Below are 42263 nucleotides of genomic sequence, written 5' to 3'. Positions count from 1 at the left end.
CGTCGTGGGCGCGGTGGCCCCGGCTTGAGGCGAGCCCCCAATCTGGAGCCACCGCGCCCACGACGAAACCAGTGCCGTTCATGATCGAGTGGCCATATAAACCGGTAACGGCAGATGCATGAAAGGGCAAGCGAGTTCGTCATTCAGGGGTCATACAATGAAACCACCGTCATTCGCAGCGGCAATGCCGTTCGCGCCGGTAGCGCCAGCAGTTTATTAGAACCGCCGCGCCCACCACGAATCCGCAAAGCCACCAAGCCCGACACGCCAGCCTCCTGCAAGGATCGCTTTCTTTTGGTTACTTTTCTTTACGAGTAAAGAAAAGTGACACCTCCATGTGCCCAAGAGCCTGACGCCACTCCGCCTTTAGGCCCTGCAGACCTGCCCCCCAAGCCAAATAGCCCGACACCACATCGCCTTTAGGCCCTGCAGACCTAAATCAGCCCCCTAAAATAAAACAACAATATTTTAAAAAAAAGGGCTTTCGCTAAGAGTACAGGACCATCGATCTGAAGCGCCACGAGCTACTGGCCCATAGACGCCGGCCCGCTGCGTCAAGACCTAACCGATCAGAACGACGGCACCATCGCGCCCTTGAACTCGTTCTTCATGAACTGGCGCACGTCTTCCGACTGGTAGGCAGCGACCAGCTTCTTCACCCATGGCTTGTCCTTGTCCTGGGTGCGCACCACGATGATGTTGGCGTACGGGCTATGGATGTCTTCCAGCGCGATGGCGTTCCGGGCCGGCTGCAGGCCGGCGGCCAGCGCGTAGTTGGTGTTGATCACCGCAGCGGCCACGTCGGGCAGCGCGCGCGCCAGTTGCGCGGCGTCCAGTTCGACGATCTTCAGCTTCTTCGGGTTCTCGCTGATATCCAGCGACGTCGCGTTGACGCCGTTGGTGCCCGCCCCGCTCTTGAGCTTGATCGCGCCTTGCGCGGCCAGCAGCAGCAGCGCGCGGTTTTCGTTGGAGGGATCGTTGGGGACGGCGACCTTGGCGCCTTGCGGCAGGTCCTTGGGCGACTTCAGCTTCTGCGAATAGATGCCGAGCGGCGAGATGTAGGTGTAGCCCACGCTGACCATCTTGTAGCCGCGCTGCTTCACCTGGCTGTCCAGGTAAGGCTGGTGCTGGAAGCTGTTGGCGTCCAGGTCGCCGGCGTCGAGCGCGGCATTGGGCTGCACATAGTCGTTGAACTCGACCACCTTGATATTCAGCCCTTCGCGCTTGGCGACCTTCTGGACCACCTGCCAGACCTGCGCATCCGGCCCGCTGACCGTGCCAACGCGCACGGTCGGCTCCTGCGCCAGCGCGGTGCCGGAGGCGGCCACGCCAAACGTGACGGCGGCGACGCACAGGGCTTTATGGATCGAGGGATAGGTGTGGCCGAAGCGGCCGGTGAATTTCGACATGACGCTTGTGTTCCTTTCTGCCATGCCAGGGGCTGGCATGGCTGTGACTAGGGTAGAGGCCGGCCGCCCCGGGGCGCGCTCAATGCGCGCCCATCGCGTGCGTTTCGACCTGGGGCGCATTTTGCCATCCACCGCCCAGCGCAAGGAAGAGATTGATCTGGTCCAGCGCCACCTGGCTTTCCGACGCCGCCAGCGAGGCTTCGGTGCTGGCCAGCGTGCGGTCGGCATCGAGGCTGGACAGGTACGGCGAGCGGCCGGCCTGGTAGAGCTGGCGATTCTGCCGCGCTACCTCGCTGGCCTTGTCGCGCGCATCGCGCAGCGCCTGGGTGCGCTCCAGCTCACGCGTATAGCTGCTCAGCGCGGATTGCGTTTCGCGCAGTGCCTTGAGCACCACCCCGTCGAAATGGGCCAGCGCCGCCTCGGCGCCGGCTTCGGTGCCGTGGATGCGGGCGCGCGTGCCGCTGGTCGGGATGTTCCAGGTGATCAGCGGACCAAAGCCCCAGTGGGCGGTCGGTGCCTGTCCGAGGTGGTCGAGGATGCCGGTAAAGCCGGCCGACGCACCGATGCTGATGGACGGATAGAGATCCGCCGTGGCCACGCCGATCTTTGCCGTGGCCGAGGCCAGCTCGCGCTCGGCCTGGCGCACGTCGGGCCGGCGCTTGAGCAGCGCGGCGCCGTCGCCCACCGGCAGCGGCTGGCTCAGCCTGGGTTCTTCGTGGCAGGCGTACTCGGTCATCGAGGCCGCGGTGGGCGGCTTGCCCAGCATCACGGCCAGCCGGTAGGCCGCGCCTTCCTGCTCGGCCTTGAAGCGCGGCAAGGCGGCGCGCAGCACGTCGGCCTGGGCCTGGGAGCGCAGCAGGTCCACCGGCTGCCCGCGCCCCGCATCCACCATCTTGCGGGCCAGATCGACGCCGCGGCGCTGCAGTTCGAGCTGATGCTCGGCCACCGTCAGCTCGTGCGTGGCAGCGCAGCCCTGCACATAGGCGCGCACGGTCTCGGCCACCACGCCGACGCGTGCCTGGTCGAGCGCCGCCTGGCTGGCTTGCGCGCCGGCCAGCGCGGCTTCGTCGGCGCGCGCGAGCTTGCCGAAAAAGTCGATCAGGTAGGACACCTTGAAGCCGACGTCGCCAAAGTTCATGACCGGGATCTTCTCTTCCACCAGCAGCGGTTCGCCGGCAATCTGCCCGCGCTGCGCACCGGCGAAGAGGCCGGCCCCGGGCAGGTTCTCCGCTTCCACCTCGTGGTAGACCGCAATGGCGCGCTTGAGGTTGGCCGCCGCCACGCGCAGGTCGGTATTGGCGGTCAGGGCCTGCTGTACCAGCTGGTCGAGCTTCGGATCGTCGTACAGGCGCCACCAGCCGTCGGGCACCGCCGCGATCGACACCGCGGGGTTGTCCGTGCCGAGCAGCGCGCCGTTGGCCGCGGGTGCTTTCACGACGGCGTTGTCCGGCACATGGTAGTCGGGCCCGACGGTGGTGCAGGCGAACAGCAGCGGCACCAGTGCCGGCAGCAGGGCTAGGCGCAAGGCGTTCACTGCGCGCCTCCCTGGCTGGCGGCTCCCTTGGCGGCCAGCGCGAGCTTGTCCTTCTGGTCCTTCTGCCCGTCTTGCGCCTTGGCCGGCTGCGTCTGCTCGCGCACCGATACGGTGGCGGTACGCCCGGCCACCAGCCGCAGGTCGGATGGCGCTTCGTCCAGCGCGATGCGCACCGGGATGCGCTGTGCCAGCCGGACCCAGTTGAAGGTCGGGTTCACGTTGGGCAGCAGGTTGGACCCGTTGGAGCGGTCCCGGTCCTCGATGCCGGCGGCGATGCTTTGCACGTGGCCATGCAGCACCCGGGACTCGCCCATGATGCGGATATCCACCGGGTTGCCGACGTGGATGCCGTGCAGCTTGGTTTCCTCGAAATAGCCTTCCACGTGGAAGGAATTCGCGTCGACCATGGACAGCACCGGACGGCCGGTGTTGACGTAGTCGCCCAGGCGCGGCAGCCGGTCGTTCAGGTAGCCGTCGACCGGGCTGAGCACGCTGGTGCGCTCCAGGTTGAGCTTGGCCAGGTTGACCGCGGCCTGCGCCTGCGCCAGCGCGGCTTCGCCTTGCTGGACCTTGGCCAGGCCTTCCTCGACCACTTCCTTGGAAACCACCTCGGACAGCGTCTGGCTGCGCTTGGCTTCGCGGCGGGCCTGGGCCAGCGTTGCGTTCTGCGCGGCCACCGTGGCCTGCGCCTGTTGCAGCGCCAGCGCATAGCGGTCGCGGTCGATCTCGAACAGCGGCTGGCCGCGCTGCACGCGCTGGTTGTCCTTGACCAGGACCTTGGTCACCAGGCCGGACACGTCGGGCGCGACCTGCACGACATCCGCGCGGATATGGCCGTCGCGCGTCCATGGCGCGATGGTGTAGTAATCCCACAAGTGCTTGACCACGACCACCGCGGCCGCGGTGACGACAAGGGTAAGGACGATAGGTCCGATCGAACGAAGATTCAGTTTCATGACTGCAGCCGATACGCCAGGTAGACGACGCCACCCAGGACGATCCCATAGAAGGCCAGATTGAACAGCGACCGGTGCCAGACCAGCCGGTAAAAACCCACGCGCGCCAGCACGGCGCGCGCGCAGGCGGTAATCACGAAAGCCGCCAGCATCCATACCAGCAGGCTGGGCACGAACACGCCATAGATGTCGATTTCACCGCGCATGGTTGCTGCCCGCTTCCGTGACCGCTTCTGTGACTGCTTCTGTGACAGCTTCCGTGCCCGATCTCATGCTTGATTTCATGCTCATGATTGACTCCCGCCCTGCTGCGCCGCCAGGGGCGCTGCCGAAAACAGGGCGACATGCATTTCCACCAGCGCGGCGAACGCCTCGCGCGAGGCCGCGTCGGCCCGCGAGGCAACCTCGCATATGGCCTTGCCGAGCCGCTCGCGCAACACCTGCGGCGGCGCCTCGGCCCGCGCTTCCAGACGCGCCTGGTAGTAGCTGGCGACGCCGCTCAGCACACGCTTCACGGCGCGCTGGTGGTCCGGCGCCAGCGCGGGCAACTCGCGCTGCAGCGCCAGCGTGCTGAGTTCGACGCGCACCTCGGTGAAGCCGTCGCCGGCGTTTTCGTTCTCGCTGGCTGCCAGCCGCGGCACCAGTTGCGCCAGGCGGTCCAGCATGCGGGCCAGCAGGCGCGCATGGTCGCGCGGCTCGCGCCCGGTGGCGTTGCGGGCGATATCGCCCCAGCTCGCGCGGACCAGCCGGCGGGCCGCGGCCTTGGTGCCGAACGGGCGCGTCACCAGCGTCCACAGCAGCGCGAACAGGATGCCCGCGATACCCGCCACATTGCCGTTGAAGAAGGCCTGGAAGTCGGCGTTGTACGCGCCCTGCAGGCCGATATCGTTGGCCGTGACCACCGCCAGCGGCATGGCGATCAGGGCCAGCCGCGGCTGCGTCATCATCAGGCCGATGACCAGGTACGGCGCCGCGAACATCAGCACCAGCATTTCGAAGTCGTGCGCGTTGGGCAGCACCACGAACAGATAGACCGTGGCGATCACCAGGCAGACCACGTTCCAGCGGAAAAAGGAACGGATCATCGGCGCCGGCTCGTCCATGGCCGCAAAGAAGCAGCTTGACACCGCACCCAGCGCGACGGCGCCGGCGCCGTCCGCCCAGCCGGTCCAGATCCAGATCATGCCCATCAGGAAAATGGCCGCGGCGACGGTGGCGGTGGAGAACAGCAGCATGCCGTGATCGTAATGGCGCGCCGCGCCCACGTCCCAGCGCTGGAACGCGGGCGTCCATTCGCCCGCCGGATTCTTCTCGCCGATACGGCGCTGGAGCAGCACGCAGTCGTGCCATAGCGCCACCAGCTCGCGCAGGCGGCCCTCGGCGGTGGCGGCCAGCGCGCTGTGCCAGTCCGGCCCGGCAGCGCCGGCGACGAGTCCGGCGCCAGCGCTCGGTGCGGCCTCGGCTGCCGGCAGTGCCGGCAGCGGCGCTTGCGCGCCGGCGCCGATCCACGCCGACACCAGCGCCATATGCTTCGACAGGCGTTCGGGCACGCCCGCGGCGTTCTGGTGCAGCGCCTCCACCACGGCGGCCAGCGACGACAGCACCGGCAGCAGCATGGTCATGCGGCCGCGCAGTTCCTGCGCGTTCTTCACGCGGGCGGCGCTTTCGGTGTCGTAGGAGAGCTGGCTGATCAGCTGGTCGAGCGCGAGGATATCGGCGGCAAGGCGATGGCGGCTCTGATGGCGCGACACCCTGGCGGCCGGCTGGGCGGAGAGCATATCGGTAGCCCACAGCGCGGCGTCGGCCAGCCACTGGGCGGACTTGCCGCCGAGCACGGTGGCCACGTTGGCCGGGAAAATGGTCGAGCCGACGATGCTGGCGCACAGGATGCCAAGACAGATCTCCTCGGCCCGGGCCACCGCGATATCGAAGATGCCGCCGGGATCGTTCACCGACGGCAGCGCCACCAGCGGCAACGTATAGGCCGCCAGCATGAACACATAGCTGCGCGGCGTGCGGTGCAGCAACGCAACGTAGAGCAGGACCCCGGTCCACAGCGCGACCGCGGCCATCAGCAATGCCGGCGCGTTCACCAGCGCCGGCACCATGGCCACCGACGCGGCCGCGCCGAGCAGCGTGCCCAGCACGCGATACAGCGCCTTCGAGCGGGTCGCGCCGGTCAGCGGATGCGCCACGATATAGACCGAGGCCATCGCCCAATAGGGCCGCGGCAGGCCGAGATAGAGCGCGATGAACAGCGCCAGCATGGCGGCTGCAAATGCTTTGAAGGAAAAGATCCAGTCTCTTCCGGTTGGCCAGCTCACCATGGCGGTTACGACCCCGAAGCGGCGGAGGATGTGGACGCCGCGCAGGCGGCTGCCCGGGAAAGCGCGTCGAGCACGCGCAGCGCGCCTTCGAAATCCTGCTCGCTGACATCCGCGAACACGCTGGCGCGGACCTGTTTGAGTTCCACTTCGATTTTCGCGGCGAGGTCCTCGCCGGCGTCGGTCAGCCAGAGCGCATTGGCGCGGCGGTCGTTGGCGTCCACTTCGCGGCGCACCAGGCCGGCGGCGGAAAGCTGGTCTACCAGGCGGACCAGCGAGGCGCCTTCCAGCCCGACGTAATCGGCCAGCGTGACCTGGCGGACACCTCCGCCAAGCCGGCGGATAAACAACAAGGGCCCTGCGGCCGCGGCGGAGATGCCATAGGCGGTGACAGCGCCCTGGGAAATGTGGCGCCATTGGCGACCGGCCAGCATGAGCTGGCCGGTGAAGGCGAAGCGGAGGGCGTCGATTGGAGGCATGGGCCAATAATAGCAAGCTTATAGTTAGGATGCAAATTATCACGCTACGAATGAATGCCGGATGAAGGGGTGCCGGACGGGATATCGGCCATCGGTCACTCCGTCAGCAGGTGGCGTGCCGCCGGCCGGCCTTGAATCCGCGGGCGCCAGTCGCCGGCGCGCACCGCGCGCCGATGTCCGGGCGATATCCGAGCGATATCGGCGATGGATAAATGAATATTGGACACGCCGCGCAGCGCTCCCTTAGCCTCTTCGTACAACGCCGGACCTGCATCCAGGCACAAGACAAACCGACAAGGAGACCCGCATGAGCCGCTTCCTGCGCTACGAGCAGCAGGGCCACATCGTGACCCTGACCATGAACGAACCGGAGCGCCGCAACCCACTCACCGGCAACACCGCGGTGGCGGATTTCCTCGAAGCCATCGACCGCATCCACCGCGACAAAAGCGTGCGCGCGGTGATCCTCACCGGCGCCGGCACCGCCTTCTCCTCGGGTGGCAATATCCGCGACATGGAGCGCCAGGCCTCCGGCGAGGTGCCGGGCATGGAGATTCGCCAGGACTACCGGCTGGGCATCCAGCGGCTGCCGCTGGCGCTGTTCAACCTGGAGGTACCGGTGATCGCCGCCGTCAATGGCGCGGCGATGGGCGCCGGGCTGGACCTGGCCTGCATGTGCGATATGCGCATTGCCTCGGAGCACGCGCAGTTCGCGGAGAGCTTCGTGAAGCTCGGCATCATCCCCGGCGATGGCGGCGCATGGCTGCTGCCGCGCGTGATCGGCCTGTCGCGCGCGGCCGAGCTGACCTTCACCGGCCAGGTCATCGATGCGCGCCAGGCGCTGGAATGGAACCTGGTCTCGCGCGTGGTGCCTGCCGAACAATTGCTGCCCACCGCCAACGAACTGGCGGAACGCATCGCCGCCAACCCGCCGCATGCGGTGCGGCTGGCCAAGCGGCTGCTGCGCGAAGCGCTGCACACGCGGCTGGATACGCTGCTGGAATTGTCGGCGGGGTACCAGGCGCTGTCGCACCAGACCGCGGACCACCGGGAAGCGGTGTCCGCCTTCCTCGAGAAGCGCAAGCCTGAGTTCACCGGCAACTGATCCCGCAACGTCCCAACCTCGATCGATAACACACCGGAGACCCGCCATGCCGCAAGCCGTCATCGTAGATGCCATCCGCTCCCCCATGGGCCGATCCAAGCCGGGCTCGGCTTTCACCGGCCTGCATCCCACGGAGCTGCTGGCGCAAGTGCTGGCGGGCCTGGTGGAGCGCAACAGGCTGGACCCCGGCCTGGTGGAAGACGTCATCACCGGCTGCGTGAGCCAGGTCGGCGAACAGTCGGGCACGCCGGGCCGCGTGGCGTGGCTGGCGGCCGGGTTTCCCGAGCATGTGCCGTCCACCACCATCGACCGCAAGTGCGGCTCCAGCCAGCAGGCCGTGCATTTCGCCGCGCAAGGGATCATGGCGGGCGCCTACGATATCGTGATTGCCTGCGGCATCGAATCCATGAGCCGCGTGCCGATGGGCTCGGGCCGCATCGGCCAGAATCCGTACGGCCCGTCCTTCGAAGCGCGCTACGCGCCCGGGCTGGTGTCGCAGGGCGTGGCGGCCGAGCTGGTGGCGGCGCAGTGGGAACTGTCGCGCGACGATCTCGACAGCTATGCGGCGCAATCCCACCAGCGCGCGCACCAGGCGCGCGAGGCCGGCGCCTTCGCCCGCGAGATCCTGCCGATCCGGACCGCCGCCGGACTGGTCGCGTCCGATGAAACCATCCGCCCCGGCACCACGGCGGAGCGCCTCGCCACGCTGGCGCCGTCGTTTCGCGACGAAGCGCTGGGCGCGCGCTTTCCGCAGATCGGCTGGCACGTGACGGCGGGCAATGCCTCGCAGATCAGCGACGGCGCGGCGGCCATCCTGCTGATGAGCGAGCGCGCCGCATCGCGGCTGGGGCTGAAGCCGCGCGCGCGCTTCGCCGCCTTCGACGCCTGCGGCGACAGCCCGCTGACCATGCTGACGGCGCCGATTCCGTCGAGCCGGCGCGCGCTGGAAAAGAGCGGTCTCAAGCTCGATGCGATTTCGCACTACGAGATCAACGAAGCCTTCGCCTGCGTGCCGCTGGCATGGCAGCGCGCGCTTGGCGCCGACCCGGCCCGCCTGAACCCGCGCGGCGGCGCGATCGCGCTTGGCCATCCGCTGGGCGCCTCCGGCGCGCGGCTGATGACCACCATGCTGCACGCGCTCGAGGACAGCGGCGGCCGCTATGGCCTGCAGTCGATGTGCGAGGCCGGCGGCATGGCCAACGCCACCATCATCGAGCGGCTCTGAGCGACGCAAGGCGACCGGCCTCCCGGACCATGCCCTGCATCCGATACCCATCACGAGGAGATAGAAATTGAAACTTGCCAACCTGTCCGCCGTCGTCACGGGCGGGGCATCCGGCCTCGGCCTTGCCTGCGCCCGCCGCCTTGCCGAACGCGGCGTCGCCGTGGTGATCGCCGACCTGTCCGAGGAAAACGGCACCGCTGCCGTGCGGGAACTCGGCCCGCAGGCGCGCTTCGTGCAGGCCAATGTCTGCGACACTGCGCAGATGACGCGCGTGTTCGACGCGGCCGACGCGCTCGGCACCATGCGCGCCCTGATCCATTGCGCCGGCGTGGGCGGCCCGGTGCGCCTGGTCGAGAAGGACGGCCAGCCCGGCTCGCTGGAGAAGTATGAATCGATCGTGCGCATCAACCTGGTCGGCACCTTCAACACGCTGCGCCTGGCCGCCGCGCGCATGGCCCGCAACGAGATGCTCGACGGCGAGCGCGGCGCCTGCGTGCTGACGGCCTCGGTCGCCGCCTATGAAGGACAGATCGGACAGATTCCCTACGCCTCGGCCAAGGCCGGCGTGGTCGGCATGACGCTGGTGGCGGCGCGCGACCTGGCCCAGCGCATGATCCGCGTCTGCACCATCGCCCCCGGGCTGTTCGATACGCCGCTGCTGGCGCGCCTGCCGGAAAACGTGCGCGCCTCGCTCGGCGCCTCGGTGCCGCACCCGGCGCGGCTGGGCACGCCGGACGAGTTCGCCTCCACCGCGCTGCACATCCTGGAGAACCCCATGCTCAACGGCGAGACCATCCGCCTGGACGGCGCCATCCGCATGACGCCGCGCTGAAGCGCCGGCCCCGCCGGGCCAGCAACGGTGGCAGAGCCGGAACACCGGCCGCCAGGGCCCGACCGGGCCATGCATACAGGAGGAGACACCCCATGCATACCAGGCTGTTCGCCAGGTTTCCCGCGCTGCTGTTGTCCGCGCTGCTCTCGACCGCCGCACAGGCGCAGACGGCGTGGCCGGAGCGCCCCATCACCATCATCGTGCCGGGCGCGCCCGGCGGCACCACCGACATCCCCACCCGCCTGGTGGCGCAGAAGCTCGGCGCGCTGCTGGGCCAGCCGGTCATCGTCGACAACCGGCCCGGCAGCGGCGGCATCATCGGCACGCAGGCACTGCTGCGTGCGCCGGGCGACGGCTATACCCTGCTGGTCGGCAACACCGGCTCGCACGCCATCAACTACAGCGCCTACCGGCACCTGCCTTACCGCCCGCAGGATTTCGTGCCGATCACCGACATGATCTCCTTCCCCAACGTGCTGGTGGTCAACGCGCAGTCTCCGATCAGGACCGTGGCCGACCTGACCGGACAACTCCGGAACCAGCCCGGCCAGCTCTCCTACAGCTCGGCCGGCATCGGCCAGACCACGCACCTGACCGCCGAGCTGTTCCGCATGCGCACCGGCACCGAGGTCATCCATGTGCCCTACAAGGGCTCGACGCCCGCGACCACCGCGCTGCTGGCGGGCGAGACCACCTTCATGTTCGACAACCTGACGCAGGCGCTGCCGCATATCCGCGCGGGCAAGCTGCGCGCGCTGGCAGTCACCAGCGCCGAGCGGCTGCCTGCCCTGCCCGAGGTGCCGACCATGGCGCAGGCCGGCGTCGGCGACTTCGTGGTGATGGGCTGGCTCGGGGTGTTCGCGGCGGCACGCACGCCGCCGGCAGTGGTCGCCAAGCTGCAGGACGGCCTGGCCAGGGTCATGCGCGACCCCGAGATCGTGGCCAGGTTCAAGGAGATGGGCGGGCTCGCCGGCGGGCAGCCGCAATCCGCGTTCGCCACGCTGGTCAGCAGCGAGCAGAAGCGCTGGGGAGACGCGATCAAGGCGTCGAACCTGAGCCTGGACTGAGCGCGCCCCGCGCACCGCGCGGGGCGGTATCATGCTGCGATCCCTGCCCCGTCCTGCGCGACGCCGCGCCCCGCCATGCGAAACCGCATCAACGAAGAAATCACCTTCCGCAAGCTGGAAGTCCTGCTCGCCTATATGGAGACGGGCAACCTGGCCAAGGCCGCCGAGGCGCTGGACGTCAGCACCGTCAGCGTGCATCGTGCGCTGCACTCGCTCGAGGAGGGCATGCACTGCGCGCTGTTCCGCCATGAAGGGCGCAACCTGCTCCCGACGGAGGCGGCGCACGTGCTGGCCGACGTGGCTACCGATGTGATCAAGACCATGGCCGACGGCATCCGCGCAACGCGCGAAGCCGCCGGCTATTCGGCCGATCACCTGAAGATCGGCTCGCTCTATTCGCTGACCATCCGCACGGTGCCGGAAGTGGTGATCGGCATCAAGGTCAGGCGGCCCGAGCTGCAGGCGGAACTGGTGCTGGGCTCGAATGCGGACCTGCTGTTCAAGCTCAAGCAAGGCGGCATCGACGCCGCGCTGATGGCCGTGCCCGAGCCCGATCCGGACATCGAATCGATTCCCTTGTTCGAAGACGAGATCTGCTTCGCCGCGCCGGCGGATTCCCCCTATGCGCGACAGGCTTCCATCGACCTGCGGCAATGCCGCGACGAGCCCTTCGTCACGCTCAGCGAGGGCTTCGTCACCTACCAGGGCTTCGTGGAGGCCTTCCGCATCGCCGACTTCACGCCCAATGTGGTGATGAAGGTCGGCGATATCTTCTCGCTGATGAACCTGGTCAGCGGCGGCGTGGGCTACGCCCTGCTGCCGGGCCGCGTGCGCGATGTGTTCGCGCACAAGGTGACGCTGATCCCGCTGTCCTCGCAATACCGGCTGCGCCAGACCATCGGCCTGAGCTTCCTGCGGCGGCGCGAGCGGGACCCGAACCTGCTGGCGCTGGCGGCGGTGTGCCGGCTGGCGATGCGGGCGGGGACGAAGGCTATCGACCCGCAGACCTGAGTGTTCTCCATGTGATCGGCCCGGCTGATGGCGCCCCCGCGGCCCCAACCACGGCGGCCGGATGCACAAGCCTGAACACACACCGCCAACCGGCGCCTCCTGTTCGTTCGCCTTCACACGCCGTCCACGGGCGGCCTTGGCGGGAAAGGCCCCGGCCCCGCCGCTTCCCAGTGTCCGGTCGTCCAGCCCTGCCATGCGCCCTCCCCCGCCGCCCTCCTCGGCATTGTTCCCAAGGGCCAACGATCCGCGCTCAGTCGTCCTCCAGACACGCTGTCCCGTCTTAGCCTTTCTGATGATCTGCTCGGCTTCATGAAAGGGGTTATCGCGCTATGACTTTCAGTAACGGGGAGTGGATCTATCCTTATCCGCCGGCACTTCGTCACACGCGCGATAATTTTATTTTTCGACGACGAGAAAGATGGCAATTCCCGCCATGGCGATCGAACTCGATCTGTTGATGTACTTGAGCGACGAGCCGCCCAATCTTGATCCCAGCACCATGCCGCTTCCAGCGTAAATCGTCATTGTGACGATATCGATCAACGCCGATAGCACCGCAAGCACAGCGTACTGGAAAAACAGGTTCCCGGAAGGGTCAATGAACTGAGGCAGGAACGCGACGAAGAACACGATCACCTTCGGATTCGAGAACGCAATGAGGAAACCTCGGACAAAATGCGCGCCAGCAGCTCGCTTTCCGCCGTTCGACGCATCGCGCTCCTGTAATTGGCCATTCGAATGCCAGATCTTCCAGGCAATCCAGAGGAGATACAGAAATCCCCCCCAGCGAATGACCTGGAATACATTGGCGTACAGCTTGATGACCACACCTAGTCCGAGCCCCACCAACGCAATGATCACGATATCCGACAGCGCGGCGCCGAGGGCACAAAAGAAGATGCCCTTCTTCGACTTCGCGATGCCGTTGGACCACGCCAACAACGAAGTCGGCCCCGGCAGGATCGCGCCAGCAAAGCAGAAAATGGCATACAAGGCGATGGTGTTGGCGCTCATGATGTCAGTTGGATCGGGTTCCCCGAATATTCAACAGGTAATCGTAAGTGGTCGGGAGCGTCGCGGCAAATGCTTCTTCTTCCCGTTTGAGATGCTGAAACTCCACGAGCGCTTGCTTCATCCACTCATCGTGATATCCGAGCTTCGGATGTGATCGCTCAGGAACCCAATTGAGGCCGGTAAACATGCAATAGTAATTGCTATTGGTCCAGAAATTCGAAAATTCCAGATCAAAGTTGGCGTAATAGTCACTTTCGTTTGTCGTCACCGGAGGGCACACGACAAGACCGGCGTTGTACGCGCTGAGTTTTTCGCGCAGCGAGTCCGAAATCTTGAGTTCGTGCTTGTTCGCCCTCCAGAAATCGGAGTCGTTTCTCTTGGTGGTGAAGTAGTGGGTCTGGATGAAGTCCCTGCAATCGTCGAACATCACTTCAATCTTCTTGTTGAACGAGTCTGCCAGCCGTGGGTCCAGGGCAGCATCGGGGAAGTGCTGAGCGAACTGATAGATCGCCGCATAAATGAAGTAAAGCCCGGTCGACTCCAGCGGCTCGAGAAAGCATGACGATAGCCCGATCGACACGCAGTTCTTGACCCATGCTCTCCGGTTGCGTCCCGTGCGGAATTTGATGTGGTTCAGTTTGACTTGATCTTCCCTGACGCCCCAGAGTTTCAGGAAATCCTCCGTTGCGGTGTCCTTCGAGCAAAATCTGCTCGAGTAGACATAACCCGATCCAAATCGGCCGAGCAATGGAATCTTCCATGTCCACCCGCTGCTCATTGCAATCGCCGACGTATATGGCTCAACACCGTTGGCTTCGTCATCGTGGGTGATCGACCCGGCAACCGCCGAATCGCACAGCAGGTATTGCGACATGTCGATGAAGGGCTCGCCCAATGCCTGATTGATCAGAAGCCCTTTGAACCCCGAACAGTCGACAAAAAAATCTGCCGCGATCTCGGCTCCAGATTGGATTCGTACCGACTTGATTCCGCCATCTTCATTCAGTCGCGTCTCGACGACTTCGCCCTCGATGTGCTCGACGCCCCAACTCACCGCGAGATCCCGGAGGTAATTGGCGACGAGATGAGCGTCGAAATGCCAAGCGTGACTCATGCACGACTTGCCGTCACGAGCCTTCGGCGAAAGCTTGGCATCGAGCAGTTTCGCCTTGTTGTAGCAGGCGTATGCGAACGGTTCCGAGATCTGCCCGGCATTTCGCAAGTGCGCCCAATAGTGGGAAAGAGGAATTCCGTTGACTTCCTTTAATTGCCCGAACATATGGTAAAAGTAGTCATCTGGATCGCTTTTTGTGTTCCAGCCAACGAACTTGATTGCCGACTTGAACGACGCATTGCAATGAGGCATCCAGTCCTGCTCTTTCAGCCCCAGAAAGTCAAAGAAGACCTTTTGCAGATTCGGTATTGTTGCCTCGCCTACACCGATTTTCGGAATGGAAGGTGCCTCAATTAGTGATATTTTCACCTTGCAACCATACGCTTTGGAAAGATAGGCGGCAGTCATCCACCCCGAGCTTCCTCCGCCAACAATCAGAATTCTCTTCATCAAACTCTGCATCATGTCTCCCATACTATTGAAATGGAACTGGCTATCCCTGCGGCGTCACCGCGTGGTCACTGATGGCGCGAATTACTGGCGATTCGAGCAAACTTTGAAACCAACGATTCCACTATCCTTATTGCGCCACGGAGGTCGGATTGGCTATCGATGGTTGATACTGGGTCATCATGGGACACGCCCTATGGGAAGTATGTCCTCTCATTCCTGCTGGCTATTATTCCAGTGAAAGTAATCGCCAATGCGATTTTTTATTCGAGCCTTGCCGACCAAGCCAGTTCGGTGCACAGCAAGCCGGCTTGCCCGGTGCGCATCTGAGCTGGCACACCGTGCTTTGTGCAACCTGGCCAGTGCAGGCTCCCGCGCAATCGAAGCCACCACCGGACGGTGGTAGATGTCAGCGGACTCCCTAGCAGGTAGTCATATTTACGGAGCATAAACGATGCGTGACCACAGTGGATATGGGATTAATCTGAATTTGAGTAAATATTTCGTGAAATCTGTACGAGATGAAGTTCGAGATACTCGGTGCACTGAAGACCAATCTCCGCTCAAAATCAGAATTTTCCCATTGCTTAGTGGGTCGGTAATGGGTAAATATTGAGGCGCCCAAAATGTAGCTCATAGGAGGTGCATTCAAATGCCGCTGTCCGACCCACCTTTTCGTCCATGCGGGTATGTCCTGCACACCCGGCCAGCCCTGTTCGTACTGGTCAACTATGCGCCAATGGAAGGCCAGCCAAGCTGGCGCAATGCCTCTTGCGAATTCATGGAAGAGGGCAACGCCGATGCCGGGGCGGCACTGTCCGTCCACATCTCGCCCTTCGATGCGCTGCTGAATGCCGCGTTCATATCCGAGCCCGGCAAGCCCTATCACATAGCGAATGCGGCAAGCTTCGATCCCCGGACATTGATCCGCGACAGCGGCGGAAAGCTGCATATCAACCTGCACTGCGGCTGGGCGACAAGCCACGGCCGCATCATCGTCAGGCGCAAAGGCTCGCTCGCCAGCGTTTGCATGGTGCAAACAGAAGAGATCCCCGAAGCGCGGCTCAATGCCATCGACGTGGCGATCGACCAGGACGGCATTGCCAGGTACGAGCGGCTGCGCGAACACGCCGGGCTGTTCGCGCATGCGGATTCGCATTGCCTGCAGCAAACCTGGACGGAGCAGCAACGGCATCGGGCGGTGGCGCTGGCCATACGGCGGATGCCGGGAACGGTCTCCGTGGGCGCCGAAATCAACCAGGTTGCCCTATACGATCCCGAAGCCGCGCAATGGCACTTCGTGCCCATCGAGGTCTTCTCCGGCAATCCGGATCGTACGGCGAATGCCTGAACGACCGGCTTCAAGCCGGTGACCTGAGTCACCGCAGGAACACGCAATTTGAGAGGTTCTGCGGATTAGAGGATGAGGCGAATAATCTGGAAGGAGTGCATAAAGATCAAGATTCAAAATTATTGGTTCTTGTTCATGAGGTGGCACATTTTCCAGATGCAATGGACGCGAGAGATGATTGGTATTCTGTGTTTTACTCACAGAAAAAAGCAAAAGAGGGGCATGTGGCATGCATTGAAATGGCAGACAACCTCGCGAGCTACGTGCTCGATATTCCAAATTGGAGGGGATCAGATCCGGTATGGCGACCTTAAATAGAATACTCTGTGCGATTGTTCTGTCGGCTTTGTCTTTACCCGCCGTTGCCTGTAGCCTAGGAATCCTCGGGTATGAACCAGTCTTTGACGACGAAAAGCCCGCTCTATCGGCAAAAGAGGTGTTACGGCTGGCACATTGGCGAGCACAACTAAGAATCTGGCTGCCAAATGGCGGCACGTATCACATCGCCGTCAATCGCAATGAGAAGGCTGGAGTCTCCGCGACGCTGGCCGAGAAACGACGGCAGAGCCTCACTTCGCTGCTTCTGGCATTCGGCATCGAGCCAAGGGATATTGAGGAGTCGATTGTCAAAGACTACAGGCTGAGCATTACGGAGCCATGGATACGCCCAGATCTTAACCGGGCCTCCATTGACATCACTGAGCCGCGCTGCCCACATGGCTGCTGCCCTGGGCCACAGCCGATGGAGAAGTAAATTGAAAGGGCTACCATGAGAAGAGCGCTGGCTGTCACCATGCTCTTGATTTCACTTCCCGTAATGGGGTGCACCTTGGGATTTGTTGATTACGAGCCAGTGTTTGCAAATGGTCGACCCGATCTATCGGCCAATGAAGTCCTGCGCCTGGCAAATTGGCGGGCGCAACTGAGACTGTGGCTCCCGAACGGAGGAAAGTATCTGGTCTATGTTCGCCAGAACGCGCGCGTAGGCGTGTCAGCCAAGCTAGCGGAGCAGAGACGCAAGAGCCTGTTATCGACGCTCTCGAATATGGGTATCGACAAAGCGGACATTGAGGAATCGGCAGTCCGTAGATTCAGCGAAGAGCTGAGGCCGGGTCCGGAACTGCGCCATCTCACCAATGTTGCGGAGATTTCAATCGTCCCGCGCTGCCCGCATCCTTGCTGTCCGGGGCCACAACCCATCGATGCGAAATCAAACGATTGGAGGAATGATGGCCAAAATGAATAGATCGGGACCGGCGAGCCTGTATCGGCAGTGGGCCGGTAGCGCCACGGCGGCAATGTTCCTGGCGAGCAGTGCGGCCCTCGCTTGCGCTCCACGGGTCCCGGGGATAGACCTTCAGTTCCCCAGGAACTCACACGCGCTGACGGCTGGCGGAGCGCTCAAGCTGGGGACATGGCTTGCGGATCTGCGGGTTCGCTACCCGAACTACGACCATTTCTTCGTTGCGGCATATCGGGTCGGTGGCGAGGCCGATGGGATGGAACTGGTCGCAGCGCGTGCCGAGACCGTTCGTCGTTTCTTTGTCAGCCGGGGGTTCAATCCGGAAAGAATCGATGCGCAGGCACAGGGAACGTTCCTGGATGACCCCGCAAAGGAGGAAGGGGCCCGCGCGGTCGATATCGACTTTCTCCCGGCCTGCCCGCATGCCTGTTGCAGCCTGGAAACCCATCGGGTCAAGTTCACCGGGCTGCCGATGCCCAGGGATGGCGGCATGGCCGCAGTGAATGGCGAAGTACGTTAGCGTCCGGTCTCGTGCGCTCCCGGTACGCCGTGCCAGCGGCGGCCCCTCCTCGACCCCATTCTGTAATTTGGAGGATTCAGAAGATATTGCGAGCTATGCTCCAGGCATTCCAGTTTGGAGAGTAGGCAGCCGGTATGGAATCCAGACGGCGTTCACTAACCCACCACCGCCTTGGTCGCCAGGAACAACAACGACGGCCCCAGCAGACAGCCCAGCCCGGTGTGGAAGGTCGCCACCAGCGCGCCATAGGGCACCAGCCTGCGGTCCGTCGCCGCCAGTCCCGCCGACACGCCGCTGACGGTGCCGGCCAGCCCGCCGAACACCATCGCCGCGCGCGGGTTGTTCAGGCCGAGGAAGCCCGCCGCCATGGGCGTGCCCACCATCACGATGATGGCCTTGATCAGGCCGGTGGCGATGCTCAGCGCGATCACGTCGGAACTGGCGCCCAGCGCGGCGCCGGTGACCGGCCCCACGATATAGGTCACGGCGCCGGCGCCGATGGTGGTCATGCTGACCGCATCGCTATAGCCAAAGGCGCGCGCCACGGCGGCGCCCACGATGAACGGCAGGACGGTGCCGAGCAGCAGCGATATGGCGCCCACCAGCCCCGCCTTGCGCGCCTCGGTCACCTGCACCTCGAAAGCGGTGGCAACGATGGCGAAATCGCGCAGCATGGCGCCGCCCATCAGGCCGATGCCCGAGAACAGCGAGAGATCCGCCAGGCCCTTTTCCTTGCCGGTGGCGATGCCGCCGTAATAGGCCAGCAGCAGGCCGATCACGATGGCGATGGCGGAGGCATGGACGCGGCCGAAGGTGAGCCAGCGCGACAGGCGCGATGACAGCCACATGACGATGCCGACCGCGGCGAAGGCCGTGACCAGGCCGTTCTGCAGCAGTACGCCCTGGAACACGTGCGAGATGGAATGCGGCATGGCGGTCTCCTCAGTGCGATGCGTGGCTGGCGGCGGCTTCGGGCGACGGCAGCGGCGGCAATGGCGCATGGTTCCCGGTGCGGCTGAGCAGCGCGATGCAGCAGGCCGACACCAGCACCGCGCCGAGCGCCGCGATCAGGGCCACCGGGCCGCCGCGCAGCGCCGCGACCACGTTCTGCTGGGCCGCCATCGCCACCACCACCGGGATGTACATCGCGCCCCAGAAGCCCACGCCGGCCTCGGTCTCCCTGGGCAGCAGGCCGCGCCCATGCAGGTAGAGCCGGATCGTGATCAGCAGCAGCATGGCGATGCCGACGCCGCCCACATTGGCCTTGACGCCGATCGCCATCCCCAGCAGTTCGCCGAGGAACAGGCCGACGAGATGGCAGAGCGCCAGCAAGGCGGTTCCGTAGATGATCATGGTGCTGTCTCCTGGTGGCCTGTCGGCGTGCTTGCGCGCAGGCTGGTTCTTGGTATGTGGTCGGACCCGCGCCCGGTGCGGCAGGGTCCGCCGGTGGCCCGGCATGGGATGCAATCTAGGCGAGCCACCGCAGCGCATCAATCAACCCGGGAAGTGGATCGTTAGCCTGGGATTAACGGCGCGCCGCCGCCGGCGGATGGCGTTGTGACCTGCCCGGCCCTTGCGCGCCGCGCGACGCCACGCCTGTCCGCAAACACCGGCTCCGATACTGGCGCCAGCAAGTCCGACACTTACACCTGGAGTAACGATGCCACGCCCGGCGTCATTGCTTGCGCCGCGCGCGCTGCGTATCTTGGTGCCATCTACAGCATCAAGCACACCGGAGACGCGATGCCGAATCCAGCCACGGACCGCCAGTGGGACACCCGCCGCGCAGAAAAGCGCCGGCGCCTTGCGCGCGGCGCCGCCATTGCCAGCGGCCGGGTCGTGCCCACCGCCGATATCGTCCCCTTTCTCGAAGCCATCACCGCGCCGGGCGACCGCGTGGTGCTGGAGGGCAACAACCAGAAGCAGGCCGATTTCCTTTCGCGCTCGCTGGCCGGGGTGGACCCGGCCAGGGTGCACGGACTGCACATGATCATCCCGAGCGTCAGCCGCGTCGAGCACCTCGACCTGTTCGAGCGCGGCATCGCCAGGAAACTGGACTTCGCCTACGCCGGCGCGCAGAGCCTGCGCATCTCGCAGTTCCTCGAAGACGGCCTGCTGGAAGTCGGCGCCATCCACACCTATATCGAGCTGTACGCGCGGCTATATGTGGATCTCACGCCGAACATCGTGCTGATCGCCGGCTACAAGGCCGACCGCGACGGCAACCTCTACACCGGCGCCAGCACCGAGGACACCCCCGCGCTGGTGGAGGCCGCGGCCTTCCGCGACGGCATCGTGGTGGCCCAGGTCAACGAGATCGTCGACGATCCCGCCGGCCTGCCGCGCGTGGATATTCCCGGCTCGTGGATCGACTATGTGGTGCAGGCGGACCAGCCTTTCTTCTGCGAGCCGCTGTTCACCCGCGATCCGCGCCTGATCAAGCCGGTGCACGTGCTGATGGCGATGATGGCGATCCGCGGCATCTACGAGCGCCACCAGGTGCAATCGCTCAACCACGGCATCGGCTTCAACACCGCGGCCATCGAACTGATCCTGCCCACCTATGGCGAAGCGCTCGGCCTGAAGGGCAAGATCTGCAAGTACTGGACGCTGAACCCGCACCCCACGCTGATTCCCGCCATCGAGTCGGGCTGGGTGGAGAGCGTGCACAGCTTCGGCAGCGAACTCGGCATGGAGAACTACGTGGCGGCGCGGCCGGACGTGTTCTTCACCGGCGCCGACGGCTCGATGCGCTCCAACCGCGCGTTCTGCCAGCTTGCCGGGCAGTATGCGGTGGACCTGTTCATCGGCTCGACGCTGCAGATCGATGGCGACGGCCATTCCTCCACGGTTACGCGCGGCCGCCTCTCGGGCTTCGGCGGCGCGCCCAATATGGGCCACAATCCGGGCGGCAGGCGCCACCCCACGCCGGCATGGCTCGACCTGATCGAGACCGACGACCCGCTCGCGCGCGGCCGCAAGCTGGTGGTGCAGATGGTGGAAACCTTCCAGGCCGGCGGCAAGCCGACCTTCGTCGAATCGCTCGATGCGGTGCAGGTGGCCAGGGACAGCGGCATGCCGCTGGCGCCGGTGATGATCTACGGCGACGACGTGACCCACGTGCTGACCGAGGAAGGCATCGCCTACCTCTATAAAGCGCGTTCGCTGGAAGAGCGCCGCGCCATGCTGGCAGCCGTGGCCGGCGTGACGCCGATCGGCCTGCGCCACGATACGTCCACCACGCGCCGCATGCGCAGCGACGGCCTGATCGCGCTGCCGGAGGACCTGGGGGTGCAGCGCAGCCAGGCCACCCGTTCGCTGCTGGCGGCCAAGAGCATGGCCGACCTGGTCGACTGGTCGGGCGGGCTGTACGAGCCGCCCGCGCGCTTCAGGAGCTGGTGATGGCGAGCCCCGCATGGCTTGCCGAAGGGCCCGCAGAGGCGGGCCTGGATCCGGATGCCGTGGCGCTGGCCGATCTCGCCGTCAGTGCGCTGATCGACGAGGCCACGCTGTCTCCCAAGCCAGGGCTGGTGGATGGCCGTGGCAACGGCGCGCATGCCGACCTCACGCTGGACCTGATGCGCATCTCGGCGCGCGCGCTGCATCCCGCCTTCGCCGGCATGGCGGCGGCGGGCATGCGCGCCGCGCGGCCCGGCGTGGCGTTGCGCGAGCGGCTGGGCGCGCTGGGCCGCGAGGCCGAGGCCGCGATGATGCGCGCCACCGGCGGCGTCAACACGCATCGCGGCGCCATCTGGAGCCTGGGGCTGCTGGTGGGCGCGGCCGGCTTGCACCGGCATGGGCGCAGCGCGCACGCCATCGCACGCACGGCCGGCGCGATCGCGCGCCTGCCCGACCGCCATCGTCCCGTGCGCACCGGCAACAAGGGGGAACGCGCCTGCATCGACTACGGCGTCGGCGGCGCGCGCGGCCAGGCGCAGGCCGGCTTCCCGCACGTGCTGCGCGCAGGCCTGCCCGAGTTGCACCGCAGCCGCGCGCGCGGCGACGCGGAACCCAGCGCGCGCGTCAACGCGCTGCTGGCCATCATGAGCCGGCTCGACGATACCTGCGTGCTGGCCCGCGCGGGCCGCGAAGGGATCGCGCTGATGCAGGACGGCGCCAGCCAGGTGCTGGCCGCCGGCGGCATCGCCACGCTGGCCGGACGCCGCCTGCTGCGCCGGCTCGAGGCCGGCATGCTGGCGTGCAATGCCTCCCCCGGTGGCGCGGCCGACCTGCTCGCCGCCACCTTCTTCCTGGACCGGCTGCCCTGTGCGATGCCGCCGGCCGTTTGCCCTGTGCACGGAGACAAGTAATGGAACAGCTCCAGTTCGAATATCCCGCCGGTGCGCCGGCAGGCCAGCGCGTGCTGGTCGGCGTGGTCGGCTCCGGCGACCTTGAAGTGATGGTCGAGCCCGGCACGGCCGGCACCACCACCATCCAGGTCACCACCTCGGTGGACGGCTATGGCAAGGTCTGGGACGCGCAGCTCTCTCGCGTGTTCAGCGCCGCGCCGCGCGCCGCCATGCGCATCCGCATTCACGATTTCGGCGCCACGCCGGGGGTGGTCGGCATGCGCCTGGCGGAAGCCTTCGAAGCGCTCGGCGCCGATGGCAAGGAGCAGCCATGAACCACGCATCGCTGCTGAACCGCGAGAGCTTTGCCGAGCTGGGAGCGCGTGCCCGCGCGCAGGCGCTGCTCGACCCCGGCAGCTTCCGCGAGCTGGCCGGTCCGTTCGACCGGCTGGCCTCGCCCTGGCTGGAACGCCAGGGCGTGGTGCCGCAGGCCGATGACGGCGTGGTGGTGGCCAAGGGCCGCATCGACGGCCAGCCGGCCGTGATCCTCGCCATCGAAGGCGCGTTCCAGGGCGGCAGCCTGGGCGAAGTGGGCGGCGCCAAGATCGCCGGCGCGCTGGAGCTGGCCGCGCAGGACAACCGCCGCGGCGTGCCCACGCGCGCGGCAATCCTGTTCGAGACCGGCGGCGTGCGGCTGCAGGAAGCCAACCTGGGTCTGGCGGCCATCGCCGACATTCACGCGGCCATCGTCGACCTGCGCCGCTACCAGCCGGTGGTGGGCGTGATCGCCGGACAGGTAGGCTGCTTCGGCGGCATGTCGATCGCGGCGGGACTGTGCAGCTATCTTGTGGTCACGCGCGAGGCGCGCCTCGGCCTCAACGGGCCGGCGGTGATCGAGCAGGAAGCCGGCATCGCGGAATATGACTCGCGCGACCGCCCCTTTATCTGGAGTTTCACCGGCGGCGAGCAGCGCATCGCCACCGGCCTGGCCGACCGCTACGTCGAGGACGACAGCGACGCCATCCGCGCCACCGTGCAGGCGCTGCTGGCCGAGGGCGTGCCGGCCACGCACCGCAGCGGGCGCTACGCGCACTACCTGCAACGGCTGTCCGGATACGATCCGGCGCGCCAGCCGGAGCCGGAAACCGTCCGCGCCATCTACGCACCCGGAGCAAAGCCATGAGCACAGCACGTACAGCAAGTACAGCAAGCACCCAGGGCCGCGGCGAAACCTGGCTGGCGGCGCTGACCGGCAACGCCCCGCGCCGCACCGGCTATCCCGCCACCGTGCAGGTCGCCGACGCCGCGCTGGCGGGCCGGCCGGCCCGCTTTATCGCGGTGGTGCCGGATGCGGACAATGCCTATCCGCGCGTACGCCACGGCGAGGTCGGCCTGCTCGAAGGCTGGTCGCTGGCGCAGGCGGTGCATGAAGCCGTGCTGGCCGACCGCGATGCCGCCATCAAGCGGCCCATCGTGGCCGTCGTCGACACGCCCAGCCAGGCCTATGGCCGGCGCGAGGAAGCCTTCGGCATCCATCAGTCGCTGGCCGGCGCGGCCGATGCCTACGCCACGGCGCGGCTGCAAGGGCATCCGGTGATCGCGCTGCTGGTCGGGCGCGCCATGTCGGGCGCCTTCCTGGCGCACGGCTACCAGGCCAGCCGCCTGATCGCGCTGGACGATGCCGGCGTGCAAGTGCACGCCATGGGCAAAGAGGCCGCGGCGCGCATCACCCTGCGCAGCGTGGAAGACCTGGAGACCTTTGCCGCCAGCGTGCCGCCGATGGCCTACGACATCGGCAACTACGCCACGCTGGGGCTGCTGTGGAAACGGGTCCGCGTGCATCATGCCGGGCAGCCGGACGCGGCCGATCTCGACACCGTGCATGGCGCGCTGCAGGCCGCGCTGGCCGATATCGCGGCCGAGCCGGAGCACGATCTGCGCAGCCGGCTCGGCGGAGAAAACCGGCAGGCTTCCAGCCGCGTGCGCGAGGTGCTCGCGCAGCAGTGGCAGGACTGATCATGCACGGCGCCACGGCACGCGCGCTGCTGCCCCACGACCTGCTCTGGCTGGTGGACCCGCCTGCCTTTGCCGGCGCGAACGCGCTCCCCGCATGGGCCGGCGCCGAATGGCTGGCGCGCGCGCCGCTGGTGGTGCGGCGCGATCGCATTGACGCAGGCCGCATCCCGGTCGGCCTGCGCGGCACCACGCGCGCGCAGCGCCATGCGGCGTGGCTGCCGCGCGCGCAGGTGGCACGCGTGGTCACGCCGGGCATGATCGCGCGGCAGGCGCGCTGGCGCGATCATCCGCGCCGCCTCGCCTTGCCGGCGCTGACGGTGCTCGCGCGCGTGGCGCCGCTGCTGGACGAAGCGCGATTGAACTGGGGCGTGACGGGCGGCGCCGGCTTCACGCTCGCCTCGGGCATCGACGTGCTGCACCCAGGGAGCGACCTCGACCTGCTGGTCACCGCGGGCATGCCGCTCGCACCGCAGACCGAACGCCTGCTCGTCGCCTTGCTCGACGGGCAGCCCGGCGACGCCCGCATCGACATCCAGGTGTCCACGCCCGCCGGCGCCTTCGCGCTGCGCGAGCGCGCGCGCACCGGTGGCCGCGTGCTGCTCAGGACAGCGAACGGTCCGGTCCTGTGCGAAGACCCGTGGCACCCGCCGGCAGTGGCGCCCCATGACCACGCCATGACCGCGCCATGAGCACGCTGTTCACTTTCCCCGGCCAGGGCGCCCAGCGTGCCGGCATGCTGCATGCGCTGCCGGATCACCCGGCCGTGCACGCCACCGTGGCCGAAACCGGCGCGGTGCTCGGGCGCGATGCGCTGGCGCTCGACAGCGCCGCCGAACTCGGCTCCACCGTGGCCGTGCAACTGTGCCTGCTGGCCGCCGGCGTGGCGATGGCGCGCTGCCTGCTGGCCGAAGGCGCCAAACCCGATGCCGTGGCCGGACTGTCGATCGGCGCGTTCCCGGCAGCGGTCTGCGCGGGCGTGCTGGACCATGCCGACGCGGTAAGGCTGGTGGCGCTGCGCGCTCGCCTGATGGAACAGGCGTATCCGGCCGGCTACGGCATGACGGCGATCCTGGGGCTGGAGCGCGGCCCGCTGGAACGCCTCATCGCGCAAGTGCACGGGCCGGCGTCGCCGGTCTACCTGGCCAATCTCAATGCGCCTGCCCAGCTGGTCATCTCCGGCGCCGTGCCGGCCATGGCGCGCGTGGCGGCGCTGGCGCTGGACAGCGGCGCGCATGCGGCCCGGCCCATCGCCATCGGCGTGCCCTCCCACTGCCCCCTGCTCGACGGCGCGGCGGACGAACTATCCCGCGCCGTCGCCGGCGTGCGCATCGGCCGGCCGCGCCTGCGCTACTTCAGCGCCAGCGCGGCACGCGAGCTGCGCGACCCCGCGCGCATCGCCGCCGACCTGGCGCGCAACCTTGCCGTGCCGGTACGCTGGCACGAGACCATGCTGCTGGCGCGCGCATGCGGCATGCGCCTGGCGGTGGAGATGCCGCCCGGCAACGTGCTCACGCGGCTGGCCGCGCCGCTGCTGCGGGACGGCATCGCGGTGGCCTGCGCGGATACGCGCGTCGACAGCGTGGTGGCGCTCGCCGCGCGCGAGGCGCTGCGGCAGCCTTCCTGAGCCAGCCCCTCACCCCAGCGGCAAGGCCGTGCTGTACAGGACCTGCTTGAGCGCAAAGCTCGAGCGGATATTCGACACGCCGGGAATACGCGTGATCTGGTCGATGATCAGGCGCTCCAGCGCCTCCACGTCGGGCACCACCACCCGCAGCAGGTAATCGGCATCGCCCGACATCAGGTAGCACTCCATCACCTGCGGCAGGCTGGTGATGCGCCGCTCGAAGCCGTCGAGGCTCTCGCGGCGCTGCTTGTCCAGCGAGACCTGGATGAACACCACCACTTTCAGCCCGAGCCGGCGCGCGTCCAACAGTGTGACCCGGCGCGAAATCACGCCGCGTTTCTCCAGCTGCTTGACCCGCGCCAGGCAGGGCGAAGGCGACAGGCTGACGCGGCTGGCCAGTTCCACATTGGTCAGGCTGGCATCGCGCTGCAGCTCGTTGAGAATCCGGATATCCGTGGCGTCCAGGTCGATGTCCAGCACGTTGCGCTCCCGCATCTATGAATCTCAGCATTCTATGCTGCATTGATCTGAATTTGCAGTTGGCTTCGGTTTTTGCTGCGGCGCAATAAACCGTAGACTTCACGGCCTGCCCGCGCCATGCCTGGCGCGCCGGCAAGTCCGCGGTCCTGGTTTCCGGTTTCTGGTTATTGAGTTAAGTCGAGTCGAAGCATGCAAGCAGCACAACAAGGATGGCGCCGGTTTATCCCCCTCGCCTGCGCCGTGGCGATCTGGGGCGGCAACTGGCCGGTCATGAAGCTCGGCCTGACCCACGTCAGCCCGCTCTGGTTTGCCGCCGCGCGCTTCGTCTCGGCGGCGGCCATCAGCTTCCTGGTGCTGGGCGTGCTGGGCCGGCTGCGGCTGCCGACGCGGCAGGAATGGCCGCTGGTGCTCGGCGTGGGCCTGCTGCAGATGGCGGCTTTCACGGCGCTGGCGCTGTGGGCCTTGCAGTATGTGCCGCCGGGGCGGGCCTCGGTGATCGCCTATGCCACCTCGGTGTGGGTGATTCCGCTGTCGTCGCTGGTGCTCAAGGAACGGCTGTCGCGCCCGCAATGGATTGCCACCGGCCTGAGCTATGCCGGCATTGCGCTGATGGTGGCGCCGGCGCTGCGCGACTGGCAACTGCATACCGCGGTGGGCCTGGTGATGCTGCTCGGCGCCTCGCTGGCCTGGTCGCTCAGCATTATCCAGTTGCGCGCCAACCGGACGGTGCGGCTGGGCGCCGACATGATTCCCTGGGAAACGGCGGTGGCATCGGTGCCGCTGGTGGTGCTGGCGCTGCTGCGCGACGGCGCGCCCCACTTCCTCTCGATGCCGGAGATCTGGCCGCTGCTGTTCTACACCGGTCCGCTGGCTACCGCGCTGACTTTCATCGTGGTGCTGAACATGACGCAGGCCCTGCCGCCGGCGGCGACCTCGATCGCCATGCTGTGCGTGCCGCTGATCGGGCTGATCGTGTCAGCCGTGGCCTTTCAGGAGCGGATCTCCGCGGATCTGTCGGCCGGGCTGGCCTTGATCGCGCTGGGCGTGGCCACCTCCGCGCTAGCCCCCTGGCTGGGGCGGCGCCTGCCATGGCGCAGCGCATGAAGCCGCCGCCGCGTTACAAGTAGACACAGTTGTATTGCGCCGCTAATACCTGGCAAAGGCGCGCCGCATTACAGTGGAGGCCACCACTAACCGGAGTCGCCCGTGCGGAAAATTGCCACCCTTTGCACCCTTGCCGCAGTAGCCGGCCTCGCTTCAAGCGCCGCCTTTGCTCGCGTGGATGTGGATATCGGCATCGGCGTGCCCGGTCCGGTCTATGTTGCCCCGGCCCCGGTCTACCAGCCGGCGCCCGTCTACCGCGCCGCGCCGGTCTACGAGCCCGCGCCCGTCTATGTCGCGCCGCAGCCGGTGGTAGTGGGGCCCGGCTATTACGGGCCTGGCTACTACGGCCCCGGCTGGCGCCAGCGCGAATGGCGCGAGCGGGAGTGGCGCGAACACGAGCGGCGCGACCGGGATTGGCATGATCATGATCACGGCCGTGGCCGCGGCCGCGATCGCGACTAGCTCCGCTGATACTGCCGCGCGCGGCGCGGCCTACGCCTGGCTGGCCCGCACCGCCTGCCGCAGGCGCGCCACCCCTTCCACGATCTGCTCGTCCGACGCGGTAGCGAACGACAGCCGCAATGCGCCCGAAGGCGCGCCGTCCACGCCAAAGCTGGCGCCCGGCACATACATCACGCGCGCCGCGATGGCATGCGGCAGCAGGCTGGCCGCATCGTCCACCCCTTCGATCCCGCACCACAGGAACATGCCGCCTTGCGGCATTTCGCTGCGCAGGGCTGCGCCGAACGTGTCGGCCAGCGCCTGCGCCATCAGGTCCCGCTTGCGGCGGTAGAGCGCAATGATGCGCGCGGTCTGCCGGGCCAGCAGGCCATCGGCCAGGCAACTGGCCATGGCCAGCTGCAGCCACGGCGAGGTGCACAGGTCCGACACCTGCTTGGCGATCACCGCGCGCCGCAGGATCTCGGCGGGACCGGCCATCCAGCCCAGCCGCAGCCCGGGCGCCATGGTCTTGGAGAAGCTGCCCAGGTAGATCACCCAGGGCGCCAGCGCGGCATCCTGCGCGGCCAGCGACAACAGCGAAGGCAGCGGCTCGCCGTCGAAGCGCAGGCTGCCGTAGGGATCGTCCTCCACCACCACGATGCGATGCCGCGCGGCCAGCACGAGCAGAGCGCGACGGCGATCCAGCGCCAGCGTGCGCCCGCTCGGATTGGCGAAGGTGGGCACCAGGTAAAGCAGCCGCGGGCATTCTGCCTCGCTGCAGCCGGCCAGCATGGCGGCCAGGGATTCCACGCACAGCCCGTCGCGGTCGGAAGGGATGCCGCGCACCGCCGCGCCGGCCAGCCGCAGCGCCTGTACCGCGGCGGGATAGGTCGGCGTTTCCACCCACACCGGCGTACCGGGCGCGACCAAGGCCTTGACCAGCAGCTCGAAGCCCTGCTGCGAGCCCGAGGTCACCACGATCTGCTCGGAGGGCAGGGGCGCACCGCGTTCGGCCATCAGCGCCGACAGTTCGCGCCGCAGCGCGGCCATGCCTTCGGTCGGACCGTATTGCAGGCACTGCGCCGGGTCGGCGGCCATGACCGCGCTGGCCGCGGCCTGCAGCGCGCCGGCATCGAAACTGCCGGGAGACGGATAGCCGCCCGCGAAGGAGATCATCCCCGGCAGACTCATATAGGGGAACAGCTCGCGGATGGGCGAGCCCTGCGGCTCCCGCATGGCCGGTGCAAAGGCGTACGGATGGACTGGCGTGCTCATGGGATGCTCGCGGTGAGTGTTGAAGGCGTGGCGGCGGCGGCGAAGGTCAGGCAAGGCCGGCTACGTGCCCCGCGCGCCCTGCGCGCACGGGACCCGCCGTCCGTCGTATCAGTCGACCGTGGCGCCGGACAGCTTGACGATCTCGCCCCACTTGCGGCGGTCGTGCTTGACCAGCTCGGCGAACGCCTCCGGCGTATTCGGCGCCAGCTCGGCGCCCTGCTCGCGCAGCTTGGCCTGGATGGCGGGATCGCTGGTGGCGCGGGCCAGGTCGCGGCTGATCTTCTGCGCCAGCGCGGTGGGCAGGCCCTTGGGAGCGAACAGGCCGAACCAGGGGCTGGCGTCGAAGCCTTCGACCGGCCCTGCGGCAGCCACGGTCGGCACATTGGGCAAGGCGGCGGAGCGCCCGGCCGAGGTCACCGCCAGCGCCTTGAGCTTGCCCGAGCGGACGAACTGGATCGAGGCCGGCAGGTTGTCGAACATCACGTCCACGCTGCCGCCCATCAGGTCCGCCAGCGCCGGGCTGCTGCCCTTGTAGGCGACGTGGCTCATCTGCGTGCCGGTCATGCGCTGGAACAGTTCGCCGGCCAGGTGGGTGGAGGTGCCGTTGCCGGCCGACGCCATATTGACTTTGCCGGGATTGGCCTTGAGGTAGGCGATGAATTCCGCCAGCGTCTGCACGCGGGCGCGCTCGGCGAAGGCCGGCGACACCACCACCACATTGGGCACCTTGGCGACCAGGGACACCGGCGTGAAATCCGCCACCGCGTCATAGGGCAGCTTCTTGTACAGCGTGGGATTGATGCCGAACTCGCCTACCGAGCCCATCAGCAGGGTGTAGCCGTCGGCCGGCGACTTGGCCGCCACCCCGGTGCCGACGATGCCGCCGGCGCCGGGCCGGTTGTCCACCAGCACAGGCTGCTTCCACATCGCCGTGAGCTGGTCGCCGATCATGCGCGCCACCATGTCGGTGGTGCCGCCGGCCGGGTACGGCACGATGATGCGCACCGGCTTGTTGGGAAAGTCTTCCGCGCTGGCGGTGGCCGCCGCGAGCAGGCCCAGTGAAATGCCGCAATGGCCGATGATGCGAAGCAGTGGCTTCATGCCGGTCTCCTCGTTTCCTTATGGTTGTGATGTCCCGTCTCTTGGGGGGCGGGGGACACGGGAATCCCAAGTGCAGTATTCCCGGCGTACGGCATTTTTAGTCATCAACTTTTTTCCATCAAGCGAGTTTTACGCATAGGATGATGACTTTTATATATCAACGTGGAGCCGATCCAGCGACGACGGCTCCATCGTCCCCGCCGCCCCCCGCCCCGAGACCATGAGCGCCTCCCGCATTCCCAGCCTGAGCAGCCTGCGCGCTTTCGAAGCCGCGGCGCGCCACCAGAACCTGCGCCGCGCCGCGGCCGAGCTATGCCTGAGCGAGAGTGCCGTCTCGCGCCAGATCGCCACGCTGGAAAGCCAGCTTGGCGTGGCCCTGTTCCACCGCGCCAACCAGCGCGTCAGCCTGACCCCGGCCGGCTCGCTGTACGGCGACCAGGTGCGGGAGAGTCTGCAGAAGCTGCAGCGCGATACGCTGGACATCATGGCGCACGAGGGCGCCGGCGGCATCGTCGAACTCGCCTGCGTGCCGACACTCGCGGTGGAATGGCTGATACCCCGCCTGCCTGCCTTCTACGCGCAGCACCCGCAGGTGGTGGTCAATTTCAGTGCGCAAGCGGATGTGTTCCTGTTCGATGGCACGCCGTACGACGCCGCCATCCACTACGGCGAAGCCAACTATCCGGGCGGCCGGGCCGATCCGCTGTTCGACGAGGAGTCGGTGCCGATCTGCCACCCGGACTTCTTTGCCGGCGAGACCGTGACCGCCGAACGCATCGCGCAGGCACCGCTGCTGCATCTGTCGACGCGCCGCCTCGACTGGAAGAACTGGATGGAAGCGGCTGGCGTTGGCGACGTCAACGCCATGCGCGGCACCCGCTACGACCACCACAGCATGGTCATCAGCGCAGCCCGCGCCAAGCTGGGCGTGGGCCTGGTGCCGCGTTTCCTGGTGGAGGAATACCTGGCGCTGGGGCTGCTGGCGATGCCGGTGGCGCAGGCCATGCGCTCGCAGCGCGCCTATTACCTGGTACTGCCGGACTCACGCCCGGTGAGCGATGCCATGTCGCGCCTGCGCACATGGCTGCTGGCGGCGGCGCGGGATTTCGCCGCGCGGCAGGCGGCCCGGGCGGGAACAGCACCGCCAGATTTAATCAAAAAATTTGAATGATGGATACGATACACGGCTAAGTATCGTTGATCTGCCGGATCTATCCTTTGTCACATGGAGACACAGCATGTTCTCCCGATTTCAACAAGGCAGATCCATCATGAACATCACCACCGCCCGCCTGCTGCTCGCTGCCGTCATCGCCGGCACCGCCCTGCTCTCGCTGAACTCCGCCTTTGCCGCCGACGCGCGCGGCACCCACGCCGGCGACGACTACGGCTATGTGCACCGCTCGTCCGATCCCTATACCGGCGGCGCGCGCAAGGCCGATGCCTTCAGCGGCGGCGCCCGCACGCTGCTCCAGGACTACCCCTTCGGCTTCGCCGTATGAACGGGACGAACCGGCTGCACCGGACGACGAGGGCGGCAGCGTGCCGCCCTGCGCCCACGGCAGACCACAGGAATCCATCATGACCGTCAAAGACAGTGCCCTGATCCTCGCCGGATGGATTGCCGCCTGCCTGGGCAGCGGCTACCTCGTGAGCTTTGCCGCGCAGGCGCTGCAGCGCTGAGCCAAACGCAGGCACATACCGGCACAATGCGCGCTTGCCGCGCCACCGGACAGGGCCGCTTCGCCTCGTTTCCCTGGCGGTCACCCCTTCGCGTTGGCCGCCTCCAGCACTTCCGCCAGTTTGCGCCCCGCGTCGAGCGCGGCCGGAAAGCCGCAGTACACCGCGCTGTGCACCACCAGTTCGCGCAACTCCTGCGGCGTCACGCCATTGGCCAGCGCGCCGCGCAGGTGCCCCGTCAGTTCCTGCGGCCGGTTGAGTGCGATCAGCATCGACACCGTAGCCAGGCTGCGCTGCTTGCGCTCGAGCCCGTCGCGCGTCCATACCGTGCCCCAGGCGAATTCCGTCACCAGTTGCTGCAGGCCGACATCGCCTTGCTGTTGCGCGGCGTCGAACGCGCGCTGCACGTATTGCTCTCCCATGACTTCCGAGCGGACCTGCCGGCCGGCTTCGAAGGCTGGTGTTTGCGCGTAGGCGGCGGGATCCTGCTTGGCTTGCGTCATCTTGCGTCTCTCCTGGGTTGGCCCGGGCATTGGGGAATGCCTTGCCACGCCCAAGCGTGGCAAGGCGGCGACCCGCTGGGCCGCCAGGAGATTTTCGCCGGTTTACGGATGGGATTGGGTGGCGGGCACGCCGCCAGCGTCACGGCCCCTGCTCGTCAGGTTCCCGCGCAAAACCCGCTTCGCGGCGCGCAATGGCGCTGGCCAGCCCGAACTCCATGGCAAACAGCAGGATCAGCGCGAGCATGGCCAGGGCGCCGATCGCCAGACGGTAGTAGATCCACATAGCGGCAAGACGGATGATCCGACAGCGTTTTTCCTGTCTGCAGGGTAGGTTCTGCGGCGTCAAAATGGCGCATAGACGACCAGGGTGGGGTGCAAAAAAGCCGTCAACGCGGGGCTTGCTGCGTTTGGCGGGGATTCCGCCAATCGTCCGCAGCCATACCGATTCGAGCCGGATTTGATCTGGATCCTGGCACGTGCCCGGCGCCGGTGCCATGATGGTCCCGGTGGCCGCCCCCGGACCTGCGCCGGCAGGCGGTGCCATGCCGACAACCATTGCAGCCCAGCCAGGAGATAGCCGCCATGACCAATATCGTGCTCGCCACCGACGGTTCCACCTTTGCCGATGCCGCCGCCCGCTTTATCGCCGAAGGCAAGCTGCTGCAAAGCGGCTTCACCGTGCATGTGGTCCATGTGACCCCGGATGTGACCGGCCAGGTGCGCGCCTTCGTCAGCAAGGACACCATCGATGCCTGGCATCAGGAAGAAAGCGAGAAGGCCATGAAATCGGTGTCGGACATCCTCGCCGCGGCCGGTATCGCCTTCGAGCGCCACGCGCTGCACGGCTTCGCCCCGGAGCGCATCGTCGCCTATGCCGCCAGCGTGGACGCGCGCGGCATCGTCATGGGCACGCACGGGCGCGGCTCGTTCTTCGATGCGGTGATTGGTTCGGTGGCCGGACGGGTGCTGGCGCATGCGCCGTGCCCGGTGGTGATGGTGAAGGCGCCGGGCGTCAAGTAGGCGCGGGCGGGCGCCCTGGCGGCGCCCTGTTGCAATGCGTCCGGCCTTACACCGGCCAGAGCGGCGGCTCGTCCATCAGCGCGACCTGCTCGCGCAGCTCGAGGATGCGGTCCTGCCAGTAGCGGGCGGTGCCAAACCAGGGGAAGGCCGCCGGGAAAGCGGGGTCGCGCCAGCGGCTGGCCAGCCAGGCGCTGTAGTGCAGCAGGCGCAGCGTGCGCAAGGCCTCGATCAGGTAAAGCTGGCGCGGGTTGAATTCCGCGAAATCCTCATAGCCGGCAAGGATGTCCGCCATCTGGCCCTGCTGCGCGGCGCGCTCGCCTTCCAGCAGCATCCATAGATCCTGCACCGCCGGACCCATGCGGCTGTCGTCGAAGTCCACGAAATGCGGACCGGGCGGGCGCGTGCCGGCCTGGCCTTCTTCGATCCACAGCACGTTGCCGCGGTGGCAATCGCCATGCAGGCGCAGCAGCGGCAACTCGCCGGCGCGTTCGTAGCAACGGCGCACGCCTTCGATGGCGAGATCGGCCACGGCCTGCCAGGCCGGCCGCAGCTCGGCCGGGATGCAGCCCTGCGCCAGCAGCCAGTCGCGCGGAGCCATGCCGAAGGTGTCCACGTCGATGGCCGGGCGCGCCACATAGGGGCGCGTGGCGCCGACCGCATGGATGCGGCCGATAAAACGGCCGAGCCAGGTCAGCGTGTCGGCACGGTCCAGCTCCGGCTCGCGCCCGCCGCAGCGGGGAAACACCGCGAAGCGGAAACCGGCATGCGCCAGCAGCGTGGCGCCGTCGCGCGCGATGGCCGGCACCGCCGGAATCTCGGCGTCGGCCAGCTGCTGCACGAAGGCGTGCTCTTCCAGGATGGCGGCGTCGCTCCAGCGGCCGGGACGGTAGAACTTGACCACCACCGGCGCGCTGCCTTCGAGGCCAGCCTGCCAGACCCGGTTCTCGTAGCTGTTGAGCGCCAGCAGGCGGCCGTCCGGCTCGAAACCGGCGGCCTCCATGGCGTCGAGTATCAGGTCCGGCGTGAGGCTGGCATAGGGAACGCCGCCGTCGCCGGCGGCCTCGCCAGGCGCCAGGCCGCTGCCGTTACCTGGACCCGGCAGATCGAAGCCTGAACTGGACATTGCGCGTGGCCGCCTTATCGAGGATTGACGCGTGCATCAACGCGTGGGCTTGGCGCGATTGCCGCCCAGCAGCGCTGCCTGCGGCGCCGGACGGCGTCCCCGGGGGGCTGCATCCTGGCCGATGCGCGGCTGCGCGGCGTGGGTGTCGACCCCGGCACGATTGCCGTTGACCTGGCGATTGCCGTTGGCCTGGCCACCGTTGCCGGCAGCGCGATTGCCGTTGCTGCCATTGCCCTGGCCGTTACCCTGGCCATTACCCTGACCGTTACGGGGCGCGCCCTGCCCGGCCTGGGCCGGACGGCTGCCGCCCTGGGCAGTACGCTGGCCCTGGGCGGGACGCTGGCCCTGACGCTGGCCTTCGCCCGCTGCCGGCGCCTGGCTGCGGCCCTGCGGGGCGCGGGCCGGACGCTGCGGGCGTTCGCCGGCGTCCTGCGCCGGTGCCCTGCCGCGCGGCTGGCCGCCGCCGGCGGGTGCCTGGCCGCGGCCACGGCCGCCACCACCGCCACCGCCGCCATTACCCTGGCCGCGTGCCTGCCGGCCCTTCTGGATCGGCTCGGCCGGGATGCTGGGATCGACTTCGAAACCCGGCAGCACGGTTTGCTCGATCTGGCGCTTGATCAGGCGCTCGATGTCGCGCAGCAGCGTGGCTTCATCCACGCACACCAGCGAAATCGCCTCGCCCTCGGCGCCGGCGCGGCCGGTACGGCCGATACGGTGCACATAGTCCTCAGGGACGTTGGGCAGGTCGTAGTTGACCACGTGCGGCAGCTGGTCGATGTCGATGCCGCGCGCGGCGATATCGGTAGCCACCAGCAGGCGCAGCGTGCCGGCCTTGAACTCGGTCAGCGCGCGCGTGCGCGCCGACTGGCTCTTGTTGCCGTGGATCGCCAGCGCCGACAGGCCTTCCTTGTCGAGCTGCTCGGCCAGCCGGTTGGCGCCGTGCTTGGTGCGGGTGAACACCAGCACCTGGTGCCAGTCGTTCTCGCGCACTAGGTGGGCCAGCAGTTCGCGCTTGCGCTCGCGGTCGACCGGGTACACGCGCTGCGCCACGGTCTCGGCGGTGGTATTGCGGCGCGCCACTTCGATCGAGGCGGGATTGTCCAGCAGGCGGTCGGCCAGGCCCCGGATCTCGTCGGAGAAGGTGGCCGAGAACAGCAGGTTCTGGCGCTTCGGCGGCAGGACGTTGAGGATCTTGCGGATGTCGTGGATGAAGCCCATGTCGAGCATGCGGTCGGCTTCGTCGAGCACCAGCATTTCCACGTGCGACAGGTCGATGGTGCGCTGGGACAGGTGGTCCAGCAGGCGGCCGGGCGTGGCCACCACGATATCGACGCCGCGCTTGAGCTGTTCGATCTGCGGGTTGATGCCCACGCCGCCGAACATCACCATCGAGCGCAGCTTGAGGTACTTGCCGTAGTTGCGCACGCTTTCCTCGACCTGCGCCGCCAGTTCGCGGGTGGGGGTCAGGACCAGCGCGCGCACCGGCAGGCGCTGTCCGCGTACGGGTTCGCGGCCAGCCGAGGATTCGGACAGCAGTTGCAGCAGCGGCAGCGTGAAACCGGCCGTCTTGCCGGTGCCGGTCTGCGCGCCGGCGAGCAGGTCGCCTCCCTTCAGGATGGCGGGGATCGCCTGCGCTTGAATCGGGGTCGGCGTGGTATAGCCCTGTTCGGCCACGGCACGCACAAGCTTGTCGGACAAGCCAAGTTCGGAAAAAGACATGAATTGACGCTTCGGCCGCCCTTTGCGCATGTGGTGCGCCAATCGCGGGGGCGACGTGAGTGAGAAAACCGAAAACCGGACAAAGCGACCGGCGAAGCGAGGCGACTGCCCCCGCTTCTTTGGAGGAAAGAGCGCTAGTGTACCAGCCCGGCGCGTCAAGGCGCGCGCGCCCGCGCCAAGGGGCGCCGGCGACGCTGCGCTATCATGGCGGCCAGCCACGCTCCGGCCCCGCCTGGCCGTGCCCCCGCGGGCGCGGACAAGCCCGGCCCCAGCCCCGTCCCCGCCCCCCGGATGCCGACACGATGCGGTTCAGGTTCATAGAAGACCAGGAAGTCACCCTCTTTACGGCCATCCCGGTAGGGATCGCCGCCGCCATCGTCACCACGCTGTTCAAGGAAGCACTGGACGCCAGCGGCTATGTGATGTTTGGCACGCATGCGGACATCGTCACCGTCTTCGCGGGACTGGCGCTGGCATGGCGGGTGGTGATCCCGACGCTCGGCGGCATGATCGCCGGCCTGCTGCTGACCGCCGCGGCCCGGCTGAACGCGGCCAAGCCCGGGGTTTCCGACTATATGGAAGCGGTCGCCAGCGGCACCGGGCGGCTGCCGGTACGCATCACCCTGCTGCGCGCGCTGTCCTCGTTCTGCTCCATCGTCACCGGCAGCTCGGTCGGCAAGGAAGGCGCGATGATCCAGCTGGCGGCGCTGTGCGGATCGGTATTCCCGTCGGCGCGCGCCGGCGCGGGGCCCGATGGCGACACCAATCTGCGCCGCATGCTCACCGCCTGCGCGGCCGCGGCCGGGCTGGCCTCGGTCTATCACACGCCGCTGTCGGCCGCCGTGTTCGTGGCCGAAGTGGTGTTCGGAGCAGTGGCGGTGCAGCGGCTGATGCCGCTGTTCCTGGCATCGGTGGCGGGCACCGTGGTCAGCCAGCTGCACGGCGGCCTGCAGCCGCTCTACCCCGGCCTGACCGTGCCGTCCGACCTGCTGCACCCGCCGATGCTGCTGGCCGCCGTCTTGCTGGGCGTGCTGGCCGGCGTGGCGGGCGCGCTCTTCATGCGCGCCTCGAGCCTGGCCAAGGGCGCCTTTGCCCGCCTGCCGGGCGGCCTGGTGCCGCGCCTGGCGCTGGGCGGCACCCTGGTCGGCGTGCTGGCGGTCTGGGTGCCGGAAGTGGTTGGCAACGGTTACTACACCATCCAGTCGATCCTGATGGCGCATCCGCTGAGCGTGCCGCTGGTGGGCGTGCTGCTGGCCAAGCTGCTGGCCACCGTGCTCAGCATGGGTTCGGGCGCGGTGGGCGGTGTGTTCACGCCCTCCCTGTTCATCGGCGCCGCGCTGGGACAGCTGCTGGCGCCGGCCGTGCCGGGCGGCAGCGGCGCGCCGCTGCTGCCGCTGGTGGGCATGTGCGCGTTCCTGGCCGCCACCAGCCAGGCGCCGCTGATGTCGGTGCTGATGGTGTTCGAGATGACGCTGGCGCCGGCATTGCTGCTGCCCGGCATGATCGGCGCGGCGGCGGCCTACTACACGGCCTCGCGCTGCCAGACCCTGTCGCTGTACAGCGTGGTGGCCGAGCGCACGCAGGCCTCGGCCGCGGCCGCGCGCGCGCGCGCGCTCACGCTGGCCGGGCTGTGCGAGCCCACCGACACCACCATCGGCCCGGACGCCACGCTGAACGAGGCCAGCGACAAGTTCGCCGAGACCGGCACGCGTTACCTGTATGTGGTCGGGGCCAATGACTGCCTGCTGGGTGCGCTGTCGATCCACGCCGTGCAGCGCGCACTGCGCGAGCAGCCGGGTGCCGACCTATTCGCCTTGTGCGAACGCGACTTTCCCACGCTCACCCCCGAGTCGCATCTGCCCGACGCGCTGCAGCTGTTCACCCATCACGCGCTCAACCGCATTCCCGTGATCCGCGATATCGCCGGGCGCGAGCTGATGGGCACGGTCTCCAAGCGGCGTGTGCTGCAGGAAGCATCCGGGCTCTTCTAGGCCAGTGCGGCCAGCGGGCGAACGGGTAGAATGGCGGGTTGCCCGGCCCGCGCCGCGCACACTGCCCGCCCCGTGGCACGATGCGCGTAGACTGGCCGGTACGCTGCTTGCCGCCCACGCCGCTTGCCGTCCGGGGCGCCGGCGCAGCCGGGCAAGCTGCATCGCCCCCGATTCCCGAACCGTTTTCGCCGGAGCCTCCATGCCAGCCAACCGTGCCGCGCGCCCTGCCCTGCTCGCCCGGGCCACCCTGCTAGCCGCATCGCTCGCCTTGGGCGCGGCGCTGCTGCCGGCAACGGCGCAGGCCCAGCAGTTGCTGCGCGTGATTCCGGCCGACGCGGCCAAGGCAAGACTGGTGCTCGCCGCGCCGTCGGCAGGCGCGCCGCAGTCGGCAACGCTGGACGGCAAGACCGTTGGCGTGGCGCCCGGGCTACGCCTGTTCGGCACCGACAACCAGTTGCTGGCCATCGGCGCGGTGGCAGGCCAGAAACTGCCGGTGCGCTACAAGCTCGACCTCTACGGCCAGTTGCTGACGGCCTGGGTGCTGAGCGAGCAGGAACAGAAGGCAGCCCAATGATCGTCGTCCGGGCCATGGCAACCCGCCCTGGCACCGGACGGTTTTAGTCCCCCAAACCCTGATGCCCCCAGGTCAACCACTGAGATCGGCACCATGAAAAAAATCTTCGTCAAAACCTACGGCTGTCAGATGAACGAGTACGACTCGGACAAGATGGTCGACGTGCTCCACGCCAGCGAAGGCCTGGAAAAGACAGACAACCCCGAAGATGCGGACGTGATCCTCTTCAACACCTGCTCGGTACGCGAGAAGGCGCAGGAGAAGGTGTTCTCCGAACTCGGCCGCATGAAAGCGCTCAAGGCGCTCAAGCCGGACCTGGTGATCGGCGTGGGCGGCTGCGTGGCGAGCCAGGAAGGCGCGGCCATCGTCAAGCGCGCGCCCTATGTCGACGTGGTGTTCGGCCCGCAGACGCTGCACCGCCTGCCCGACATGATCAGCCGCCGCCGCCAGACCGGCCATTCGCAGGTGGACATCTCCTTCCCCGAGATCGAGAAGTTCGACCACCTGCCGCCGGCGCGCGTGGAAGGCCCGAGCGCCTTCGTCTCCATCATGGAAGGTTGCTCCAAGTACTGCAGCTACTGCGTGGTGCCCTACACCCGCGGCGAAGAAGTCTCGCGCCCGTTCGAGGACGTGCTGGCGGAAATCGCCGGGCTGGCCGGACAGGGCGTGCGCGAAGTCACGCTGCTGGGGCAGAACGTCAATGCGTATCGCGGCGCCATGGGCGGCACCAGCGAGATCGCCGACTTCGCGCTGCTGATCGAATACGTGGCCGAGATCCCCGGCATCGAGCGCATCCGCTACACCACCAGCCACCCCAAGGAATTCACGCCGCGCCTGATCGAAATGTACGAGCGCTGCCCGAAGCTGGTCAACCACCTGCACCTGCCGGTGCAGCATGCGTCGGACCGCATCCTGATGGCGATGAAGCGCGGCTACAGCGTGCTGGAATACAAGAGCATCATCCGCAAGTTGCGCGCGCTGCGCCCGGACATGTCGCTGTCGTCCGACTTCATCATCGGCTTCCCTGGCGAGACCGAAGCGGACTTCGAAAAGCTGATGGCCATGATCGAGGAGATCGGCTACGACACCTCCTTCTCCTTTATCTTCAGCCCGCGCCCCGGCACGCCGGCGGCCAACCTGGCCGACGACACGCCGCAGGAGGTCAAGCTGCGGCGCCTGCAGCGCCTGCAGGCCACCATCGAGGAAAACGTGCAGCGCATCAGCCATGGCATGGTCGGCACGGTGCAGCGCATCCTGGTGGAAGGCCCGGCGCGCAAGGACCCCACCGAGCTGCACGGCCGCACGGAGAACAACCGCGTGGTGAACTTCGCCCTGCCGGGCGTACCCCAGGCCAGCCGCGACCGCCTGGTCGGCGAGATGGTGGATGTGGCCATCACCGAAGCCTTCCCGCACTCGCTGCGCGGCGAGATCGTGGTGCGCCAGTAATCCAGTCCAGGCCCGCCTGCCGGCTGCCGCCGGCAGGCGGTGCGCCCGAAGCGAACGCCAGAAGCCGCCATCCGTTCCCAGATGAAAATTCCCTCAGCCGAATTCGTCGCCCCCAAGGACGACAACGCCCGCCTGCAGAACCTGTGCGGGCCGCTTGACGAAAACCTGCGCCAGATCGAGCAGGCGCTCGACGTCACCATCCAGCGCCGCGGCCACCGCATGACAGTGCGCGGCGCCTACGCCCGCGACGCCGCCGCCGCGCTGGAGCACTTCTACAACCAGGCCCGCACCGCGCTGTCGATCGACGACGTGCAGCTCGGCCTGGTCGAGGCGCGCCAGGTCGCCGCGCACGGCACCTATGTGCCGGATGGCGCCACCGCCGAGGCGGACGCCTTCGAGGACGAATCGCCGGTGCTGCACACGCGCCGCACCGGGCTGCACGGACGCACGCCGATGCAGCGCGACTACCTGCGCAACGTGCTGTCGCACGACCTCACCCTGGGCATCGGTCCGGCCGGCACCGGCAAGACCTACCTCGCGGTGGCCTGCGCGGTGGACGCGCTGGAACGCGACGCGGTCAAGCGCATCGTGCTGACGCGCCCGGCGGTGGAAGCCGGCGAGCGCCTGGGCTTCCTGCCCGGCGACCTGGCGCAGAAGGTGGATCCCTACCTGCGCCCGCTGTACGACGCGCTCTACGACCTGCTCGGCTTCGACCGCACGCAGAAGATGTTCGAGCGCCAGATGATCGAGATCGCGCCGCTGGCTTATATGCGCGGACGCACGCTGAACCACGCCTTCATCATCCTGGACGAGGCGCAGAACACCACGCCCGAGCAGATGAAGATGTTCCTGACCCGGATCGGCTTCGGCTCCAAGGCGGTGATCACCGGCGACACCACCCAGATCGACCTGCCGCGCGGCCAGAAGAGCGGCCTGGTGGAAGCGCAGCACGTGCTGCGCGACGTGCGCGGCGTGGCCATGACCCGCTTTACCAGCATCGACGTGGTGCGCCATCCGCTGGTGGCGCGCATCGTCGATGCGTATGACGAATATCACGCCCAACACAGGGATGCTTAATTGAACGCCAACACCTCCCCCGCCAGCCTGATCCTGTTCGACGCCAACGGGCGCGCCCGCAAGACCCAGGCGCACGCCGTGCGCGTGCAGCTGCCCGACGGCCGCAGCATCACCGTGGACCTGTCCCAGGCCGCCGACGGCGTGCTCGCGCTGCTGGCCGAGCACACCGACGACCGCCAGCAGGCCGGCCTGCTGGTCCGCCCGGACAACCACGACGCGCTTTCCGTGGCCGTGACCGCCACGCCGACGGTCACCACCACCGGCACCCCCGCCACGCCGCCCGCGCTGGAACTGGCGCTGCAGTACGGCGACGGCATCAAGGGCCGGCGCGGCCTGCCGACCCAGCGCAAGGTGCAGACCTGGGTGAAGTCGGCGCTGTACGCCGACGCCGCGCTGACCATCCGCTTTGTCGGCGAGGAAGAAGGCCGCGGCCTGAACCGCAGCTACCGGGGCAAGGACTATGCGACCAATGTGCTGACCTTCGCCTACGCCGAGCATGAGACCGACCCGGTCAGCGGCGATATCGTGCTGTGCTGCCCGGTGGTGGAGCAGGAAGCCCGCGAGCAAAAGAAGACGCTCGAGGCGCATTATGCGCACCTGATCGTGCATGGTGTGCTGCATGCCCAGGGTTATGAGCATGAGGAGGATGCGGAAGCGGAGGAGATGGAGGCGATCGAGACGGAGACGCTGCAGGCGCTTGGGTTTGGGGATCCGTATTTGGAGCGCGGCAGGGTTGGGTGATTGGGGGCTTCTGCTCTACTCTATATTGCGTTTGTAGGGACCTGATTTGGGTTTGCAGGGCCTAAAGGCGGTGTTCTGTCAGGCCCTCGGGCACATGGAGGTGTCACTTTTCTTTACTCGTAAAGAAAAGTAACCAAAAGAAAGCGATCCTTGCAGGAGGCTGGCGTGTCGGGCTTGCTGGCTTTGCGGATTCGTGGTGGGCGCGACAGTTCTAATAAACTGCTGGCGCTACCGGCACGAACGGCGTTGCCACTACGAATGACGGTGGTTTCAGTGTACGACCCCTGAATGACAATCTCGCTTGCCCATTCAGGCATCTGCCGTTACCAGTTTATATGGCCACCCGATCATGAACGGCATTGGTTTCGTCGTGGGCGCGGTGGCTCCAGATTGGGGGCGCTCGCCTCAAGCCGGGGCCACCGCGC

At 67.2% G+C, this 42263-nt stretch carries 44 protein-coding genes; 26 read left to right on the top strand and 18 right to left on the bottom strand.

All coding sequences use genetic code 11. The features are described from left to right. Window positions 1–114 precede the first annotated feature (114 nt). Window positions 115–318 carry a hypothetical protein gene (locus AC3FOF_RS41315; protein WP_488729949.1) on the top strand — a complete coding sequence of 68 codons (204 nt, stop codon included), beginning with the start codon at window positions 115–117 and terminating at the stop codon, window positions 316–318. A 251-nt stretch (window positions 319–569) separates the two neighbouring features. On the opposite strand, the gene AC3FOF_RS41310 is transcribed toward AC3FOF_RS41315, so the two are convergent. The 6 genes from AC3FOF_RS41310 to AC3FOF_RS41285 all read right to left on the bottom strand — a co-directional run bounded on the left by AC3FOF_RS41310 (window position 570) and on the right by AC3FOF_RS41285 (window position 6702). Then, window positions 570–1409, bottom strand: coding sequence for a MetQ/NlpA family ABC transporter substrate-binding protein (locus AC3FOF_RS41310; protein ID WP_488729948.1), 840 nt, complete (start codon window positions 1407–1409; stop codon window positions 570–572). Between the two features lie 79 nt (window positions 1410–1488). Then, window positions 1489–2943, bottom strand: a complete 1455-nt coding sequence (locus AC3FOF_RS41305) for an efflux transporter outer membrane subunit (RefSeq protein WP_276264718.1) — start codon at window positions 2941–2943, stop codon at window positions 1489–1491. After that, the gene (locus tag AC3FOF_RS41300; RefSeq protein ID WP_017223928.1) at window positions 2940–3899 is read right to left on the bottom strand and encodes an efflux RND transporter periplasmic adaptor subunit; all 960 of its coding nucleotides are present in this window, start codon (window positions 3897–3899) and stop codon (window positions 2940–2942) included. The genes AC3FOF_RS41305 and AC3FOF_RS41300 overlap by 4 nt, the downstream gene beginning before the upstream one ends. Next, window positions 3896–4105 (bottom strand): DUF1656 domain-containing protein, encoded by a 210-nt coding sequence (locus tag AC3FOF_RS41295; RefSeq protein WP_017223927.1) that lies wholly within the window; start codon window positions 4103–4105, stop codon window positions 3896–3898. The genes AC3FOF_RS41300 and AC3FOF_RS41295 overlap by 4 nt, the downstream gene beginning before the upstream one ends. Before the next feature lie 81 nt (window positions 4106–4186). Beyond that, the gene (locus tag AC3FOF_RS41290) at window positions 4187–6226 is read right to left on the bottom strand and encodes an FUSC family protein (RefSeq protein ID WP_488729947.1); all 2040 of its coding nucleotides are present in this window, start codon (window positions 6224–6226) and stop codon (window positions 4187–4189) included. A 5-nt stretch (window positions 6227–6231) separates the two neighbouring features. Beyond that, window positions 6232–6702, bottom strand: coding sequence for a MarR family winged helix-turn-helix transcriptional regulator (locus tag AC3FOF_RS41285; protein WP_488729946.1), 471 nt, complete (start codon window positions 6700–6702; stop codon window positions 6232–6234). A 307-nt stretch (window positions 6703–7009) separates the two neighbouring features. Between AC3FOF_RS41285 and AC3FOF_RS41280 the strand changes: the two genes are divergently transcribed. From AC3FOF_RS41280 to AC3FOF_RS41260, 5 genes are all read left to right on the top strand, one after another. Beyond that, entirely contained in the window at window positions 7010–7807 is a 798-nt protein-coding gene (locus tag AC3FOF_RS41280) for a crotonase/enoyl-CoA hydratase family protein (protein ID WP_017224643.1), read from the top strand. Window positions 7808–7853: 46 nt separating this feature from the next. Further along, window positions 7854–9032 (top strand): thiolase family protein, encoded by a 1179-nt coding sequence (locus AC3FOF_RS41275; RefSeq protein ID WP_488729945.1) that lies wholly within the window; start codon window positions 7854–7856, stop codon window positions 9030–9032. A gap of 67 nt (window positions 9033–9099) precedes the next feature. After that, complete coding sequence (locus tag AC3FOF_RS41270) at window positions 9100–9864, top strand: SDR family NAD(P)-dependent oxidoreductase (protein ID WP_488729944.1); 765 nt, start codon at window positions 9100–9102, stop codon at window positions 9862–9864. A gap of 92 nt (window positions 9865–9956) precedes the next feature. Then, window positions 9957–10931 carry a Bug family tripartite tricarboxylate transporter substrate binding protein gene (locus AC3FOF_RS41265; protein WP_488729943.1) on the top strand — a complete coding sequence of 325 codons (975 nt, stop codon included), beginning with the start codon at window positions 9957–9959 and terminating at the stop codon, window positions 10929–10931. A 75-nt stretch (window positions 10932–11006) separates the two neighbouring features. Continuing rightward, window positions 11007–11942, top strand: coding sequence for a LysR family transcriptional regulator (locus AC3FOF_RS41260; protein WP_276264723.1), 936 nt, complete (start codon window positions 11007–11009; stop codon window positions 11940–11942). A 396-nt stretch (window positions 11943–12338) separates the two neighbouring features. On the opposite strand, the gene AC3FOF_RS41255 is transcribed toward AC3FOF_RS41260, so the two are convergent. Then, window positions 12339–12956 (bottom strand): LysE family translocator, encoded by a 618-nt coding sequence (locus AC3FOF_RS41255; RefSeq protein ID WP_276264915.1) that lies wholly within the window; start codon window positions 12954–12956, stop codon window positions 12339–12341. 4 nt (window positions 12957–12960) lie between these two features. Next, the gene (locus AC3FOF_RS41250; protein ID WP_488729942.1) at window positions 12961–14520 is read right to left on the bottom strand and encodes a tryptophan halogenase family protein; all 1560 of its coding nucleotides are present in this window, start codon (window positions 14518–14520) and stop codon (window positions 12961–12963) included. A gap of 652 nt (window positions 14521–15172) precedes the next feature. On the opposite strand from AC3FOF_RS41250, the gene AC3FOF_RS41245 reads away from it, so the two are divergent. The 3 genes from AC3FOF_RS41245 (at window position 15173) to AC3FOF_RS41235 (ending at window position 17634) form a co-directional block, all read left to right on the top strand. Then, a complete protein-coding gene (locus tag AC3FOF_RS41245; protein WP_488729941.1) occupies window positions 15173–15871 on the top strand; it encodes a hypothetical protein in 699 nt (232 codons plus the stop codon). 769 nt (window positions 15872–16640) lie between these two features. After that, on the top strand, window positions 16641–17117 hold the full coding sequence (locus AC3FOF_RS41240) for a hypothetical protein (protein WP_488729940.1): 477 nt from the start codon (window positions 16641–16643) through the stop codon (window positions 17115–17117). After that, window positions 17098–17634 carry an OmpA family protein gene (locus AC3FOF_RS41235; RefSeq protein ID WP_488729939.1) on the top strand — a complete coding sequence of 179 codons (537 nt, stop codon included), beginning with the start codon at window positions 17098–17100 and terminating at the stop codon, window positions 17632–17634. Before AC3FOF_RS41240 ends, AC3FOF_RS41235 begins: the two co-directional genes overlap by 20 nt. Before the next feature lie 155 nt (window positions 17635–17789). Here AC3FOF_RS41235 and madM read toward each other — a convergent pair whose 3' ends face one another. Continuing rightward, a complete protein-coding gene (gene madM / locus AC3FOF_RS41230; protein WP_017227881.1) occupies window positions 17790–18566 on the bottom strand; it encodes a malonate transporter subunit MadM in 777 nt (258 codons plus the stop codon). Window positions 18567–18576: 10 nt separating this feature from the next. Next, window positions 18577–18987, bottom strand: a complete 411-nt coding sequence (gene madL / locus AC3FOF_RS41225; RefSeq protein WP_276264923.1) for a malonate transporter subunit MadL — start codon at window positions 18985–18987, stop codon at window positions 18577–18579. Between the two features lie 390 nt (window positions 18988–19377). On the opposite strand from madL, the gene mdcA reads away from it, so the two are divergent. From mdcA to mdcH, 7 genes are read left to right on the top strand one after another with little or no spacing between them, the layout of a single operon-like run. Next, window positions 19378–21036, top strand: coding sequence for a malonate decarboxylase subunit alpha (gene mdcA, locus AC3FOF_RS41220; protein ID WP_276264924.1), 1659 nt, complete (start codon window positions 19378–19380; stop codon window positions 21034–21036). Beyond that, window positions 21036–21944 (top strand): triphosphoribosyl-dephospho-CoA synthase, encoded by a 909-nt coding sequence (locus AC3FOF_RS41215; protein WP_488729938.1) that lies wholly within the window; start codon window positions 21036–21038, stop codon window positions 21942–21944. Before mdcA ends, AC3FOF_RS41215 begins: the two co-directional genes overlap by 1 nt. Next, window positions 21944–22258: a malonate decarboxylase subunit delta gene (locus AC3FOF_RS41210; protein WP_276266862.1), complete on the top strand. Its 315-nt coding sequence runs from the start codon at window positions 21944–21946 to the stop codon at window positions 22256–22258. Before AC3FOF_RS41215 ends, AC3FOF_RS41210 begins: the two co-directional genes overlap by 1 nt. After that, entirely contained in the window at window positions 22255–23106 is an 852-nt protein-coding gene (locus tag AC3FOF_RS41205) for a biotin-independent malonate decarboxylase subunit beta (protein WP_276266863.1), read from the top strand. The genes AC3FOF_RS41210 and AC3FOF_RS41205 overlap by 4 nt, the downstream gene beginning before the upstream one ends. Next, complete coding sequence (mdcE, locus tag AC3FOF_RS41200) at window positions 23103–23939, top strand: biotin-independent malonate decarboxylase subunit gamma (RefSeq protein WP_276266864.1); 837 nt, start codon at window positions 23103–23105, stop codon at window positions 23937–23939. The genes AC3FOF_RS41205 and mdcE overlap by 4 nt, the downstream gene beginning before the upstream one ends. A 2-nt stretch (window positions 23940–23941) precedes the next feature. Continuing rightward, a complete protein-coding gene (locus AC3FOF_RS41195) occupies window positions 23942–24628 on the top strand; it encodes a malonate decarboxylase holo-ACP synthase (protein WP_488729937.1) in 687 nt (228 codons plus the stop codon). Then, entirely contained in the window at window positions 24625–25563 is a 939-nt protein-coding gene (mdcH, locus tag AC3FOF_RS41190; protein WP_488729936.1) for a malonate decarboxylase subunit epsilon, read from the top strand. The genes AC3FOF_RS41195 and mdcH overlap by 4 nt, the downstream gene beginning before the upstream one ends. Before the next feature lie 9 nt (window positions 25564–25572). Here the strand turns inward: mdcH and AC3FOF_RS41185 are convergent, their stop codons facing one another. Next, entirely contained in the window at window positions 25573–26043 is a 471-nt protein-coding gene (locus tag AC3FOF_RS41185) for an Lrp/AsnC family transcriptional regulator (protein WP_017225796.1), read from the bottom strand. 189 nt (window positions 26044–26232) lie between these two features. Between AC3FOF_RS41185 and AC3FOF_RS41180 the strand changes: the two genes are divergently transcribed. Continuing rightward, the gene (locus AC3FOF_RS41180; RefSeq protein ID WP_035809294.1) at window positions 26233–27147 is read left to right on the top strand and encodes a DMT family transporter; all 915 of its coding nucleotides are present in this window, start codon (window positions 26233–26235) and stop codon (window positions 27145–27147) included. A gap of 102 nt (window positions 27148–27249) precedes the next feature. Continuing rightward, window positions 27250–27609 carry a hypothetical protein gene (locus tag AC3FOF_RS41175; protein ID WP_488729935.1) on the top strand — a complete coding sequence of 120 codons (360 nt, stop codon included), beginning with the start codon at window positions 27250–27252 and terminating at the stop codon, window positions 27607–27609. A gap of 30 nt (window positions 27610–27639) precedes the next feature. Here the strand turns inward: AC3FOF_RS41175 and AC3FOF_RS41170 are convergent, their stop codons facing one another. Together AC3FOF_RS41170 and AC3FOF_RS41165 are read right to left on the bottom strand one after the other, a co-directional pair. Continuing rightward, window positions 27640–28863, bottom strand: coding sequence for an aminotransferase-like domain-containing protein (locus tag AC3FOF_RS41170; protein WP_488729934.1), 1224 nt, complete (start codon window positions 28861–28863; stop codon window positions 27640–27642). Between the two features lie 108 nt (window positions 28864–28971). Next, complete coding sequence (locus AC3FOF_RS41165) at window positions 28972–29964, bottom strand: Bug family tripartite tricarboxylate transporter substrate binding protein (protein WP_276266869.1); 993 nt, start codon at window positions 29962–29964, stop codon at window positions 28972–28974. Window positions 29965–30184: 220 nt separating this feature from the next. Between AC3FOF_RS41165 and AC3FOF_RS41160 the strand changes: the two genes are divergently transcribed. Together AC3FOF_RS41160 and AC3FOF_RS41155 are read left to right on the top strand one after the other, a co-directional pair. Then, the gene (locus AC3FOF_RS41160) at window positions 30185–31135 is read left to right on the top strand and encodes a LysR substrate-binding domain-containing protein (protein WP_276266870.1); all 951 of its coding nucleotides are present in this window, start codon (window positions 30185–30187) and stop codon (window positions 31133–31135) included. A 100-nt stretch (window positions 31136–31235) separates the two neighbouring features. Further along, window positions 31236–31466: a hypothetical protein gene (locus tag AC3FOF_RS41155; RefSeq protein WP_035814491.1), complete on the top strand. Its 231-nt coding sequence runs from the start codon at window positions 31236–31238 to the stop codon at window positions 31464–31466. A gap of 261 nt (window positions 31467–31727) precedes the next feature. On the opposite strand, the gene AC3FOF_RS41150 is transcribed toward AC3FOF_RS41155, so the two are convergent. Next, complete coding sequence (locus AC3FOF_RS41150) at window positions 31728–32147, bottom strand: carboxymuconolactone decarboxylase family protein (protein WP_017228903.1); 420 nt, start codon at window positions 32145–32147, stop codon at window positions 31728–31730. Between the two features lie 139 nt (window positions 32148–32286). Then, complete coding sequence (locus tag AC3FOF_RS41145) at window positions 32287–32691, bottom strand: hypothetical protein (protein WP_488729933.1); 405 nt, start codon at window positions 32689–32691, stop codon at window positions 32287–32289. Between the two features lie 38 nt (window positions 32692–32729). Here AC3FOF_RS41145 and AC3FOF_RS41140 point away from each other — a divergent pair, with 38 nt between their 5' ends. After that, window positions 32730–33167, top strand: coding sequence for a universal stress protein (locus tag AC3FOF_RS41140; RefSeq protein WP_017228905.1), 438 nt, complete (start codon window positions 32730–32732; stop codon window positions 33165–33167). A gap of 46 nt (window positions 33168–33213) precedes the next feature. Here the strand turns inward: AC3FOF_RS41140 and AC3FOF_RS41135 are convergent, their stop codons facing one another. Both AC3FOF_RS41135 and AC3FOF_RS41130 read right to left on the bottom strand, forming a co-directional pair. Then, complete coding sequence (locus AC3FOF_RS41135) at window positions 33214–34290, bottom strand: serine/threonine protein kinase (RefSeq protein ID WP_488729932.1); 1077 nt, start codon at window positions 34288–34290, stop codon at window positions 33214–33216. A 36-nt stretch (window positions 34291–34326) separates the two neighbouring features. After that, complete coding sequence (locus AC3FOF_RS41130; RefSeq protein WP_488729931.1) at window positions 34327–36009, bottom strand: DEAD/DEAH box helicase; 1683 nt, start codon at window positions 36007–36009, stop codon at window positions 34327–34329. Window positions 36010–36311: 302 nt separating this feature from the next. Here AC3FOF_RS41130 and AC3FOF_RS41125 point away from each other — a divergent pair, with 302 nt between their 5' ends. The 5 genes from AC3FOF_RS41125 to ybeY all read left to right on the top strand — a co-directional run bounded on the left by AC3FOF_RS41125 (window position 36312) and on the right by ybeY (window position 41838). Next, entirely contained in the window at window positions 36312–38000 is a 1689-nt protein-coding gene (locus tag AC3FOF_RS41125; protein ID WP_488729930.1) for a ClcB-like voltage-gated chloride channel protein, read from the top strand. Between the two features lie 199 nt (window positions 38001–38199). Continuing rightward, window positions 38200–38574, top strand: a complete 375-nt coding sequence (locus AC3FOF_RS41120) for a hypothetical protein (protein ID WP_488729929.1) — start codon at window positions 38200–38202, stop codon at window positions 38572–38574. Between the two features lie 93 nt (window positions 38575–38667). Beyond that, the gene (miaB, locus tag AC3FOF_RS41115) at window positions 38668–40020 is read left to right on the top strand and encodes a tRNA (N6-isopentenyl adenosine(37)-C2)-methylthiotransferase MiaB (RefSeq protein ID WP_017225643.1); all 1353 of its coding nucleotides are present in this window, start codon (window positions 38668–38670) and stop codon (window positions 40018–40020) included. Between the two features lie 81 nt (window positions 40021–40101). After that, window positions 40102–41097 (top strand): PhoH family protein, encoded by a 996-nt coding sequence (locus AC3FOF_RS41110; protein ID WP_488729928.1) that lies wholly within the window; start codon window positions 40102–40104, stop codon window positions 41095–41097. Further along, a complete protein-coding gene (gene ybeY, locus AC3FOF_RS41105) occupies window positions 41098–41838 on the top strand; it encodes an rRNA maturation RNase YbeY (protein WP_488729927.1) in 741 nt (246 codons plus the stop codon). A gap of 113 nt (window positions 41839–41951) precedes the next feature. Here the strand turns inward: ybeY and AC3FOF_RS41100 are convergent, their stop codons facing one another. After that, window positions 41952–42155 (bottom strand): hypothetical protein, encoded by a 204-nt coding sequence (locus AC3FOF_RS41100; protein ID WP_488729926.1) that lies wholly within the window; start codon window positions 42153–42155, stop codon window positions 41952–41954. Window positions 42156–42263 lie beyond the last annotated feature (108 nt).

This window comes from Cupriavidus sp. 96C5-1 (assembly GCF_057798855.1).
Note: the sequence above shows the minus strand (reverse complement) of the source record. Positions and strands in the feature narration are given on the sequence as shown.

Excerpts from the sequence above, each read along its gene's own strand:
- miaB (WP_017225643.1), top strand. The coding sequence starts at position 38,668 with ATGAAAAAAATCTTCGTCAAAACCTACGGCTGTCAGATGAACGAGTAC.
- AC3FOF_RS41315 (WP_488729949.1), top strand. The coding sequence starts at position 115 with ATGCATGAAAGGGCAAGCGAGTTCGTCATTCAGGGGTCATACAATGAA.
- AC3FOF_RS41215 (WP_488729938.1), top strand. The coding sequence starts at position 21,036 with ATGGCGAGCCCCGCATGGCTTGCCGAAGGGCCCGCAGAGGCGGGCCTG.
- AC3FOF_RS41245 (WP_488729941.1), top strand. The coding sequence starts at position 15,173 with ATGCCGCTGTCCGACCCACCTTTTCGTCCATGCGGGTATGTCCTGCAC.
- mdcE (WP_276266864.1), top strand. The coding sequence starts at position 23,103 with ATGAGCACAGCACGTACAGCAAGTACAGCAAGCACCCAGGGCCGCGGC.
- AC3FOF_RS41170 (WP_488729934.1), bottom strand. The coding sequence starts at position 28,863 with ATGAGCACGCCAGTCCATCCGTACGCCTTTGCACCGGCCATGCGGGAG.
- AC3FOF_RS41210 (WP_276266862.1), top strand. The coding sequence starts at position 21,944 with ATGGAACAGCTCCAGTTCGAATATCCCGCCGGTGCGCCGGCAGGCCAG.
- AC3FOF_RS41300 (WP_017223928.1), bottom strand. The coding sequence starts at position 3,899 with ATGAAACTGAATCTTCGTTCGATCGGACCTATCGTCCTTACCCTTGTC.
- madM (WP_017227881.1), bottom strand. The coding sequence starts at position 18,566 with ATGCCGCATTCCATCTCGCACGTGTTCCAGGGCGTACTGCTGCAGAAC.
- AC3FOF_RS41265 (WP_488729943.1), top strand. The coding sequence starts at position 9,957 with ATGCATACCAGGCTGTTCGCCAGGTTTCCCGCGCTGCTGTTGTCCGCG.
- AC3FOF_RS41135 (WP_488729932.1), bottom strand. The coding sequence starts at position 34,290 with ATGTCCAGTTCAGGCTTCGATCTGCCGGGTCCAGGTAACGGCAGCGGC.
- AC3FOF_RS41180 (WP_035809294.1), top strand. The coding sequence starts at position 26,233 with ATGCAAGCAGCACAACAAGGATGGCGCCGGTTTATCCCCCTCGCCTGC.
- madL (WP_276264923.1), bottom strand. The coding sequence starts at position 18,987 with ATGATCATCTACGGAACCGCCTTGCTGGCGCTCTGCCATCTCGTCGGC.
- AC3FOF_RS41260 (WP_276264723.1), top strand. The coding sequence starts at position 11,007 with ATGCGAAACCGCATCAACGAAGAAATCACCTTCCGCAAGCTGGAAGTC.
- mdcA (WP_276264924.1), top strand. The coding sequence starts at position 19,378 with ATGCCGAATCCAGCCACGGACCGCCAGTGGGACACCCGCCGCGCAGAA.
- AC3FOF_RS41275 (WP_488729945.1), top strand. The coding sequence starts at position 7,854 with ATGCCGCAAGCCGTCATCGTAGATGCCATCCGCTCCCCCATGGGCCGA.
- AC3FOF_RS41310 (WP_488729948.1), bottom strand. The coding sequence starts at position 1,409 with ATGTCGAAATTCACCGGCCGCTTCGGCCACACCTATCCCTCGATCCAT.
- AC3FOF_RS41160 (WP_276266870.1), top strand. The coding sequence starts at position 30,185 with ATGAGCGCCTCCCGCATTCCCAGCCTGAGCAGCCTGCGCGCTTTCGAA.
- AC3FOF_RS41125 (WP_488729930.1), top strand. The coding sequence starts at position 36,312 with ATGCGGTTCAGGTTCATAGAAGACCAGGAAGTCACCCTCTTTACGGCC.
- AC3FOF_RS41240 (WP_488729940.1), top strand. The coding sequence starts at position 16,641 with ATGAGAAGAGCGCTGGCTGTCACCATGCTCTTGATTTCACTTCCCGTA.
- AC3FOF_RS41205 (WP_276266863.1), top strand. The coding sequence starts at position 22,255 with ATGAACCACGCATCGCTGCTGAACCGCGAGAGCTTTGCCGAGCTGGGA.
- AC3FOF_RS41150 (WP_017228903.1), bottom strand. The coding sequence starts at position 32,147 with ATGACGCAAGCCAAGCAGGATCCCGCCGCCTACGCGCAAACACCAGCC.
- AC3FOF_RS41120 (WP_488729929.1), top strand. The coding sequence starts at position 38,200 with ATGCCAGCCAACCGTGCCGCGCGCCCTGCCCTGCTCGCCCGGGCCACC.
- AC3FOF_RS41285 (WP_488729946.1), bottom strand. The coding sequence starts at position 6,702 with ATGCCTCCAATCGACGCCCTCCGCTTCGCCTTCACCGGCCAGCTCATG.
- AC3FOF_RS41250 (WP_488729942.1), bottom strand. The coding sequence starts at position 14,520 with ATGAAGAGAATTCTGATTGTTGGCGGAGGAAGCTCGGGGTGGATGACT.
- mdcH (WP_488729936.1), top strand. The coding sequence starts at position 24,625 with ATGAGCACGCTGTTCACTTTCCCCGGCCAGGGCGCCCAGCGTGCCGGC.
- AC3FOF_RS41295 (WP_017223927.1), bottom strand. The coding sequence starts at position 4,105 with ATGCGCGGTGAAATCGACATCTATGGCGTGTTCGTGCCCAGCCTGCTG.
- AC3FOF_RS41130 (WP_488729931.1), bottom strand. The coding sequence starts at position 36,009 with ATGTCTTTTTCCGAACTTGGCTTGTCCGACAAGCTTGTGCGTGCCGTG.
- AC3FOF_RS41255 (WP_276264915.1), bottom strand. The coding sequence starts at position 12,956 with ATGAGCGCCAACACCATCGCCTTGTATGCCATTTTCTGCTTTGCTGGC.
- AC3FOF_RS41110 (WP_488729928.1), top strand. The coding sequence starts at position 40,102 with ATGAAAATTCCCTCAGCCGAATTCGTCGCCCCCAAGGACGACAACGCC.
- AC3FOF_RS41195 (WP_488729937.1), top strand. The coding sequence starts at position 23,942 with ATGCACGGCGCCACGGCACGCGCGCTGCTGCCCCACGACCTGCTCTGG.
- AC3FOF_RS41235 (WP_488729939.1), top strand. The coding sequence starts at position 17,098 with ATGATGGCCAAAATGAATAGATCGGGACCGGCGAGCCTGTATCGGCAG.
- AC3FOF_RS41155 (WP_035814491.1), top strand. The coding sequence starts at position 31,236 with ATGAACATCACCACCGCCCGCCTGCTGCTCGCTGCCGTCATCGCCGGC.
- AC3FOF_RS41165 (WP_276266869.1), bottom strand. The coding sequence starts at position 29,964 with ATGAAGCCACTGCTTCGCATCATCGGCCATTGCGGCATTTCACTGGGC.
- AC3FOF_RS41140 (WP_017228905.1), top strand. The coding sequence starts at position 32,730 with ATGACCAATATCGTGCTCGCCACCGACGGTTCCACCTTTGCCGATGCC.
- AC3FOF_RS41145 (WP_488729933.1), bottom strand. The coding sequence starts at position 32,691 with ATGGCACCGCCTGCCGGCGCAGGTCCGGGGGCGGCCACCGGGACCATC.
- AC3FOF_RS41100 (WP_488729926.1), bottom strand. The coding sequence starts at position 42,155 with ATGCCTGAATGGGCAAGCGAGATTGTCATTCAGGGGTCGTACACTGAA.
- AC3FOF_RS41280 (WP_017224643.1), top strand. The coding sequence starts at position 7,010 with ATGAGCCGCTTCCTGCGCTACGAGCAGCAGGGCCACATCGTGACCCTG.
- AC3FOF_RS41290 (WP_488729947.1), bottom strand. The coding sequence starts at position 6,226 with ATGGTGAGCTGGCCAACCGGAAGAGACTGGATCTTTTCCTTCAAAGCA.